The organism is Streptomyces sp. NPDC090499 (assembly GCF_044769305.1).
In the GTDB taxonomy this organism is placed as follows: Bacteria; Actinomycetota; Actinomycetes; order Streptomycetales; family Streptomycetaceae; genus Streptomyces.
Map to the genome: position 1 here is coordinate 228,722 of NZ_JBIVXP010000009.1, position 56,939 is coordinate 285,660.

Genomic DNA, 56,939 nt, shown 5'->3' on the forward strand with positions numbered 1-56,939 from the left:
TGGGGCAGGGACGGCGGCGGGCGGCGGCTGGGGGAGACCGAGTCCCGGCAGCGGTCCGTCGGTCGAGAGAGGCGTCCGCGCCGCGCCGCAGGCCCTCCGCGTGCTCGTCCGGGCTCATGGCGGCCGCGGAGATCTGGATGATCGGCAGATGAGCCGTCCGCGGAGAACCCTTGACCCGTTCGCTGACCTCGAAGCCGCTCATGTCGGGGAGGAGGACGTCGATGATCGCGAGGGTCCGGAAGCCCGTCGGCCGAAGCGGAGGTCCAGGTGGGCGAGGCCCGGTTGGCCCGTCCCGACGGCGGTGACGGTGTGTCCCGCGCGTTGCAGCCGGCTGCGAGGAGGTAGCGGTTCGCCTCGTTGTCGTCGATGACGAGTACGGTCGCGGGCAGCAGGTCCGCGGATCTACCGGTCACGGTTCGTTCCCCCCCGCATCTGGTTCCTTCGTGTACAGGTGACCGAGATCCGGCAGGCGTGTCCGTACCCGGGCGCCGACTCCGACCTGGCTGGCGAGGATGAGGGCCCCGCCGAGGAGTTCGGTGAGGGTACGGGCGTAGGGCAGGCCCGGTCCGGTACCGGTCCGCTTGCTCTGCAGCGGGCCGCGGACCTGGTAGAACGCTTCGAAGACCCGGTCGATCTCCGCGGAAGGGATGCCGGCACCCGTGTCGGTGACGGTGAACAGAACCGCGGGGGCGGCGGATTCGGGGTCCGCGGTGACGGTCAGGCTCACCTCGCCGCGCTCCGTGAACTTCAGGGCGTTGGAGACGACGTTGCGCAGGATCCGGACCGGGAGGGTCTCGTCGGTCACCAGGGCCGGCTGGTGTTCCAGCCCGGGCGTGGCCAGCGTGACGCCCTCCTGGCCGTGGCTGCTGAGGAGGAGCCGGCTCAGGTGCGTGACGACCAGGCGCAGATCGACGGTCTCCGGACGCATGTCCGGATGACCGGCCTCGGCCTTCGCGACGTCGAGGAGATCGTTTCACGAGTGACAGGAGCGACCGGCCGGACGTTGGTGTCAGCTGCTCCATCGCAGGTCAGGATCCGCTGCCGACCTGCGGGAAGTCCGACCAGGGGAAGTCGGTGGCGGGGATCGGACCGGAGGTTGCGCGGGTCCCATGCGAGCGAGCTCGCCACGCCCCCGACGGTGAACCACCTACCCGTGCCGATTTGTACTCCCGTGAGCACCTTGTTCACCTCTCTCCCACGACAGAGGCGGCTCCTGGCACGCCGTCGGGGCCCGGCCAGCATGCTGGCCGGGCCCCGACGATCGGCATCGTGGGTAAGTCAGGTCACCATCGGTACCAGCGTCCGCGTCCACCGCTGGCGTTGGTGGAACGCGCGACGAAGCCGAGAAGCCACAGCACCAGAACCACGATGGCGACCCACCATAGGATCTTGACGGCGAAGCCGGCCCCGAAAAGGAGCAGTGCGAGAAGAAGAACAAGCAGCAGGGGAACCATAGTTATTTACCTCCTGCGCCTCCGATTGCCCTCCACTGTTGAACTCATTCCTCGAAAGTGCCTTGTTTGTGAAGGCGAGCGAGGGGCACGCGGGATCCTGCCACGACGGCGGCGAAAGAAATACGAGGAGGCATGATTCTTGACTGCTGGTGAGAAGGCCAAGGCGAAGACCGAGCAGGTCGAGGGCAAGGCCAAGGAGACCCTCGGAGACGCCGTCGGCAACGAGCGTCTGACTGCCGAGGGCCAGGTGGAGAAGAGCATCGGGGATGCCCGCGAGGCTGAGGAAAAGGCCAAGAGCGCATTCAAGCGCTGACGGCTCACACCGAGCTGTGAGTTGAAGTGGGCTGTTCCGGGCCGGGCCCGGAACAGCCCACTTCAACTGTTCTGGAGATACTCGGTCGGTCGTCCGCAGCACCGGCTGACCGGCGTTGTCCGGTGCCCTGGCATTTGAACGTCTTCTTACTCCGCGTCAGTCGGTGAGCAAGACGTCGCGGACCGCTGTGATGCGCAGTTCCTCCAGGGCGCTCACCTGCCGCTCGGCACGGGCGATCAGCCCGTCGAGTTCCTGTTCGTCGAGGCGGCTGTCGGCTTCGGCCAGGGCGCGTAGGGTGCGCCAGCCGAGTTCCTTGCCTTTCACTCCCAGTCGGAGGAACTCGAGTTCGATCACGAGCGTCAGCGGTGACCGCCCGAAGAACCGTCCGTTGCTCTTCAGGCGTCCCAGTCGCTCTGCCGCGCCGGACATGGCGGCCTTGTAGCGGCGCTCGGGTACGTTCAGGCTCCGCATGATGCGCAGTAGGCTCGTACGGTCCTCACCAATCTCGCCCGCGAGGATCCGCAGGGGTTCCGCGAACGGTGGGTCGCGATGCGATCGGGCGGCGAACCGGGAGCGGCCGGCTCCGACGGTGGCACCTGCCAGATGGTCGTTGAGATAGATCCCGAGCAGGTCCGTGCGGACCTCACGGGTCTGCGGGCGGGTGCCCGGCATCGGTGTCGTCATGGCTCGGCCCTCGCTTCCCTCGCTTGTGTGCGGCGCCCCGACACGAGTACCCGCACCCCGATGGCAGCATCCTTGAGGGAGCGGCCGTCCGGCCGCTGGAGAGGGGCGAGGTCCGGTCGTCCTGAGAGATCCTTTGTTACGGCAGCTGCCCAGGGGTACTCGTGTGGCGCCACCGGCCGCGTCCGGCACCTGTGGCGTTCCTGCACCCCTCTGGAGCAGACCCGTGAAGGCCCTCGTCATCAACTGCGCGCTCAAGAAGTCTCCCGAGCCCGCCAACACTGAGGCGCTGGCCTCGCAGGTCGCTGACCGCTTGCCCGAGCTCGGTGTGCAGACGGAGTTCGTGCGTGCCGTGGGATCTGGCCATCGCGCCGGGGGTGGCCACCGACGCGGGCGACGGCGACCAGCGGCCGCAGGTCCACGACCGCCTGCTGGACTCGGAGATCCTGGTCATCGCCTCGCCGACCTGGCCGGGGCGGCCGTCGTCCGTGGCGCTGCGGGTGCTGGAGCGGATGAACGCGATGATGTCCGAAACGGACGACGAGGGCCGCCCCGCCGCCTACAACCGGGTCGCGGGCGTGGTCGTCACCGGCGACGAGGACGGCGCCCACCACGTCATGAGCAAGATCGCCGGAGCGCTCGGGGACAGCGGCCACACGATCCCCGGCCAGGCGTGGACCTACTGGCATCTCGGCCCGGGCCCCGGTCCCGACTGCCTGGACGACGAACGCGGCCGCGAGGGGGCGCACAGCACCGGGCGCACGGTGGCCGACAACCTCCGTGGAGTCGTCTGGGCGCTCGCCGGACGGCCGCTGAAGCCGGCCGTTTGAAAGGAGTCCCGCGATGACGGCCGAACCCTTCGCCTGCGCTTGCCGCATCCGGTGCTGGACACCGCCAGGGGTCTATCGCCCGCAGACCGACACCGGGCTGCTCGGCCGGGCCCTGCGCCGGGAGCGGATCTCCAGCTGTACCGAGGTACTGGACCTGGGCACCGGCAGCGGCGCGCTCGCTGTTCAAGCCGCCTGCCTCGGCGCTCGGGTCACCGCGGTGGACATCTCCTGGCGGGCCCTGGCCGCCACCTGGTTGAACGCCCTGCTGAACGGTCGCATGGTCTGTGTCCGCCATGGCGATCTCGGTTGCGCCGTGGCCGGCCGCCGCTTCGACCTCGTGGTCACCAACCCGCCGTATGTGCCCGCACCGCCCGCGGACAGCCCGCCCCGCGGGCCTGCCCGCGCCTGGGACGGGGGCGCGGACGGCCGGCTGCTGATCGACCGCATCTGTGCGACGGCCCCGGAGGTGCTGCGACCGGACGGACGGCTGCTGATGGTGCACTCGCACCTCAGCGGCGTCCAGGAGTCGCTGACCCGGCTGCGGGAGGCCGGGATGCGCGCGGAGATTGTCGACCGGACCCGGCTGCCCTTCGGCCGCGTACTGCGCTCCCGGCTCGGTTGGCTGCGCGAACGCGGCCTGGTCGCCGACCGCGGCGACCAGGCGACGGAGGAGCTGGTGGTGATCCGTGCCGAACACACCTGACCGCCCACGCCGTATCCGCGTCCAGCGCGACGGCCCGCTCCTGATCGAGGGGCCCGTCGAAGTCGTGGGCGAGGACGGCGAGGTGAGCGTGAGCCGACGCTTCGTGGTGGCTGTCTGTACGTGCCACCGCACCCGCACCCCGCCCTGGTGCGATACCAGCCACCGCCGCCGCACGAAACGGGGCGAGACTCCATGACCGGAGCCCCCCTGCCCAGCCCCCGCGGACCGCTCTCGGCCGGGCTCCTGGCCGTCCTGCGCGGCACGGACACCAGCCTGCCGTCGCTCCCCGACGATGACCCTTACGGCGAAGATTTTCAGCTTGCCCTCTACATCCTCTACGAACTGCACTACCTCGGCTTCGACGGCGTACCCGACGACCGTGAATGGGACCCCCGGCTCCTTGCCCTGCGCGCCGAGCTGGAGAGCTGCTTCCTGCGCCGGCTGCGCGCGGACGCGTCCGTCGACCCGGCCGACGACGCGGCGCGGGCCCTGGACAGGCTGCAGCTCGAGCCGGTCGGCGAGGTCGACGGCAGCCTCTCCCACTTCCTCCGCGATCACGGCACCCCCGACCACTTCCGTGAGTACGCGGCGCTGCGCTCGCTCTACCACCTCAAAGAGGCAGACCCGCACGCCTGGGTGATCCCCCGGCTCCGCGGGCGGGCCAAGGCCGCCATGGTCGCCATCGAGTTCGACGAGTTCGGCGCCGGGCGGGCGGACGAGATCCACGCGCAGCTGTTCGCCGACCTCATGACAGACCTGGACCTGCACGCCTCCTACGGCCACTATCTCGACGCCGCCCCGGCCGAAGCCCTCGCCACCGTCAACCTGATGTCCCTGTTCGGCCTGCACCGGGCACTGCGCGGCGCGCTCGTCGGGCACTTCGCCGCCGTCGAGATCACCTCCTCGCCCGCATCACGCCGCCTGGCCCAGGCCCTGGTCCGCATGGGCGCGGGTGCTGCGGCCATCCGCTTCTACACCGAGCATGTCGAGGCGGACGCGGTGCACGAGCAGGTCGTACGGCACGAGGTTGTCGCCGGGCTGCTCGCAGACGAACCGCACCTGGAAGCCGATGTGGTCTTCGGGATGTGCGCCACCGGCTGGTTGGAGGACCGGCTCGCCGCCCGGCTGTTGAACGCCTGGCAGAACGGCCGGACGGCACTGCGGCCGCCCAACCATGTCGGAGTTCAGACGAAGACCTGTGAGTGAGACGGCACGGGTGCCTGTCACACGCAGGGGCCCGCGCCGACCGTTGCAGACCCCTTGCCGCTGCGCGCCGGCAGCGCGCAGCGAGGTGGCGGTGATCGTGGAGTGAGAGGGCTCGGGGCCTGTCATGCAGGTCTGTCACGCCCCGCAGTATCTGGTCGGGTGCGATCAGCTTCGGCCTGGTCACTTCTCTGAACCAGCGCGTCTTCGGGTCTCGCGGGGTCACGTCGTGGCGGGGGACGCCGAGCTCGGCGAGGAGACCGCGTACACGCCGGTCGATCTTGTCCCGCATCGGCCGTACGGCATCGATGACCTGGCCGGCCGGTCTTCGAGCTGCCGGTCGAGGTACCGCTTGCTGGGGAAGACGTGGCAGGTGTCCCTGCAGCCCATGGTGATGACCACGTCGGATGCTTGGACCGCCTCGGTGGTGAGGGCCTTGGGGGACTCAGCCGAGATGCCGAACCCGGTCTTCTCCGTGGCCTCCACGAAGGCCCAGTTCACGTCGCCGGTGGGAGCCGATCCGGCCGACCGGACTTCGCCCCCATCGCGAGCCAACGGCGGACGGGGAGGACGGCGAGGCGTAGCGACCGCCCGCCGCGCGGTGACGCCCTGCGAGCGGCGCTCGGCGGCGGGGCTGATCCACCCGGCCCTGGCCAGCTGGCGTCCTTCTGTGCTCAGGGGTATCCGAGCAAGCCCTCGCACCGCACCCCCGTGTATGCAATCCGCTGTCCGACGTCCTCAGGCCTGGAGTGCTTCAGCGCGGTAGAGGGCCCGCTTGAGCAGACCCTCCAGCGCGTCCTGCTCGTCCTGCGTCAGGCCGGCGAACAGGGGTTCCTCCGTCAGAACCGTCAGCAGCCGCTCCCGCAGCCCGGCACCCTCCGGCGTCAGGACAAGCTGCTTGGCCCGGCGGTCGGTGGGGTGGGGACGGCGCTCTATCAGCCGCAGGCTCTCCAGCTTGTCGATCACGACGGTGGCATTGGACGGTTCGCAGCTCATCCGCCCGGCCAGTTCGCGCATGGTCATCGGACCGGTCATCTCGCGCAGGGCCGAGGCCTGCGCGACGGTCAGACCGAGCCCGGCGACCCATTCGCGCATGCGCGCATTGCTCTGCATGTCCAGGTCGTGGACCAGCTTGCCCAGCTCCCACTGCGCTTCCGCCTGCTCCTGCGTCATCGCCATGGCTCCAGGCTAGCAAACTACTTCAACCCATGATAGATATGATTTGAAGTATTCAAGTCATACGCATTGGAGGAACCTCATGAACCTCGACCTCACGGGCAGGACCGCCGTCGTCACCGGCGCCGGCCGGGGCATCGGACTGGCCACCGTCCGCACTCTGATCGACGAAGGCGTCCGCGTCGCGGGCGCCGCCCGCACGATCACGCCCGAGCTGAAGGAAACCGGCGCCCACGCCGTGTCGGCGGACCTGAGCACCGCGGAAGGCGTCACCGCCCTCATCGACGGCGCGCTGGCCGAACTGGGCGGCATCGACCTGCTGGTGAACAACGTGGGCGGCGGGGACGAGGCCGTCATGGGCTTCCTCGACGCGGGCGACACCCAGTGGACCCGCATGTTCGACATCAACGTGCTCGCCACCGTCCGCGCCACGCGTGCGGCCCTGCCCAGCCTGATCGAGCGTCGCGGGGCGATTGTCGACATCTCCTCCACAGTCGCCCGGATGCCGGTGGGCATCCCGGCCAGTTACAGCGCCGTCAAGGCGGCGGTCACCGCGCTCGGCAAGTCACTGGCCGAGGAGTTCGGCCCCCGGGGCGTGCGCGTGAACACCGTCTCCCCCGGCCTGGTCCGCACCACCGCCTACGAGGACCCCAACGGCCCGGTCGCCCAGCTGGCCGCAGCGGCAGGTGTCGGCCTCGCCGACTTCGTCCAGCAGATCGCGAGGTCCCAGAACATCACCACCGGGCGCATGAGCGAAGCCGAGGAGGTCGCGGCCCTGGTCGCGTTCCTGCTGTCCGACGTGGCCGGCAACATCACCGGCGCCGACTACGTCATCGACGGCGGCACCGTCAAGACGGTCTGAACCAGCGGTCAAGCCCGCCGCGAAGGCGCGCTCAATCCAGCACTTCAACCCACGAACAAGGAGGTCAGACCCATGGCTCACGTCGTCGTCGCGTCCGCCGAGCGCACCATCGACGCTCCCGCGGACGAGATCTACCGGTACCTGGCAGACATGCACCTTCACTCTCGGTTCCTGCCGCCCCCGTTCTACGACTTCCACATCGAGGGGGGTGGCGTGGGCACGGGCAGCGTCGTCCGATTCAAGATCGACTTCGCTGGGGGTGTCCGGGAGCTCCGGATGCAGGTCACCGAGCCGGAGCCGGGCCGAACCCTGGTGCAGACCGACACAGGCGGCTCCGGCCTCGTCACGACGTTCACCGTGACCCCGCAGGGCGAGCAGGCGCTGGTGAACATCACCTCCAGGTTTCATGGCGAGAGCGGCGTCGCCGGCTTCGTCGAGCGGATCATCGCGCCCCGCAGGCTGCACCGCGTCCACGGCAAGGAACTCGCCCGCCTCGACGCCTACGCCCGCGAGCAGCGCGTCGGCTAGCCGCGGCACGTCAGCTGTAACGGGGCCCGGGGCCGCACGGCCTGCGGGACGGTCTGCACCAGTTCTCAGTGATCGAGGAACAGGAGTTCAACCATGAAGATGCTCACCTTCAAGGCCACGACCCACGAGGCGAAGCCTGCCCGTATCGGCACGCCGATCAGCGCGGCGGCCATGGAGTCCGTGATCGACGAGCCGGGTCCGGCCGAGGTCAGGACGATCGGCGCGGACTGGGAGGCCCCGATCACGGGGCTGCTCAACATCAAGCACCCGAAGGCCGTTGCGGCGGGGATCACCGACCACAAGGAGCCCATCAAGATCTACGCCCACGTCGTGCGGCACCCCACGCACGGCTTCTTCCTGGTCGACACCGGTGTTTCACGGCGGCTGGTGGAGGACCCCGTGGGTGTGGGGGTCGGCATGATGCTGAGGAAGTACGGGGGCATCGAGAAGATGCACGCTCAGCAGAGCACCGCGGAGATCATCGAAGCGGAGGGAGTTCCCCTGAACGGGGTGTTCATGACCCATCTCCACCTCGATCACGTCTCCGGACTCCCGGACGTTCCCAAGGACGTCCCCATCTACACGGGCGCCAACGAGGCGGAGGCCTCGCTCTTCCTGAACCTGTTCGCCCAGGGGACGAACAACCACCTCCTGGCCGGGCGGCCGCCGCTTCAGGAACTCCAGTTCACGAAGGACCCGGGCGGAAGGCTCGAGGGCGTCAACGACTTGTTCGGCGACGGCTCGTTCTTCGCGATCCTCACCCCCGGGCACACCACCGGACACGTCTCCTACCTCGCCCGCACCGCGGCGGGCCCGGTGCTCATGACCGGTGACGTCAGCCATACGCGCTGGGGTTGGGACAACGGCGTCGAGCCCGGAACCTACCTGCAGGAACGCGAACCCAGCATCAAGAGCCTGCTCGGCCTGAAGGCGCTCAGCGAACGCCACCCGAACATGATCGTGAAACTGGGGCATCAGGAGTAGGCGGTGCGATTCGGGCGGCCGACAGCAGCCGAGGCCGACCGCTTTCCCGGCACGGGAGACGATCAGCCGTCCGAGGAGGGCATGAGGCCGGGCGGCAGCGGATGTGTGGTGTCTCCGATGCAGGATTACGTGGGCAGCGTGCGGACGACGCCGGTGCGGTCGGCGAGCTGCCGGCCCAGCATACGGTTCTCTGTCATTGACTGGTGCAGGGCGTCGACCAGCGCCTCGACGGCGGTCTTCAGCTGGGCGATCTCTTCTGCGTCGGCGGCCCGCAGCTCTTTGAGCCTGCGTACCTGCCGGCGCAGCCGCTTCTCGCTGTCCGGCGTCTGGCCGCGGGCGCGGACCTGGTCGTAGGAGGCTGACAGCGACGGTCGCACCAGACGTGGCCGGCCGTGAGCACCTGCGACGTGACCTCGTCACTCAGTGAGGCGGGGCTGTGAACGGCCTCGCCTGCCCCTCCCTGCCGCTCGTCCGGACGAGCGGCGCGGTACCCACGGCTGGCCTGGTGGCTGCCGGAGACTCCGTCGGCCGTTGCGGATGGCGCCTGCCTGAACAATGACCTCGTTGAAGCCGGCCAGGTGGCCCCGGCCACGGCCTCTTCCCCAACACGTCAGGGGCGCTTCGGGGTCAAATCCTCGCAGCTCCAGAGGCCTCCGCAGCAGAATACGGGCTGGGCCCTGATGGCCCTCTCAGCACCGCCACGGGCGACGCGGTGGCGAGGGCGGGTCGTTCGCCGGCGTTCAACTCCGGCATGTACTTGTCGAACAGGTCGGCGGCACCGTGCAGTTCAGGGCCGGGCGGCCGCGAGTGCCGTGAGGAGGCCGTCGGCCAGGGGCTGCGGCCGGAGCGCGTCGCCCGCCGCGGTGGCGCGCAGGACGGCCCTGAGCTGTGCTTCGGGGAACGTGTCGGCGTAGCCCCGGGCGTCGTCGGCCGCGTATGCCGCCGCGAGCGCCGGGCCGAGGGCCTGCGCGTGGGCCTCGGCACAGGCGCGGGCGTTCGCCTCGGTGGCGAGACGGGCGTACCCGTGGCCGTACGTGTCGGCCTCGGCGGCCGGGTACCCGTTGGCCAGCGCGTGGTCGCGGGCGCCCGTGAGGGCCTCCGCGTAGGCGGCGGAACGGTCGTATGCGGCGTCGTGCAGCCGCAGCAGGAGCGGGCCGAGGGCGGACCGCCAGGCGGTCCGGCCGGCCGGTGTGCCCCGGGCCGCCGCGCGGTGCAGTACCGTCGGCGCGGCCGTGTCCGCCGTACCCGCGAGCAGCGGCAGCACGGTGTCCGCCTGCCAGACGTGCACGGCCCGCAGCCCGGCCTCAGGCCGCACCGTGCCGAGCAGGCCGTGCAGACGGGTCGCCCAGGCGTCCGCGGCGGGCGGCGGCAGTGTGCCGTGCAGGGCGGTGGCGAGCTGCCACAGCCAGGCGGGCGCGGCTGCCGTGGGTGGCTCGGCGCCTGCCGCGGGCGGCGCGGCGGCCCCCGTCCGCAGCGCGGCGAGGAAGGCCGCCGGGGCGGCCGTGGTCGTGCCCATGTGCGGTCTCCCTGCGGCGGCCGGTCAGGCGGTCAGGGACGTGCCGTCGATCGCCACCCGGCGGCCCTCCCTGGTGTGCGGGAAGTAGTCCCACACCGCGTGGTGCTGCACACTGCGGTTGTCCCAGAACACCAGCGTGCGCTCCTGCCAGCGGACCCGGCAGTGCAGCAGCGGGGTACGCGCGATGTGCCCGTACAGCATCCCCAGCAGGGCGTCGCTCTCGGGGCGCGAGAGCTGGGTGATGTGCGAGGTGTAGGGGGCGTTGACGAACAGCAGCCTGCGGCCGTTCTCCGGATGGCGGACGACGACCGGCTGTTCGGTGCGCGGCACGTCGTACTCGGGCGGCGGCGTCAGCCCGGCGTCCGTCCAGGGCTTGGCGCCGTCGTGCAGGGCGGTCAGACCGTCCAGGAAGCCGCGCAGGGCGGGGGAGAGCAGGTCGTAGGCGAGGTGCATGTTGGCGAACAGGGTGTCGCCGCCGCTGCCGCCCTCCGGGATCGTGGTGATGTACAGCATCGAGCCGAGGGAGGGCTCGGCGTCGGCGGTGCCGTCGGAGTGCCAGCCGTTGCCGGCGACGGCCTTGGAGTCCTTGTCCGCCTTGATCTCCAGGATGTGCGGGTCCGACCCCTCGGCGGCGAGGGCGACGGGGTGCAGCTCGCCGAAGACGGCCGCGAACCGCTTGTGTTCCTCCGGGGTCAGGTCCTGGTCACGGAAGACCAGCACGTGGTGGGCGTGGAACGCGTGCCTGAGCTCCTTCTCCTGCTGCGGCGTCAGCTCCCTGGAGAGGTCGAGGCCGGTGATCTCGGCGCCCAGCACCGGGGTGATCGGGGCGAGTGCGAAGGTGTCGTACGGCTCCACCGGGCGGGTGGTGAGCCGTTCGACGGCGCGCAGTGCGTAGTCCTCCATGAGGGACCTCCTTGGGGTCGGGGTTGCGGGGTCACAGGGCGCGGTCGAGGAGTTCGGCGACCACCAGGCGGCCGAAGGCGAGGTTGCCGTGGATCGTGTCGTCGGGCTCGCAGAAGACGGACCGCTGCCGTCCGGAGCCGTCGGTGACCCGGTCGCCCAGGTCGACGATCTCCACACCGCGCGCGACGAGTTCGGCGCCGACGACGTCCTGGGCGGCGAAGAAGACGGACGGGTCGGACATGCCCGGGACGCGCTGCGGCGGCATGACGGCCAGCACCCGCAGTCCGAGGGCCGCCGTCCGCTCGTAGAAGGCGAGCGCGCCGCGCACACTCGCCCGGACCAGGTCGGCGAACAGGCCGCTGCGCAGGAGCCGTTCGGGCACGGCGCCGTGCCGGTCGCGGTGGAGGTCCCAGTTCTGCCGGGTGGCCACCGTGTGCGCGCTCAGCCCGAACGTGCACACGAGCGGCACCCCGAGCCCCGCGAACCCGGTCACACCGAGCTCCGCCAGGAACCCCTGGACCAGCCGCCGCGCCGCCGCGTCCCGGAGGACCAGGCCACCGTCGCCCTCGTCGTCGAGGAACGGCCCGAGGAAGTCCCGCCCGGAGCCGACCGGGCCGCCCACGAAAGGCAGCCCCGCCTGCCGTGCGGCCTTCCCGACACAGCCGGCGTGGGAGTCACCGAGCAGGAGGAACCGGGCGGGACCGGGGGGCGTAGTAGTCGAGTACGGCATCGTCACACCAGTGGTCCTCTCCGCCGGCGCCGCCGACGAGTCCGGCGCGGTCGGCACGGCGGTTGCGGCCGTCGCGGCCGTCGACGGGGGTGGTCTGTGCGGGTACGGGCGGCGCCGGGTCCGCCTCCGGCCGCAGGGCCCGGAAGAAGTGCCGCATCACGAACGCCACCCCGTCGGGCGTGACCGTGCGCAGGTTCGGCCCGTAGGACGCCGCCCGGTACGGGAAACCCGTGACGATCTCGTACGACGGGAAGTAGTCGACGTCGTCCGACGCGTCGGCGAGCTGACCGGCCGCCGCGCGCAGCACCGACTTGGAGTGGGTGGTGGCGACCAGGGCGTGACGGCCGGTGGCGGTCGCCGTCAGCGGGACCGGGGAGACCGTGAGGACCGTGCGCAGCCGGGAGTTGACCCCGCGCGCCATCGCGAGCACGTCCCTGAGGTCCCGGAGCACCCTGTCCACCGTGTGGTGGTGCAGGACGTGCCTGCCGGGGTCGTAACGGCCGCGCACGGTACCCGGGCACACCGGCAGGACGGTGCCGGTACGGACGTCGTGCCAGGCCTCGGTCAGGCCGAGGGTGAACACCAGTACGTCGGCTCGGGTGAGGGCGGTGCGGATCGCGTCCAGCGTGACCGCGCGGGCGCGCAGCACGTCGTCCGCCGAGCGGTGGCCGTCCGGTTCCACGGCCGGCCGGTAGGGGTCGTGGAAGACCCCGTCCTCCTCCCACACCTCCGTCGGCGGCTTCTCCTCCGCCAGCGCCCAGGCGACCCACTGGCGCAGCGCGGCGGCCGTGTACACGTTGCCGGTGCGGAAGGAGAAGCGGCGGTAGCCGCGCGCCGCCTGTTCGGCGGCCGTCAGCCCCGGCGGCGGGAGTTCGGCGTCGTACCAGTGCATGCCCTCCGCCAGCAGGGCCCGGCCGATGTGCGCGGCGAAGCAGGAACCTGCGGTGACGACGGCGTCGTCCTGGCCGATCGCGAACTTCGGCGTCCACAGGCCGTCGATGTCCGCGGGCTCGCGCTCGGCGACCGCGGTGCGCCAGAACGACCGCGCGGGCAGGCGGGTGTACGGATGCTGCACGGCTGGTCTCCTCAGGTCCGTCCGGCGGGTAGCGGCCGGGCGCCGGACGGCGATCCGGTCCCGGCGAGGGCGGCGGCGATCTCCCGGACGTGGGGTTCGGCGACGATCTGGTAGTGGTCGGCGTCGACGCGGTGCAGCGGGTACGGCGCGGGCAGGTACGGGTCCCAGGCGCCGGGTGCGGTCGGTTCGGGCGCGAGCACCGCCTCGGCCACGGGGCGGGCCGCCAGCCACACCGCGGCGGGCGTCCGGTGCAGCCGCGGCAGCCGGTGCCCCGCCATGGCCGCCAGGTTGGCCCGGCAGCAGCGCCCGAGCCGCTCGGCGTAGCGGCGGCCGGACTCCGCGAGGGGGGCCGCGGTGCCCGTGCCGGGTTCGGGGGTGGGGTGGGTCCGTTCGGCGCTGCGGTGGGCTTGTCCGACGGTGCGGTGGGCCTGTTCGGCGGTGCCGTCGGCCCGGTCCGCCGGCCGGTCCGCGCCGTTTCCGCTCAACTCGCGGGCGAAGACGGCCTGTATCTGTTCCTCGTCGTAACCGGCGAGGCGCTGTCCGGCCCCTGGCGGCGGCGGGTCGAGGAGGTGGAGGGCGGTCACGGGCCGGTCCTGGGACTCGGCGAGCACGGCCATCGACAGCGCGGTCCACGCTCCGAACGACCAGCCGGCGAGTGTCAGTTGCCGCTCCGGTTCCGGGAACTCCTGCCGCACGGCGGCCAGATACCGCGCGGCGCGCTCGTCGATGGAGAGGGCGTCCGGCGGTTCGGCGTCGGCGGTGCGCAGTCCGGGGTCGGCGATCAGGCAGACGGTGAGGTCGGCGGGCAGGGCGGAGACCAGGGGCCGGTAGGCCTGGACGTCCCCGCCCACCGGATGCACCAGGCACAGCACCTCCGGCCCCGGGCCGCGTTGCCACACCTCGACGTCCACCGGGCCCTGCGGGCTGGCATCGCCGCCGAGGTGGCCGAGGATCTCCGCGAGGCTCACCCGGTGGCTGAGCCGGGACAGTTCGATGTCGGTGCCGTGCCGGCGTTTGATCTCGTCGAGGAGCTCCAGCAGGGTCAGCGAGTCCGCGCCCAGGTCGTAGAGGGCGGCCTGCGGGTCGACGGTGTCCACGCCGAGCAGGTCCAGGAGGATCCCGGTGATCTCCGCGGTCGCGTCGCTCCGCACGGGAGCCGCGGGGCGGGCGGGGGCCACGGGTTCGTAGAAGTCACGGGCGGCCGTCAGGTCCGTGGTGCCGACCATGAGATGCGGCAGTTGCAGACGGAGCGCCCGCTCGAAGACGGCCGTCCCCTCCTCGGGGGTGAGCGCCACGGTCAGGTGGTCCCGGTGCCGGGCGTCCGCCCGTGCGGCGTGCCGCTCGGCCATGCCGACGCCCCGCCACGCGTCCCAGCCGACGCTCGTGCGTGCCGTGGCGTCGCCGCCGGGCGCGCTGCGGTGGGCACAGGCGTCCAGGCAGGCGTTGGCGGCCGCGTAGTCGAACTGGCCGACACCGCCGAACCGGGCCGCCATCGAGGAGCAGTACAGGACGTAGTCGGGGGCGTGCTCGGCGGCGAGCAGCTCGACCAGCAGCGCGCCGCGCAGCTTGGCGGCCGTGACGGCGCGGGCCGCGCCCGGCTCGCGGCGGGCCAGCAGGCCGCCCGCCGCGGCACCGGCGGCGTGCACGATGCCGGCCAGACCGTCGAGCAGCGGGGCCAGCCGGTCCGCGACGGCCTCGGGATCCTCGGCCGCCAGGTCGGCCGTGACCAGGGTGACGCGATCGCCGAACGGCCGCAGTACGGCAGGCACTTCGGCGCCGCGCGCCACCAGGACGACGCGGTTGCCGGGGTGTCCGAGGAGGCTCGCGGCCAGGGTGGTGCCGATCCCGCCCGTGCCGCCGAGGATCAGATGGGTGCCCGGCGGGGCGGCGGGCCGGGCCGCCTCGCCGACGGGCACCGGCACGGTGGTGCGGCGCCACCAGAAGCCGTCCCGCAACGCAGTCGCCCGGTCGGTGCCGGTGCCGGTGCCGGTGCTGGTGTCGCTGTCGGCGTCGGAGATCGGGTCGTCGAGGAGCAGGTCGGGCAGGTGGGCGGCCCAGCCGGCCGGACGCGGGCCGGGCAGGTCGGCCCAGCGCAGGGTGACGCCCAGTTCCTGCCGGGGGACCTCCAGGGCCGCCGCGAGCAGACCGGCCTCGGGGGTGTGCACGGTCCCCGTGACCGGTTGCGCCCGCTGGGACAGCAGCCAGGCCCGGGGCCGTTCCGCTTCCGGGCGGGCGGCGAGGGCCAGGGCGAGGGCGGCCACCGTGTCGAGGCAGGCCCACTCGGCCGTCTCCAGGGCGGACACGGTCGGGCTGCCGTCGAGGGCGAGCGGAAGCGCGTGCAGCCAGTCGACGGCCGGGCCGTCCGCGCCGCTCAGGCGGTCCAGCAGGGCGGCGAGCTGCCCGGCGTCGGCGACGCCGGCCTCGTAACGGTCGTCCCCGAGCCGGGTCAGGCCCTGTCCGGCGCGCACGGTCACCAAGCGGGCGTAGTGGCGCTCCAGGAACCGCCAGCTCTCGCCGTCCTGCCCGGGACCGATCACCACCACGGCGGTACGACGGGACACCGGTGCGCCGGTGCGGGCCCGCCGCGAGCGGGTCCACAGGGGCTGGTGCAGCCACTTGGCGGCCGGTAGCCGGGACGTACCCGACGGCTCATCGGGAGCGCGGGGAAAGTCGTACTCGGCCGTGTCGAACGCGGGCGGCGGAAAGTCCCAGGGGGCGGGCGCCGGGCCCGACGGCCGCAGGCCGGCGCGGCCGGCCGTCCACGCCTCGACGAGAGCGTGCGGGTCGACGCCCACGTCCGCGTTCACGTCTATGTCCGCGTTCACGTCCACGTTTTCGACCGCGGGCGCGTCGAGCGCCGAGGGCGCGGTGACGGTCGGCAGCGTCCGCAGCCAGGCGACGGCAGAGGCGGCGTCGGGGCAGACGGCCGCCGCGCGGTGGGCGAGGACGGGGCGGCCGGTCCGGAGATGCCGCAGCACCTGGGGGTAGGAGTCGGGAGCGGCCGTGAGGTAGTCGGCGATACGGCGCCCGTCCGCACGGACCGCGGCCTCGGAGGCGCCGGACAGCACCAGGCACGGCAGCGGCTCCGCCGGATCCGGCCCCGGGACCGCCTCTGCCTGCTCCAGCAGCACATGGGCGTTGGTGCCGCCGATGCCGAAACTGCTCACCCCGGCCACCCTGAGCCGGCCGCCCGGCCAGGGCTCGGCGGCGACCGGGATCCGGAACGGGCCGTCGGCGATCTCCGGGTTGAGCCGCCCGAAGTCCACCGTCGGCGGCACGACCCCGTGGTGCACGGCGAGCACCGCCCGCACCAGGCCGACGACGCCCGCCGCCGCGCCCAGGTGCCCGATCTGGCTCTTCACGGACGACAGCGCCACCCGCGCGTCCTCCGCCAGCCCGTACGCCTGCCGCAACGCGGCCGCCTCGACCGGGTCACCGAGCCGGGTACCGGTGCCGTGCGCCTCGACATACCCCACATCGCCGCCACGGCGACCACTGCGGTCCAGCGCCGCACGGATCGCGGCCCGCTGCCCGGACAGCGACGGGGCGCTGTAACCGAGCTTGCCCGAGCCGTCGTTGTTCAGCCCCGAGCCGGTGACGACCGCGTACACCGTGTCGCCGTCCCGGCGGGCCGCCGCCAGCGGCTTGAGGACGACCACACCGCTGCCGCTCGCCCCCACGGTGCCCTCGGCGTCCGCGCTGAACGGCCGGCAGTGCCCGTCGGGCGAGAAGATGTGCTGCGGCCGGTAGGTGTAGCCGTCGGTGAGCTCCGGGTCGACGAGGACCCCGCCGACGAGCATCACGTCGGCGTCGCCCTGCCGCAGCATCCCGGCCGCGATGTGCACCCCGGCGAGCGAACTGGAGCAGGCGGACTGGAGCGTGAACGCCGGTCCGGTGAGCCCGAGATGGTAGGCGGCCTTGGTGGCGAGGAAGTCCTTCTCGTGGTGCAGGGCGAGCCGGAAGGAGTCGGGCAGCAGGTCCGGGTCGCCGTCCCGGAGCATGCGCTGGAAGTAGGTGTTCTCGCCGCAGGAGGCGACCAGGCCGACCCGCAGCCGTGCCGGGTCGCCGATGCCGGCGTGCGCGAGGGCCTCGGCGCAGTTCATCAGCAGTTGGCGCTGCTGGGGGTCCATCAGCCGGGCCTCGTGCGGGCTGACCGTGAACCGGCCCGCGTCGAACGCCAGCAGTCCCGCCGCCTGCGAGCGGGCGCCGACCCGGCCGCCCTCGGCCGCGCCGAAGTGCTCGATGCCGCGCCGGCCCGAGACGACCAGGTCCCAGAACGCGGCCAGGTCGGGCGCGCCCGGCAGCCGTACGGCCATGCCGACGACGGCGACCGGCTCGTCCGCCCGCCGGGCACCGCCGGACGGCTCCGGTCGCCGGGCCGGACCGGGGCGGGAGGCGCCGGACGCCTCCGGATGCCCGGTCGGTGTCTCGCGCGCGGTGCCGCCGTTCGTCACCAGCCGGGCCAGCGCACGCAGGGTGACGTGCTCGAACAGGTCCGGTACGGAGAAGGGGAGATCGCCCTCGCCCGCGCACCGGAGCTGGAAGCGCATCAGGTCCAGGCTGGTGGCCCCGGCGTCGAAGAACCGCTCGTCCACGTCCACGGTCCGCCCGGTCGCCGCCCGGAACAGACCGGCCAGCCGCTGTACGAGCGGCGATGCTCCGGCGTCCGCCCGGTCGCCAGGCCGCGGTTCGCGCCCCGCGCGCAGTTCGTGTCCCGCGCGCGGTTCGCGTCCCGGCGCGGTGAGTGCCGCCCGGCGGTCCAGTTTCCCGCTGGGCGTGCGCGGCAGCTCCGGCACCCGCCGGAAGGCGGCGACCCGGACGTAGGCGGGCAGCAGGCGTGCCAGCCGCCGGGTCAGGTCCGCCGGGTCCGGGTCCTCGCCCCGGCACTGGAGGACGGCGACCAGCCGGCCGTCCAGCACGCCCGCGACCGCGTTGACCACTCCGGGGCACCCGAGCAGCGCGGCCTCCACCTGGCCCAGTTCCAGGCGGTGACCGCCCAGTTTGACCTGGCCGTCGTCGCGCCCGGCGTAGTGCAGCAGGCCGTGCTCGTCGAAGCGGGCGCGGTCCCCGGTGCGGTAGAGGGTGCCCAGCTCGGGGTCGTCGACGAACCGGTCCCGGTACGTGGCGGGGGCGCCCAGGTAGCACCGGCCCGCCATGGGACCGCCGATGAGGAGGTCGCCCGTCACGCCCGGCGGCACCGGCAGCCCGCCCTCGTCGACGACCCGCAGCACGGCCCCCGCCACCGGGCGCCCGATCGCGGGGCGCGCCGGCCAGCGGGCCGGGTCGCCCGCCAGGCACAGGGCGCTGACGACATGGGTCTCGGTCGGGCCGTAGTGGTTGAAGAGACGGGCGCCGTCCGGCAGCCCCGCGAACCAGCGCCGGATGGCGTCCGTGCACACCAGCTGCTCACCGGCGGTGACGACGTCCCGCAGCCGGGACGGGAACATCCCCGTCCGCACGCCGTGTTCCGCGAGCAGCTGCAACGCCACGTACGGCAGGAAGATCCGCTCCGCCCCGCCCGACTCCAACTGCCGCAGCAGCGCGGGCATGTCCTGCCGCCAGACCGGTCTCACCAGACGCAGTTCGCCGCCGGAGCAGAGGGTGGTGAGGATCTCCTGGAAGGAGACGTCGAAGGAGAGCATGGAGAACTGCTGGGTGACGGCGGGCCGTTCGAGTCCTCCTGCCACCCGCTGCCAGGTGAGCAGATCGCACAGGGTCCGGTCCGGGACCTGGACGCCCTTGGGGGTGCCGGTGGAGCCCGACGTGAACAGGGTGTAGAGCGGCCGGAGCCCGCGGTGCCGGTACGGCACGGGCGGCGCGGTGGGCGTGCGGGTGAGGGTGACGACGTGCCGGGGCAGGTCCGGCGGGGCGATCGTGGCGAGGACGTCGAGGTCCTGGGCGCCGGTCAGCACGCACAGCGGGGCCGCGTGGTCCAGGACGTGACGCAGCAGCGCCGGCGGGTAGGCGGGGTCGAGGGGGACGACGGTCAGGTTGCGGCGGGCCGCCGCGAGCAGGGCGACGACGTGCTCGACGGACGGCTGGAGGTAAAGGGCCACGGAAGCCGGGGCGGCGGGATCCGCGGGCACGCTCAGGAGCGACGCCAACTCGTTGGCCTGGGCGTCGAGTTCGGCGTACGTGAGGGTGGTGTGGCCGAGGGTGACGGCGGGCGCGTCCGGGGTGCGGGCCACCTGGCGGGCGAAGCCCTCGGCCACCGTCGTGAAGTCCGCTGCGACGGGGGTGCCGTGGGCCGTCGCCGCCGTGCGGTGCGGGGCGACGAGTTCGCGCAGGGCGAGGTCGCCGCTGCCGTCGCCGGTCAGCAGGTCCAGGGCCCGCCGGAACAACCGGGCGACGGCTGCCACCCGTTCGGCGCCGAAGTCGTCCCGGTACTCCCACAGACAGCCGAACCCCGACTCGTCCTCCACCACCGACAGCGTCAGCGCGCACTTGGCGTCCGCGGGCTCGGGCCAGCGGGGCTCGACCGAGCAGCCCGGCAGACGCAGCGCGGAGAACTCCGTGTTCTCCAGCACGAACATGTAGTCGAAGAGCGGGGAGCGCTCCCGGAACGCCGGGTCGGTGAGCACGTCGGCGAGGAGGACCTCCTGCCCTTCCAGGACCCGGCGCACGGTGTCGGCGTGCGCGGTGAGGTGGGTGCGCAGCGAGTCGCCGGGCCGTAGGGCCAGGTCGAGGAGCACGGTGTTCGCGAACATGCCGACGCTCTCGGCGAACTCGGGGCGCGGCCGGTTCGCCACCGGAGCGGCGACGAGCGGCCGGGCCTGCCCGGTCACGCCGTACAGGCACGCGGCGAACGCCGACACCAGCAACTGGAACCTGGTCAGGCCGAGTTCCCCGGCGCGCCGGTCCAGCGCGGCACGGCGGACCAGGTCGAGGGAGGTGCGCAGCAGCCCCGCCCGCGGCCGGGCGGTCCGGGAGCCGGACCGGGGCGCGGGCAGGGCCGGGGACGGTTCCGGCGCGTCGGCGTAGTGGTCGCGCAGGCCGGTGCGGTGACGTTCGTAGGCGGGCGTCGCGCGCCAGTCGCGCTGCCAGCGCGCGAGATCAAGAACGCCCGCGGCCGGGGCCGGACGTGCTACGTCGCCCGCGTAGGCGTCGGCCAGATCGCGGAAGAGGAGATTGAGCGACCAGCCGTCCACGGCCGCGTGGTGCAGATGCAGCAGCAGCAGACCGCCGTCGGCCCGCTCCGCCCAGGTGGCCCGCAGCAGACGCGGCCCGGTCAGGTCGAAGCGGTGGGCGAAGAAGCGGTCGGCGGTCTCCCGCCAGGGCTCCCCCTCGCGGGCGTCCGGCGGCTGCCAGGGGTCGTACGGCGCCTCGGTCCGCTGGAGCAGGCCGTCCGGGGCGGGCACCAGCCGGGTGCGCAGGGCGGCGTGCCGCTCCACCACCGAGCGCAGCGCCCGGCGCAGCGCCCGCAGGTCGACGGCGCCCCGGACCCGGAACGCGAGCGGCACGTCGTAGGAACGGTCCCCGGGGTCGCGCCGGTGCAGGAGGAAGAGCCGTTCCTGTTCGCTGGTGGCGGGCGCGGTCGTGGTGTCAGGGGCCGGGGGCACCGGCGGACGGGGATCCGCCCCGGCGGAGCGCACGGCGTCCGCGAGGGCGGCGAAGTCGGCCCGCAGCACCAGGTCCTGGGCGATGTCGACGCCGTACCGCTCCAGGATCTCGAAGCGGAACCGCAGCGCCTTGAGGGAGTCGCCGCCGCTCGCGATCCAGCGGTCGTCGGGGCGCAGGCCGCCGACGGTGAGGATCTCCTCGGCGAGTTCCAGGACGGGACGCTGCTCCGCGCTGACGGCCACCGCGTCCGCACGGCTGCCGCGCCACGGCAGGGACGCGTCGCGCACCAGTGCCGCCTCGTCGACCTTGCCGTTGGCGGTCAGCGGGAGTTCCGTGACGAGGTGGGTGTGGTGGGGGCGCATGTACGGCGGCAGCGCGCTGCCGAGGTGACGTTCGTAGTCGGGGAAGGAGAGGCCGTCGCCGAGGACGAGGAAGGCCAGCAGCTCGTGGCGGTCGGCCGTGTCGCGCCGGGTGCAGACGTGGGCGCGGCGCACGGCGGGCAGAGCCAGGATCCGCTGCTCCACCTCGCCCGGTTCGATGCGGAAACCGCGCACCTTGACCTGCCGGTCGGCGCGCCCGACGTAGACCACCCGCCCGTCGGCGTCCCGGCGTACCAGGTCACCGGTCCGGTACCAGCGGCGCGGGATGCCGTCCTCGTCGGCGAGTTGGACGAAGCAACGCGCGGTCAGTTCCGGCAGGTTGCGGTAGCCGGTCGCCAACGCGGGGCCGCAGAGCAGGAGTTCGGCCACCTCGCCGTCCTCCGCGGTGCGCCCGTCCGGAGTGCGCAGCAGCAGCCCGGTCCCCGGCAGCGCGGTGCCGATCGGGATCGCGTCGCCGTCGAAGTCCCGGGGGATCGGGTGGCACAGGGCGAACGTCGTGGCCTCCGTCGGCCCGTACACGTTGTGCAGGACCGTCCGGGCCTGCGGGTTGGCCTCGTACCAGGCGCGGATCGCCCGCGGGTCGAGTCGTTCACCGCCGACGAGGACCTGGTCGGCCGCGGCGAAACAGCCGGGGACCTTGTCGACGACCGTGTTGAAGAGCGCGACCGTGATGAACACGGTGTCGACCCGGCGCTCGCGCAGTACGGATGCGAGCCGGTGCGGGCTGTGCACCTCGGAGTCGTCCAGTACGACGCAGACGCCGCCGGTGAGCAGCGGTGCCCAGACCTCGAAACTGAGCGCGTCGAAGGCCGGATTGGACATGCACGCGTAGCGGGCGCCGGGTCGCGGATCGAGCCAGCCGGGCCGGGCCAGCCGCAGCACCCCCGCGTCGGTGACCTCGACGCCCTTGGGGCGGCCGGTGCTGCCGGAGGTGTAGAAGACGAAGGCCGTGGTGTCGGACCCGGCGGGTACGGTCGTGGTCGTGGTCGGAGTGGAGGCGGGCGACGTGACGGTCGCGGTCGGGGGCGCGGTCGGGGCGAGGAGCAGGTCGGCGTCGATCCCGTGGGCGTGCCCGGTCGTACCGTCGTGGACGACCGCGACGGCGCCCGAGTCGTCGAGGATGTGCCGTTGCCGGTCGGGCGGGCTGAGCCGGTCGAGGGGGACGACGGTGGCCCCCGCGCGGCGGATGCCGAGCATGACGCAGACCAGTTGCCAGGAGCGGGGCAGGCAGACCGCGACGGACTGCCCGGCCGCCACACCCCGTTCGCGCAGCCGCGCGGCGACCCGGCCGCTGAGCAGGTCGAGTTCCGCGTAGTCGAGCAGCCGGTCACCGTCCTCGACGGCCACGGCGGAGGGCGTGCGGCACGCCTGGGCGAGCACGGCTTCGACGAGCCCGGTCTCGGTGGATCCGGTCCCGACCGGCTTGGTCTCGGCGGGTCCGGTCCCGACCGGCTTGGTCTCGGCGGGTCCGGTCCCGACCGGCTTGGTCTCGGCGGGTCCGGTCCCGACCGGCTTGGTCTCGGTGGATTCGGTCCCGACCGGCTTGGTCTCGGCGGGTCCGGTCCCGACCGGCTCGGTCTCGACCGGCTCGGTCTCGGTCGGCTCGGTCTCGGCCGGTCCGGAAGGCGGGGTGCGGTCGGTCATCGCGGGTCTCCCGCCGGTACGGCGACGGAGCGCGCCGCGGGTGCGGACCGCCCCTCGTGATGGGCGAGTTCGGCGGCGAGCAGCGCGGCGACCCGGACGGTCTCGGCACCCTCCAGGATCTCCCAGTGGTCGCAGGTCATCGTCTCGACCCGGAACTCGCCCTGCGCACGCCGCCGCCAGAACGCGCGGACCTCGGCATGGAAGGCGGTGTCGGCGCCCTCCGGCACCGCCTCGGCGAGGACCAGCCGAGTCGGGGAGGAGGCCGGGACGTGTGCGCGGGCGGTGAGCCGGTTGTGGTTGTAGATCCGGAAGTAGCGGTCCACCTGGGCGTCGTCGATGCCGGGGTACATGCCGTTGAAGCGCACGAGCTTGTCCCGGAACTCCGCCGGGTCGACGGCGGTGATCGCCGCGCGGGCCTCGGTGTCGTCCGTCGCCTGCGTGTCGAGCAGGACCACGCTCACGTCGCCGCGTCCGGTGGTGCCGAGCAGTCGGCCCATCTCGTGGGCGACGAGTCCGCCGTAGGAGAGCCCGGTCAGCACGAGCGGGCCCGCGCCGAGGGGTTCGAGGAGGCGCAGATAGGCCTCGGCCATGGCCTCCACGCTGGGCAGCACCTCCTCGCCCGGGTTCACGCCGGGGGACTGGATGCCGTACAGGCCGGTGTGTGCGGGCAGGTGGGCGGCGAGAGGCAGGTAGCAGAAGGCGGTGCCGCCGGCCGGGTGGACGCAGACCACCCGGGGGCCGGTGCCCCGGCGGAACTCGATCAGGCTGCCCGGCGCACGGTCTGCGCCGTCCTCGCGCAGCAGCGCCGCCAGGGACTCGATCGTCGGCCGCACCATGACCTCGGCGACCGGCAGCCGGCGGCCGAACGCCTCGGTGACCTCGTGGGCCATCTTGATGGCGGACAGCGAGGTGCCGCCGACGTCGAAGAAGTTGTCGCTCACGCCGATCGAGGGGTGGAGCAGCACGCCCTGCCATATGCGGTACAGGGCGTGTTCCACGTGGTCGCGCGGGCTCGCCGTGTTGACCTGGTCGTTCGTCTGATCGTGGACGAGGCGCAGCAGGGCGGCGCGGTCGAGTTTGCCGCTGCGGCCCAGCGGCAGGGACTCCAGGTCGAGGACGACGGCGGGGACCATGTAGTCCGGCAGGCTGCGGGCGAGCGCGGTGCGCCAGTCGGCGCCGGCGCGGGCCGGGGCGGCGCCCCGGCCGACGGCGGCCACCAGCCGGGACCGGCCCGCCGGGTCCTGGTCGGCGAGGACGACGGCCTCGCGGACGCCGGGCAGCCGCGTCAGCGCCGCCGCTATCTCGCCCGGCTCGATGCGGAAGCCGCGCAGCTTCACCTGGTCGTCGGCGCGGCCCGCGTAGTGGAGCAGGCCGTCGTCGCCCCAGCGGGCCAGGTCGCCGGTGCGGTAGACGCGGGCGCCGGGCACGAACGGGTCCGGCAGGAAGCGTTCCTCGGTGAGGTCGGGGCGGCCCAGATAGCCACGGGAGAGGCCCGCCCCGCCGAGGTGGATCTCGCCGACGACACCGGGCGGCACCGGCTGCATCCGGGCGTCCAGGACATAGCAGCGGGTGCCGGGCAGCGGACGGCCGATGGGGCACGGGCGGTCCAGCGGGCGGGGCTCGTAGTGGGCGGTGCTGAAGAGGGTCGCCTCGGTGGGGCCGTAGCCGAAGCAGACCCGCAGGCCGGGCAGGCGTTCGGCCATGCGGTGCAGGGCGGCCTCGGTCAGCGACTCGACCCCGGTCAGCAGCTTGCGCAGGCGCAGGCCGCGCAGCCGCCGGTCCGGGTCCTCGTCGGCCCACTTGACGTAGGCGGGTGGCAGAAAGGCCTGCACGATCTCGTGCGCACCCAGCCAGGCGAAGAACTCCTCGGGGTCGCCGCGGAGTTCCTCGGGGACGATGTGCAGGGCACCGCCGGTGGTGAGGGGCAGCAGGAGTTCGTGGACGGAGGCGTCGAAGCCGATGCTGGACCAGGCCGAGCCCGCCTCGCCGGGTACGGTGCCCATCCGGTCGTGCCAGACCGAGAAGAGGTTGAGGACGCTGCGGTGCTCGACGGCGACGCCCTTGGGCCGCCCCGTGGACCCCGAAGTGAAGATCACGTACGCGAGCTGGTCCGGAGTCCGCGGGATCCCGGCCGGCGGCCCGTCGACGCCCGGCGAGACCTCGGCCGTCCCTTCGGCCGTTCCCCCGGCAGTCCCGTCGGCCGTCTCCTCGGCCGTTCCCGCGGCCTCGACCGTGCCGAGGTCGAGCCAGTCCGGCGGCCGGTCCGCACCGCGGTGGTCGCTGAGGACCACGGGGCACGCGGCGTCCTCGACCATGGCGGCCAGCCGGTCCCGGGGCTGCCCCGGGTCGAGCGGGAGGTAGGCGGCACCCGCCTTGAGAATGCCGAGGACGCCGACCGCCAGGTCGCAGGTGCGGCGCGCGTGCAGCCCGACGACGTCGCCCGGCCGGACGGCACGGGCGACGAGGGCGTGCGCGAGCCGGTTGGCACGCCGGTCGAGCGTCGCGTAGTCCAGGGTCCGCTCGCGGTCGGTGACGGCGGTGGCGGCCGGGTGCGCGCGGGCCCGGTCCTCGAAGAGTGCGGTGAGGCCGGACGCCGTGCGCAGGGCGGTCGCGGTCGCGTCGGAGGGGACGCGGGCTTCGTCCGGCTCCTGCGTGGCGTCGCCCGCGCCGATCAGTTCAAGCCGCTCGCGCGGGTCCATCAACTCCAGGGTGTCGACGGAGCGGTGCGGGTGCCGGGCCATGTCGGTGAGCAGATGGCGGAGGTGCCCGGCCCAGCGTTCGGCCGTGGCGGGGTCCAGCAGCGCGGTCGCGTAATCGAGGTGTCCGGTGACGCGGCCCTCCGACTCGGTCGCCGACAGGGCGAGGTCGAACTTGGCCGGGGCGTGGGAGATCGGCAGCGGCGCGGCCTCGACCCCGGGCAGCTTCAGCAGGTCGTGCCGGTCCGGCACCCAGGCCAGCATGGTCTGGAACAACGGGGTGTGGGCCGCGCTGCGGGGCGGGTTGACCACCTCGACGATCCGCTCGAACGGCAGGTCCTGGTGGGCCAGGGCGCCGCGGACCACCGCCCGGGTCCGGGTCAGCGCCTCGGCCGCGGTCGGGGATCCGGACAGGTCGACGCGCAACGGCAGCGAGTTGACGAGGAAGCCGATGAGCCCGGCGGTCCCGGGGCCGCGGCGGCCCGCGACCGGGCTGCCGACAACGATGTCCTGTTGCCCGGAGAGCCGGGACAACAGCACGGCCCAGCCGGTCAGCACCGCCACGAACAAGGTGGCGCCGTGTTCCCGGGCGAGGCCCCGCAACGCGGCCGTGACCTCCGCGTCCAGCTCGAATGCGACGCGACCGCCGTCGTAGCCCTGCTCGGCGGGCCGCGGTCCCGGCAGCGGCAGTTCGAGGACGGGCGGGGCGTCGGCCAATGCGTCCTTCCAGTAGGCCTCTTGAGCGCCGAGGGCACCGCCGAGCACGGACTCCCGCTGGGCGTCCGCGTAGTCCGCGTACTGGAGCCGCGGCTCCGGCAGCGCGTCCGGCACGCCCGCCGCCAACGCCGCGTAGAGGACGGCGACTTCCCTCATCATCACGTTCATCGAGGCGCCGTCGTAGATGCTGTGATGAAACGTCAGCAGGAGCACGTGACGTGCGGTGCCGAGGGCGAGCAGCCTGCCCCGCCAGAGCGGACCCGCCGCCAGGTCGAACTCCCGTGTCGCCTCTTCCCGTTGACACGCGGCCACGCGCCCGTCGGGGTCGGTCGCGGAGCCGAGGTCCTCGACCTCCAGGGTGGTGCCCGAGCCCGGCGGGTCGATGTGCTGGCACACTCCGCCCGCTTCCGCCACCAGCCGGGTCCGCAGCGTCTCGTGCCGGTCGGTCAGCGCGGCGAAGGCGGCGGCCAGGATGTCCCGGTCGAGCGGCCCGGTGAGCAGGAAGGCGAGGGTCTCGTTGTAGGCGGTGCTCCCGCCCGGGAGCTGGGCCAGGAACCACAGCCGCTGCTGGGCGAAGGAGGCGGGCCGGATCCGGTGGGCCGGGTCGGTGGGGGTGGGGCGGGGAGTGTTCTGCACCGGCAAGGCCTGGCCTTCCTGTCGGGGGACGGGACCGGGGTGACGGAACAACGGAACAGGGGCGCGGCGGACGACGGCATCGCGCGAAGTGCCGTAAGGGGTGAGGGAGGGGGATGCGTAGATATCGGCGGGTGGGGGAGGACCGACGGGGGATACGCGTGGTGCAGCTGCGCACGCTGAGGCGTCAGCTGTGCGGAGTTTCTGAGGGGGCTCCGTGACTTAGCTGTGATCATCAGTCACGCGTTGAGGGCATGTCAACACTTGACATTCCAGCGGGAGTTCACCTTGCCGGGCGTTGTCCCGGGCGTCCTCGGTGTCCCGGCAGGCCCGGCAGGCCCGGACGCGGACCAGCGGACGTTCCCGCGCGCGTCACCGTCTGCGGTACTGGTGGACCTGGTGCAGCGCGGACCGACCGGGCCGGAGACCTGGGAGGGGAGCCCTCTGGTTCGGCCCGGTGCCGCTGCCCGGACTGTCGTCGTACGGCACGAACCCGCGCTGCCGCGGGCATCCCGTGGACGCAGGCACCGGCCGACGCCGAGGGCCGCGGCCGGTGTAGCGGGCTACACCACGGGTCCGGGAGCGCGCTCCCTCGTGGCCGGGCCGGGGCGACGGGATCGTGGTCGGCAGAGATCCCCGGGGCGGTCCAGCCCCTCGCCCCTCGTCCTAAGGAATGCCCGATGGCCGCCAAGTCGCCGCTCGCCACCGTCAAGTCGTTCTTCGCCGATCTGCTGCTCTGGTCCTGCTTCGTGGCGGGCCTGGCCGCCGCCATGGGCGGCGCGGGTGCGGTTCTCGACGGCACCGCGAAGAACGCGGCGACCCTCGCCGGTATCGCCGTCTCGCTGCTGACCGGCAGCCGCATCGCGAAGAAGCCGAGGATCAAGGCGTTCCTTTCGACCCGGCCGGTGCTGTGGTTCCTGTTCCTGTTCAACGGCGGTGTGGCCGCGGTCGCGTACTTCACCGTGGACGGTGCGAAGGGCATCGCCACCGCCGCCGGGATGGGCCTGGTGGCCCTGGGCGCGGCGGGCGGTCTGGTGTCGGGCCGCCGCAGGTCCGGCGGCGACCGGGCCCAGGACGACTCGACCGGAACCTCGGCCACCGGCTGGTAGGCCACGACCGTCATCGGCCGGCAGGCCACGACCGTCACCGGCTGGTACGCCACGCCCCTCACCGGCCGGTGGGCCACGCCCTGGTCGCCCCGGGGCGGACCCCGGTCTTCCCCCACCCCTCTCGGGCCCGGATCCGACCCCTGGATCCGGGCCCTTGCCGTGCGGGTCCCGCCGACATGGTGGAGCGGGCTACACCACAGGTCCGGGAGGGAGCTCCCTCGTCGCCCGCGGCGCCCCGCGAAAGGGTGGGACACGGAGCGCCGGACGTGCCCTAGGCACCCCGGTCCGACCAGGTCGGGCCGGTGCCGGTGCCGGTACCCGCTCCCTTCGCCCGTGTCGAATGTTCCGAATTCCCGTCGTGGAGGCTCCTCCGTCATGGCAACTGTCCTTTATCACCTGGGCCGTGCGGCCTTCCGCCGGCGATGGTTCGTCACCGTCCTGTGGGTCGCCGTCCTGGGCGCCGTGGGATTCGCCGCCGCCAAGGCGCCCACAGCCGCCGACGAGGGCTTCACGATGCCCGGGATCGAGTCCCAGAAGGCGTTCGACCTGCTGGAACAGCGCTTCCCGGGGACTGCGGCCGACGGGGCGAGCGCCAGGATCGTGTTCATCGCCCCGAGCGGCGAGAAGGTCACCGCGACCGCCCACAAGAAGGCCGTCGAGAAGCTCGTCGACGAGGCCGCCGCCGGCTCCCAGGTGGCCGGCGCCGTGGATCCCTTCCAGGCGAAGGCGGTCAGCAAGGACGGCAGGACCGCGTATGCGACCGTCTCCTTCACGGCGAAGGCCGACGACCTCTCCGACGCGAGCAAGCAGCACCTGGAACGGGCCGTCGACCAGGCCAGGGACGCGGGTCTGACCGTCGAGGTCGGCGGCGACGCGCTCGCGACGCAGCCCGCGGCGGGCGGCAGCGCCGAGGCGATCGGCATCGCGGTCGCCGCCCTCGTCCTGCTGGTCACGTTCGGCTCGCTGGCCGCCGCCGGTCTCCCCCTGATCGCCGCGATCATCGGCGTCGCCGCCAGCATGACCGGCATCATGGCCCTGTCCGGGACCTTCGGCCTGTCGGAGAACACCGGCACCCTCGCCACCATGCTCGGCCTGGCCTGCGGCATCGACTACGCCCTGTTCGTCGTCTCCCGCTACCGCGAGGAGCGCGCCAAGGGCCACGCACCCCGGGAAGCGGTCGGCCTGGCGGTCGGCACGGCGGGCTCCGCGGTCGTGTTCGCCGGCCTCACCGTCGTCATCGCGCTGGCCGGGCTCTCGGTGGTCGGCATCCCGATGCTCACCAAGATGGGCCTGGCCGCCGCCGGCGCGGTGCTCGTCTCGGTGCTGATCTGCCTGACCCTGGTCCCGGCGATCCTCGGCTTCTGGCCGAACGCGGTGCTCGCGCGCGGCGCCCGCCGCAACTCCCGGCGCCACCGCAGGAAGCAGCTGAAGACCGAGAACGGCGGCTCGCGCTGGGCCAAGGCCGTCGTACGGCTGCCCCTGCCCGTGCTGCTGCTCGGCGTGGTCGGCCTCGGTGCGGTCGCCACCCCCGTCCTCGACCTTCAGCTCGGCATGCCCGGCGACGAGGCCAAGCCCACCTCCACCACCGAGCGGCGCGCCTACGACGCGCTCGCCGACGGGTTCGGTCCCGGCTTCAACGGGCCCCTGACCATCGTCGTCGACGCGAAGGGGGCCGACGACGCCACGTCGGCGGTGGCGGCGGTCGCGAAGGACATCGGAGCCACCGAGGGCGTCGTCTCCGTGTCGCCGGCCCGCTTCAACAAGGCGGGGGACACCGCGGTCTTCGCCGCCACCCCGGCCACCAGCCCGACCGACGAGAAGACCAAGGACCTGGTCAGGACCATTCGCGGGGAACGCTCCGGCATCGAACGGGACGCGGGGGTGTCCTACGAGGTGACCGGCAAGACCGCGCTGGACATCGACGTCGCGCAGAAGGTGCAGGACTCGCTGGTCCCGTACCTCGCGGTGGTGGTCGGCCTGGCGGTCGTGCTCCTGCTGCTGGTCTTCCGTTCGCTGCTGGTGCCGCTCAAGGCCGCCTTCGGCTTCCTGCTCTCCGTCCTCGCGGCCCTCGGCGCCGTCGTCGCGGTCTTCCAGCAGGGTCACGGCGCCTCGCTGCTGGGCGTGGAGTCCACCGGCCCGATCATGAGCATGATGCCGATCTTCCTGGTGGGCATCGTCTTCGGACTGGCCATGGACTACGAGGTGTTCCTGGTCTCCCGGATGCGGGAGGCGTACGTCCACGGCGAGGCACCCAAGCAGGCCGTCGTCTCCGGCTTCCGGCACAGTGCCCGGGTGGTGGTGGCCGCCGCGCTGATCATGACGGCGGTGTTCTCCGGGTTCATCGGCGCCGGTGAGTCGATGATCAAGATGATCGGTTTCGGGCTCGCCATCGCCGTCCTCTTCGACGCCTTCGTCGTCCGGATGGCCATCGTGCCGGCCATCCTCGCCCTGCTCGGCCACAAGGCCTGGTACCTGCCGAAGTGGCTGGCCCGGGTGCTGCCGGACATCGACGTCGAGGGCGAGAGGCTCAGCCGCAAGGTGCCGGCCCCGGCCGCCGAGCCCGCCCCGGCCACCCCGGCCGCCGAGTCCGCTTCGGGCGTCCCGGCCGAACCGAGCGAGGCGGAGCCCGCCGCGGCCCGCTGAGAACGCGGAAGGGGCCGCCCCGTCCTGGGCGGCCCCTCCTGCTGTCGCGTTCTGCTGTCGCGTTCCGCTGTCGAGTCCCGCTCAGGCCTGCGGCGTGTGGGCCAGGTAGGCGAGGACGGCCAGCACCCGCCGGTGGCCGCTGTCGCTCGGCGGCAGGTTGAGCTTGAGGAAGACGTTGCCGATGTGCTTGTGCACCGCGCGCTCGGTGACGACGAGCGTCCCGGCGATGGTCGCGTTGTCATGGCCCTCGGCCATCAGCCCCAGCACCTCGCGCTCACGCGGTGTGAGCGAGTCGATCGGCGAGTCCTTACGGCGGGTGAGGAGCTCGGTGACGACCTCGGGGTCCAGCGCGGTGCCGCCGGCGGCCACCCGCTCCAGCGCGTCGAGGAACTCGTCGACCCGGCCGATCCGGTCCTTGAGCAGATACCCGATGCCGCTGGTCCCGCCGCCCAGCAGCTCACTGGCGTACGACTCCTCGACGTACTGCGAGAGCACCAGCACCGGCAGCCCGGGGATCCGCTCCCTGGCCTCCAGCGCCGCCCGCAGCCCCTCGTCGCGGAAGCCCGGGGGCATCCGCACGTCGAGCACGGCCACGTCCGGGCGGTGCTCCAGGAGCGCAGGCATGATCTCGGGCCCGCTCCCGGCGACGGCCACCACCTCGTGCCCGGCCGAGGTCAGCAGCAGGACCAGGCCCTCCCGCAGGAGGGCGTTGTCCTCGGCGATCACCACACGCACGGCAACTCCACTTCGATCACGGTCGGTCCTCCGACCGGGCTGGACACTTCCATGGTTCCGTCGAGCGCGGCGACCCGCCGCCGCATACCGAGCAGCCCCGAGCCGCCGGTCTCGTCGGCGCCGCCGCACCCCTCGTCGCGGACCCGCACCCTGAGCCCGCGGCGGACTCGGACGAGCCGCACCTCGGCACGGGACACCCCGCTGTACTTGGCGACGTTGGTCAGCGACTCGGCCACCGCGAAGTAGGCGGCCGCCTCCACCGCCGCGGGCGCCCGCACCCCCTGGTCCAGGCCGCCGTCGTCCACCGCAACGTCGAGGCCGCTGCCCGCCGCCAGCGCCCGCACGGCGCCGGCCAGACCGCGGTCGCTCAGGATCGGCGGATGAATGCCGCGCACGACCTGCCGCAGCTCCGTGAGCGCCTTCTCGGCCTGCTCCTGGGCCTCGTCGAGGAGCCGCCGGCCGGTCTCCGGATCACCGCCGTAGGCGCGCCGGGCGAGCCCGATGCGCATGGACAGCGCCACCAGCTGCGCCTGCGCCCCGTCGTGCAGGTCCCGCTCGATCCGGCGCAGCTCCGCCTCGTGCGCGGCGATGGCATCGGCTCGGGTCGCGGCCAGTTCCTCGACCCGCGCCGTCAGCTGTGCCTGCGGGGACGGCTTGAGCAGCGCGGTCGACCAGTCGGCCTCCAGGTCCGCGAGCCGCACGATCAGCGGCAGCACGACCGCCTCGCGGCGCAGCAGCCCGCACCACACCCCGTCGACGACCAGCCCCACCGGCCACAGCGGCACGGCGAGGGCGAGCAGCGCGCCGTAGAACCAGTACGCGACCATCCAGCGCGCGTCGGTCCGGGTGCCGGGATCCCGTACGGCCTTCACCACCCGCTCGCGCACCGTCCCGGTCAGCGGCCGGTACACCTCCGGGATCCTCACCCCGGTCCAGGCGGCGGTCAGGCTCCGCTTGGCCCCCGCGATCCGCCGGATCAGCAGCACCGTCTCGGGCAGCAGCCAGACGCCGACGACCGTCAGCGTGCCGATCGCGGTGATCAGCAGGACGGTGACGAAGATCCACATGCCGAAGGCCATCGCGGCGGCCAGGAAGAGATGGGCCGTGGCCCACGCGGCACGCCGCACCGTTTTCCACATGGGACGAAACTAGATGTTTTGCTTGACTCACGCAAGTTTCTGATAGGGTGTGTGTCCGCGTCACCATGAGAGGGACCTGCCGTGCGAGCGAACCTGGAGGAGCGGCCGTCGCCGCCACCGTCGCGCAGCGGCGGACGGGACGTCCTGATCGTCGGCCATGACTCCACCGAGACCGATCTGCTGACGACCACGCTGGAACTGGCCGGCTACCGCGTCGCGGGTGTGGCGGGCACCGGCGCCGAGGGCGTCGAACGGATCACGCGCCGCCGTTTCGACCTGGTCGTCTGGGACGCCACGCTGCCGGACCTGAAAGAGGTCGCCCGGGGCCGCCGCGTCGGGCCCGAGGACCGCCCGCCGCTGCTCTACCTGATCACCTGCGAGTACCTGTACACCCTCCTGCCCGTGCTGGGCCGCGGCCGGGAGGACTACGTCACCAAACCCGTCCGCACCACCGAGGTCCTGGCCCGGGCCCAGCTCCTGCTGCGCGGCGCCGAGCGGGAGGGCCGCCCGGGGGAGCTCGGCTACGGCGACCTCGTCCTCGACGACACCGCCTGCGAGGCCCGGCGCGGCAGCAGGCCGCTGGATCTGAGCCCCGCCGAGTACCGGCTGCTGCGCCACCTGCTCGCCAACGCCGGACGCGTGCTGTCCAAGGAGCAGATCGGCAGGTACGTCTGGGGCGAGTTCCGGGCGACCGACGCCATCGAGAAGCTCGTCTCCCGCCTCCGGCACAAGGTCGACCGGGGCGAGCCCGCACTGATCCACACCCGGCGCGGCTTCGGCTACTGGCTGGGACGCCCGCGCGACTGAGCCGCGGGCCGGAGCACCGGCTCCGAGTATCGACCCCGATGCGGGTGACGGCCGTCACGTCCGGTAATTGTCGGGAAGTCGTCCGGGAGGTGTCGGACCGTCCCGTTTGCATGCGGGTACGGAGCCAGATCCCGATGCACCAGGAGACACCATGACCGGCAGCCTCAGGCCCGCGGACCAGTTCCACATCGGCATCGTCGCCGAGGACTTCGACGCCACGAAGAAGCAGCTCTCGGAGCACTTCGGGTTCGACTGGTCCGAGGACATGGGCGGGCCCGTCGACGTCCGGCTGGCCGACGGCGAGACGGCCGTCGACTTCCGGTGCGCCTACGCCCGGTCGAACGGCGCCGGGACCCGGCTGGAGATCGTCCGGAAGGTGCCCGGGACCTTCTGGCAGCCGACGGACGGCTCCGGCGTCCACCACCTCGGCTACTGGTCCGACGACGTCGCGGCCGACGTCGCCGCACTCGAACGGCACGGCTACGTGACCGAGGCGACCCGCAAGGGCCCCGACGGCGCCCTGTTCTTCGCCTTCCTGCGCAGCGCCGGCGAGACGGGCTTCCGGGTCGAGCTGGTCAGCAGGACCGCCCAGCCGGCGATGGAACGGGCCTGGGCCCGGTAGTCGCACGCCCGCGGGGGCCGGGTCGGCCCTGCCGAGCACATCCGTCACGGTGCCGACACCACGGCACCGACATCACCCCTGTCACCCCTTTCACCTTTCCCTTTCACCCTTCTCGTCGACGCCACCAAGGAGCGGGACATGACGACCGTAGGAATAGTCACCGGAGCCGGACGCGGCATGGGAGAGGCCTGTGCGCGGCGGCTCGCCGGCACGGTGGACGTGCTGCTGCTCGTCGACCGGGACGCGGACAGCGCGGAGACCGTCGCGAAGAGCCTCGACGACCCGGCGGGGCGCACCCGGGCCGAGTCGTTCGGCCTCGACGTCACCGACCGCGAGGGCCTGGCCCGGCTCGCCGCACGGGTCGCCGAACTCGGCATGCTGCGCGCCGTCGCCCACGCGGCCGGCATCTCGCCCACCATGGCCGACTGGCGCCGCATCTTCGAGGTCGACCTCATCGGCACGGCCCTGCTCGCCGAGGCGCTCCGCCCGCTCGCCACCGACGGCACCGCGCACGTCTACTTCTCCTCGATGTCCCCCCTGCTCGCCCGCGTCGACAGTCCGGATCCGGCCATCGGCGCGATCCTGGACGAGCCGCTGCGCGAGGACTTCCTCGACCGGATCCGCGAGGCCGTCGGACCGGACCTCGAACAGTCCACCCTGGCCTACCCGTGGGCCAAGCACGGTGTCGCCCGGTTCGCCCGCAAGGAGGCCGTACGGCTCGGCCCCGTCGGCGCCCGCGTGTGCTCGCTCGCCCCGGGCATCATCGACACCCCGCAGGGCAGGCAGGAGGCGGCCAAGCAGTCGTCCATGCAGAATCTCGTCGACGCGACGCCGCTCGGCCGCACCGGCAGCTCGGAAGAGGTCGCGGACGTCGTCGCCTTCATGCTGTCGGACCGGGCGAGCTTCCTGAACGGCGTCGACATCCTCGTCGACGGCGGTGTCTACGCGGCCGTCCGCGACCGCTGACGCAGTCCCGGGCCCGGTTCGGGAGTCCCCTTCCCGCGCGACGCCGGAGTCGGGCCGGGGCACGGGCCGTCGCCCGCCCTGCCGTCGCCCGCCCGGCCGATGTGCGGACCCGGCGGACCGCGCCTCACGAGCGGTGCGAGGATGTCGGCTGACGGCACGGGCCCGCACGGCCGCCCGCCGTCGGCAGGTGGCAGGTGGCCGGGGTCGGGGCCGAGGGAGGGGAGCGCGGATGAAGCCGCCACGGGGCGACACGGCGGTCTGTACGGGACCCGCCCGGCCGTCGGGCCGGCCGCGCGCCACCTCACGGGCCGCGCTCGAACGGCTGGGCTTCGAACTGTTCGCCGAGCGTGGCTTCGACAACACCACGGTCGACGGCATCGCCGCCGCCGCGGGCATCGGGCGGCGCACCTTCTTCCGTTACTTCGCCTCCAAGAACGACCTCGTGTGGGGCGACTTCGAGGAACAGCTGACCAGGCTCGACGCCCTGCTCACGGCGGCCGACGCCAAGACGCCGATGATGGACGCGCTGCGCGAGGCGGTCGTCGAGTTCAACCGGTTCGACCCGGAGATGGTGCCCTGGCACCGGCAGCGCATGACCCTCATCCTGCGCGTGCCGACGCTCCAGGCGGACTCGGCCGTGCGGTACGCGTCGTGGCGGGCCCTCGTCACCGGGTTCGCCGCCCGGCGACTGGGCCGCCCCGCGTCCGACCTGCTGCCCCGACTGGTCGGCAGCACCACCCTGGCCGCGTGCGTCACCGCGTACGAGCAGTGGCTGGCCGACGAGGACGCCGACCTGGGCGAACTGCTGGACCTGGCCGTGCGGCAACTCGCGGACGGGTACCGGGACCTGCACGGATAGCCGCCGCCCGCCGCACGGCCCCGCAGCCCCGCAGGACCCTGGTCAGGTCAGGTCAGGCCGCGCCGCAGTGCGTCCGCGACGACCTCGCCGACGAGGACGGCGGTGGCCGCCGGGCCCCTGAGCGGCGGCGTCGGCAGGATGGACGTGTCCGCGACGCGCAGGCCGGCGACACCGTGCACCGCGCCGAAGCCGTCGACGGCGGCCCGGGGATCCCCGGCGGGGCCCATCGGAACCGTGCCGCAGGTGTGGTGGGACGTGCCCAGGTGCCCGAGGATCCACTCGTCGAGCAGGCGGTCGTCGCCCAGCACCCCGGCCCTCGGCGCCGCGAGCCCCGCGGAGACCTCCGCGAAGTCGGTCGTGGCGACCAACTCGGCCGTGGCACGGACCACTTCACGCATCCGCCGCCGGTCCGCCGCCGTCGACAGGTAGCCGTAGTCGAAGTCCGGGGGCGTCGCGGGGTCGGCGGAACGGGTGCGCATCCGGCCCGTCAGCCGCGGGGTCTGGACGGAGGCGAGGAACGCGAGCGGGGCGCCGGGCACGGTCGCCCGGCCGCCGGTCAGACCGGCCGCCGGGACGAGGGACTGCAGGATCTCCAGGTCGCCCGGGTGCGCCCCGTCCGACGAGGAGAGGTGCAGCGCGCCGCCGAGCCAGGAGCCGACGGGCGCCGGCAACGGCCGCCGCGGTGCCCACTCCAGCACCACCTGCGGATGGTCGCCGAACCGCGCCCCGACGGCCGGGGCGTCCCTGACGACGGGAACGCCCAGCGGCTCCAGCAGGCGGCGCGGTCCGATACCCGACAGGTGCAGCAGGTGCGGGGAGCGCAACGCCCCGGCGCAGAGCACCACTTCACCGCCGTACACCGTGCCGCGGTGCCCCTCCCGCTCGACCACCACGCCGGTCGCACGACCGCGTTCGACGACGACCCTGAGGACCGTACTGTCCCCCTCCACACGGAGGTTGGGGCGTCCGGACGCCGCCGACAGGTAGCCGATGGCCGTGTTGAGGCGAACCCCGTCCACGACGTTGCACGGGACCGGGCCGAAGCCCGGCGCGCCCTGGGCGTTCTTGTCCGGCTCGGCCGGGAGGCCCAGCCGCCGGGCTGCCGCCCGGAACGCCGCGGTGGCGGGATGGCCGAGCCCGGTACGCCGGACGCGCACCGGCCCCCGGTCGCCGTGCAGCGCACTGCCGCCCATGTCGAGGTCGGTCTCCAGCGCACGGAGGAACGGCAGCATCCGGTCGTAGGACCACACCGGCCCGGCCGCGGCCGACCAGCGGTCGAAGTCCTCCCGCCGGGCCCGGACGAAGTAGCCGCCGTTGACGGTCGTCGAGCCGCCGAGGACGCGTCCCCGCACGACCGTGTACGGGCGTCGGGGAGTGAGGTGAACGGCGTACGGCTGGACGGCGGGGTGTCCGGGCTGGGCGCCGGGCACGAGCCGGGCGTCCAGCAACTCCGGTGCGAACGCGGCCGGACGGGACGGCACCGGTCCGGCCTCCAGCAGCAGCACCCTGCGGCCGGGATCCTCGCTGAGCCGCGCCGCGAGCGCGGCGCCGCTGCCGCCGGCCCCGACCACTATGACGTCCGGCCGTGGCACCGGCGTCCGCCCCGCGTCCAGGGGTGACGGAGCGTCAAGTATCCGTGGGGTCATGGTCGTCCGAGTCCTCTTCGAAGCTCTGTGCCTCCGGCGTCTTCACTTTCGGCACCCGGTGTCATTATTCTCCGGATGTCCGATGGGAGCGATGCCCAGGGAGAGTCGCATGAACGAATCACCAGTCACGCAGCCCGTCCCGGACAGCGAGATCCAGGACGGGAGGACCCCGGCCGAAGGCTCGCTGATCGAAGCCGACGAACTGATCGAGGAGGTCTCCATCGACGGCATGTGCGGCGTCTACTAGGCGCCGCCGCATGACCGCCGTGGACCTCGACCACGCCATGGACCTCGACCGCGCCTGGGACCCGCATCCGCAGGTCTCGGTGCGGCCGGAACCCTTCGGCGCACTGCTGTACCACTTCGGCACCCGCAAGCTGTCGTTCCTCAAGGACCGGCGGCTGCTGGCCGTCGTCCAGGCGCTCGCGGACGCGCCCACCGCCCGTGCCGCCTGCCTGGCCGCGGGTCTCACCGAGGCCGAACTGCCCCGCTACGGCCGGGCCCTGGCCGTACTCGCGCAGTCCTCGATGCTCGTCGGGAGGACCTCATGACCACCACGCCCGCCCCGTCCCGGCTGGTCGACCTGTTCGAGCACGGGCTCGCCGCACCGATCTGCCTGACCTGGGAACTCACCTACGCCTGCAACCTCGCCTGCACCCACTGCCTGTCCAGCTCCGGCCGCCGTGACCCGCGCGAGCTGAGCACCGCCGAGGCCAGGGCCGTGATCGACGAACTGGAGGCCATGCAGGTCTTCTACGTCAACATCGGCGGCGGCGAGCCCACGGTCCGCCCCGACTTCTGGGAGCTCCTGGACTACGCCACCGCCCACCACGTGGGCGTGAAGTTCTCCACCAACGGGGTCAGGATCACCCCCGAGGCCGCCGGGCGCCTCGCCCGCAACGACTACGTGGACGTCCAGGTCTCCCTCGACGGCGCGACCGCCGACGTCAACGACGCGGTCCGCGGCCCCGGTTCGTACGCCACGGCCGTCCGGGCCCTGGAACGCCTCGCCGCCGCCGGCATGAAGAACTTCAAGATCTCCGTGGTCTGCACCCGGCACAACATCCCGCAGCTGGACGCCTTCAAGGCGCTCGCCGACCGTTACGGCGCCCAACTGCGCCTGACCCGGCTGCGCCCCTCCGGACGCGGCGCCGACGTCTGGGACGACCTGCACCCGACCGCCGCACTGCAACGCGAGCTGTACGACTGGCTGCTGGCCCACGGCGAGCACGTGCTGACCGGCGACTCCTTCTTCCACCTCTCCGCCTACGGCCAGGCGCTGCCGGGCCTCAACCTGTGCGGCGCCGGCCGCGTCGTCTGCCTGATCGACCCGGTCGGCGACGTCTACGCCTGCCCGTTCGCCATCCACGACGAGTTCCTGGCCGGCAACGTCCGCGGGCCCGGCGGGTTTTCGGGGGTGTGGCGCGACTCGGAGCTGTTCCGGCGGCTGCGGACCCCGCAGCACGGCGGCGCCTGCGCCTCCTGCGCGTTCTACGACACCTGCAAGGGCGGCTGCATGGCGGCCAAGTTCTTCACCGGCCTGCCCCTGGACGGACCGGACCCCGAGTGCGTACAGGGGTACGGCGCGGAGCGGCTCGCCCGGCGTGACCCGGCCCGGCTGCCCAAACCGTCCGGCGACCACTCGCGGGGCCCCGTGGACCTGGTGCTCACCCGCCGCCCTCCGGTGAGCGAGTGCGCCGAGAGCCCCCTGGCCGGGCTGGACCCGACACCCACCGGAAAGGGCGGGACACATGCCTAGGAACCCCTGGTTCGAGACGGTCGCCGAGGCCCGGCGCCGGGCGAAACGGCGGCTGCCCGGCTCCGTCTACGGCGCGCTCGTCGCGGGCTCGGAGCGAGGCCGCACGATCGACGCCAACACGGAGGCCTTCGCCGAACTGGGCTTCGCGCCGCGCGTCGTGGGCCACCACGCGGAGCGCGACCTGTCCACGACGGTCCTCGGCGTGCCCACCGCACTGCCCGTGCTCATCTCGCCGACCGGGGTGCAGGCCGTCGACCCGGACGGGGAGGTGGCCGTCGCCCGCGCCGCCGCGAACCGGGGCGTGATCATGGGGCTCAGCTCGTTCGCGAGCAGGCCCGTGGAGGAAGTGGCCGCCGCCCAGCCCGACTTCTTCTTCCAGCTGTACTGGAGCGGCTCCCGCGACACCATGGTGCAGCGCATGGACCGGGCCAGGGCGGCCGGTGCCAAGGCGCTCATCGTCACCCTCGACTGGTCGTTCTCCCACGGCCGGGACTGGGGCAGCCCCGCCATCCCGGACAGGCTCGACCTCAGGACCGTGCTGCGGTTCGCCCCCGACGTCCTGCCCCGGCCCGGCTGGCTGTGGCGCTACGCCAGGTCGGGCCGCGTCCCCGACCTCACCGTCCCCAACCTGACCGCCCCCGGCGGCGAGGCACCCACCTTCTTCGGCGCCTACGGCGAGTGGATGCGGACCCCGCCGCCCACCTGGGAGGACGTCGCCTGGCTGCGTCAGGAGTGGGGCGGCCCCTTCCTCCTCAAGGGCGTCTCCCGCGTGGACGACGCCAGGCGGGCGGTCGACGCGGGCGTCTCGGCGCTGTCCGTGTCCAACCACGGCGGCAACAACCTCGACACCACCCCCGCCACCATCCGGCTGCTCCCCGCCGTCGCGGAAGCCGTCGGCGACCAGGTCGAGGTGCTGCTGGACGGGGGGATCCGGCGCGGCGGCGACGTGGCCAAGGCACTCGCCCTCGGCGCCCGCGCCGTCCTGATCGGCCGCGCCTACCTGTGGGGCCTCGCCGCGAACGGGCAGGCCGGTGTCGAGAACGTGCTGGACATCATGCGCGGCGGACTGGACTCGGCCGTCCTCGGCCTCGGCCACGCCTCCGTACACGAACTGACCCCCGACGACCTGGCGATACCGCCCGGCTTCCGGCTGACGCTGGGCGGCACCGCGCACACGCCGTCGGCCCGCGCGACAGCCGACGCCGGGTCCACGGCCGCCTGACATGTCCAAGGACCCGGCGCCGCCCGCCCTGACCGACGCCGTCTGGCCGGCCGTGCCCTCCGGGGGGCTCGTCCTGGTCCCGGTCGGGTCCACCGAGCAGCACGGCCCGCACCTGCCGCTGGACACCGACACCGTCGTCGCCCGTGCCGTCGCCCGGCGGACTGCCGATGCCCTCGCGACCGGACCGTACGGTCCGCCGCTGGTGGCACCGGCCGTGGCCTACGGCGCGAGCGGCGAGCACGCCGGCTTCCCCGGGACCGTCTCGATCGGGCACGAGGCGCTGCGCGCGGTCGTCGTGGAACTGACCCGCTCGCTCGCTCTGTGGGCGGGCCGGATCGTGTTCGTCAACGGCCACGGCGGCAACACGGCCACGCTCGACGGGGCCCTCGCCCTGCTGCGCTCCGAGGGCCACGACGCCGCCTGGACCGCCTGCGAGGTGCCCGGCGGCGACGCGCACGCCGGCCGCACGGAGACCTCCCTGCTGCTGCACCTGGAACCCGGACGCGTCCACCTCGACGCCGCCGTCGCGGGCGACACCCGCCCCCTGCCCGTCCTCCTCCCGGAACTGATGGCCCGAGGCGTCCGCGCGGTCTCCGCCTCCGGCGTCCTCGGCGACCCGGCCGGCGCCACGGCCGACGAGGGGCGGCGCGCGCTGACCGCGCTGGTCTCCACCACGGTCCGCCGCGTCACCGCGTGGGCCCCCGACGACCGGGGCCGGCTCACCGACCGCTGACGTCGTCCACCGCTGCGAAAGGTGCCCGCCGATGACCCTTCCCCTCGGCTTCGTCGTCGAGTTCGACCGGCACACGCGGGTGGTCGACGGCGGCCGGGCGCTGCTCGGCGGATTCCCGACCCGGCTGCTCAAGCTGACCCCGAAGGCACGGCGGCTGTTCACCGGACGGGTGCTGGCCGTACGGGACGCGGCAGGGGCGCTGCTGGCGGACCGGTTGCTGGAGACCGGCATGGCGCATCCCGTCGTCGGCTCGCTGCCGGCGCCGGCGGACCCCCGGTACACGGTGGTCGTGCCGGTCCGCGACCGCCCGCGCCAACTGGACCGCCTGCTGCGGAGCATCGGCCCCGGCCGCCCGGTGATCGTGGTCGACGACGCGTCCCGGCAACCGTCCGCCGTGGCCGCCATCGCGGCCCGGCACGGCGCCCGACTGGTCGCGCTGGCCGTCAACGTCGGCCCCGCCGGGGCGCGCAACGCCGGACTGCGCCTGGTCACCACCCCGTACGTGGTCTTCGCCGACTCCGACACCGTGCTCGACCCCGACACGGTCCCGACCCTGCTCCGGCACTTCGCCGACCCCCGCGTCGCGATGGCCGTCCCCCGCATCACCGGCCTGCCCGCCCCGGCCACGACCTGGATCGAACGGTACGAGAACTCACGGTCCTCGCTCGACCTCGGCGGGCATCCGGCCCCGGTACGGCCCGGCACGCCCGTCGCCTGGGCCTCCTCCGCCTGCGTGGTGGCCCGCACCGACGCGCTGGGCGAGGGCTTCGACGCCGGCATGCGGGTCGGCGAGGACGTCGACCTGTGCTGGCGGCTGGTGGCCGAGGGCCGCCGGGTGCGGTACGAACCCGCCGTCCGGGCCGCCCACGAACACCGGGCGCGGCTGGGGGACTGGCTGCGGCGCAAGGCCTTCTACGGCACCGGGGCGCAGCCCCTCGCCGAACGGCACCCCGAGTCCGTCGCCCCCGTCGTGTTCGCCCCGTGGAGCACCGCGTTCGCCGCCGCGCTGCTCGCCGGGCGGCGCTGGTCGGCACCGGCCGCCGCGGCCGTCCTCGGGATCGTCACCGTGCGCATCGCCCGCAAGCTCGACGGCACCGAGCACCCCTACCGGCTGGCCGTGCGGCTCACCGGCAACGGGGCCCTCGCCACCCTCGCGCAGACCGGTGCGCTGCTGACCCGCCACTGGTGGCCGGTGACAGCCGTCGGCTGCGTGCTCTCCGGCCGGGTGCGCCGGGCCACCGCGGTCGCCGCGCTGGCCGACATCGCCCTCGAATACCGTCGGGATCAGGCCACTCTCGACCCGCTCCGCTACGGCATCGCCCGCCGCCTCGACGACCTCGCCTACGGCTCCGGCGTCTGGTCCGCCGCCCTCCGGGCCCGCTCCGGCGCCGCGCTGCGGCCCCGCGTCACCCGCTGAGACGGCCCAGTCCCGGTCAGCGGAAAGCGCCCGGCCGCCGCCCGCCCCCTGCCCCGACACTGGGTCATCCCGCCGCCGGCGCCACGCCGCGCGGGCGATGGACCAGTCACCAGGAGGTGGGCGGAGTGACGCACGAAGTGGTCGGCCGTGTCGAGGAGTCGGGTCCGGAACTGGCCGCACTCGCCGACGAGAACGAGTCACTCGGCAAGCTGAGCGACCGTACCGTCGAACTGCTGCGTTCCGCCGGGGTCATACGGCTGCTGCAGCCCAAGGAGTACGGCGGTTTCGGCGCGCATCCGCGGGACTTCGCGGAGGCGGTGATGGCGGTCGCGCGGCACGACGGAGCCGCCGGCTGGGTGTGCGGTGTCGTCGGGGTCCACCCGTGGGAGCTGGCCCAGATGGACCCGCGGCTCGCCCACGAGGTGTGGGACGCCGACCCGGACACCTGGATCGCCTCCCCGTACATGCCCAACGGCATCGCCGAACCGGTCGAGGGCGGCTATGTCCTCAGCGGCCGCTGGCCGTTCTCCTCCGGCAGCGACCACTGCCGCTGGGACTTCCTCGGGGCGCTCCTCGGCGACGGCAAGGGCAGGCCCGCGGGGCCGATCACCGTGATGCACGTGGTGCTGCCCCGCTCGGACTACGAGATCATCGACGGCACCTGGGACGTCGTCGGCCTCTCCGGCACCGGCAGCAAGGACGTCGTCGTCGACAAGGCGTTCATCCCGGAGTACCGCACCGTGCGGCAGGAAGCCGTGCAGGACGGGGCCGCCGCCGAGGCGATCGGGCTCACCGACACGCTCTACCGGCTGCCGTTCGCCTCGATGTTCCCGCTCGGGATCACCGCGGCCGTCATCGGCGTCTGCGAGGGTGCGCTCGCCGTCCACCTCGGCCAGCAGAAGGACCGGGTCGCGGTGACCGGCGTCCAGGTCCGCGACGACCCGTACGTGCTCTACGCGGCCGGGGAGGCCGCCGCCGAGATCGCCGCCTCAAGGGTCCAGCTCATCGACGGCATCAGCCGGTTGTACGACAAGGCCGAGGCGGGCCGGCCGATCACCATCGAGGACCGGGCGAACGTGCGGCGCAACCAGGTGCGTTGTGCCTGGCGGGCCGTCTCCGCCCTGGACGAGATCTTCGCGCGGTCCGGCGGCAACGCGATCCGGCGCGGCAACCCGATCCAGCGGTACTGGCGGGACGCCCACGTCGGACTCCAGCACATGATCCACGTGCCCGGCACGGCGTACCACGCCAACGCCCTGGCGCAGATGGGGCTCGAACTGCCCGAGGCGATGCGGGTCCTGATATGAGGGACGGCGCGGTCCGTCCCCGGGAGGTGGATGTGGTCGAGGGCCGCCGGTTCCGTGACGTGCTCGGCAACTTCCCGACCAGCGTGGTCGCGATCACCACCACGGACGCCGCGGAACGCCCGCACGGGATGATCGTCGGCACCTTCACCTCGGTCTCCCTCGAGCCGCCCCTGGTGTCCTTCCTGGCCGACCGGTCCTCCACCACCCTGGGGACGATCAGGGCCGCGGGCCGCTTCTGCGCCAACGCGCTCGCGGGCGACCAGGAACGGCTCTCCCGGCGGATGGCGGCCGGCCCGGCGGGCGAGCGGTTCACCGACATGGCCTGGGAGCCCTCGCCGCTGGGCAGTCCCGTCCTGGACGGGGTCGTCGCCTGGGTGGACTGCGCGGTGGCACAGGTCGTCGAGATCGGCGACCACCTGCTGGTCGTGGGCCGGGTCCACGACCTGTGCGTCGAGTCGTTGAAGACCCCGCTGCTGTTCTTCCGCGGCGGATACGGCGACTACCTCTCCAGCGCGGCGCTGCTGCTGGACAGGCTCGTCGGCTGGGACGAGATCGGTCGGTAGGCACCGGTCGGAGCAGCCGGCCGGCGGACGCCGGCCGGCCCACAAGGGAGCCGCAGTTGAGAAGAGACCTCTACCTGAGACTGGAACGCATCTCGGCCTGGTGCGGAGTCGTCCTGCTGATCGGCTTCATCGCCGCCTTCGGCGCGGGCCACCTCCTCACCCCGGTGGACCCGCAGATGAGCCCCGCGGACCTCGTCACGTTCCTGCACGACCACCGCACCGGAATCCTGTGGTGCACCGTGATCATGGTGCTGGCCGTGCCCTTCGAGTACCCGTACGTCGTCGTGACGAGCCTTCAGATGAAGCGCGTCGAAGGCGGCTGGGGCCTGCTGTCCATGATCCAGCTGACCACCGGCGTGGTCGCCCCGCTGGGCTTCTTCTTCCCCCTCGCCATCCTCTCCGCCGCCGCGTACCGGCCGGAGATCCACTCGCCCGACGTGCTGGCCGCGCTGACCGACACCTTCAACCTCATGCTGGTGGGCAACGCGTGCATCTTCGTCCTCCAGGTCTGGTCGATCGGCTGCACCGCGTTCGTCGACCACCGCGACAAGCAGGTCTTCCCCAAGTGGTACGGCTGGCTGAGCATCGCGCTGGGCGTGCTCCTCATCCCCGGAGCCTTCGTCTTCGTCGTCCACAGCGGGCCGTTCGCCTGGAACGGCGTCCTCGCGAACACGATCCCCTCGCTGACGTACTTCGTCTGGAAGATCGCCACTCCTTACGTCCTGCTCAAGGCGATCAGGTCGGAGGAGCAGGAACTGGCCGGCCGGCCGGAGGCCCGGCCGGTGGCCGTCTGAGCGCATGCCTGTGGCCGTGACCCGCACCGGGGTCACGGCCACAGCCCATGCCGTCAGACGGAGAGCGCGAACCCGCCCGTCACCCGCAGCGTCTCACCGGTCACGAAGGACGCCTTCGAGGAGACCAGGTAGAGCAGCGCCTCCACGACGTCCTCCTCCCGGCCCTCCTGCGGCAGGATCTGCTCCCCGAGGACACGCTCCGCCTCGGCGGGGGAGAGCTGGGCCCGCACCGCGTCGGTGAAGATCAGGCCCGGCGCGATGGCGTTGACCCGGATGCCGTCGGCGGCGAACTCCCGCGCGAAGGACACCGTCAGACCGCGCACGGCGAGCTTGGACACGCCGTAGATGCTGCGGTTCGCGTAGGCCGCCGACGAGGAGATGTTGACGACGCAGGCGCCGGTACGGCCCTTCATGGCGTCGCGGGCGGCCATGGTGCAGATGACGGTGCCCATGATGTTGACGTCGACCACGCGCCGGACCTTGGCCAGGCCCAGTTCGGCGAAGGGTTTGTTGTAGGCGGCGTGCAGACCGGCGTTGTTGACCAGGATGTCGAGTCCGCCGTGGCGTGCGGCTATGGCGTCCACCACGGCGCCGACGCCGTCCTCGTCGGCGACGTCACAGGCGACCCCGGTCGCGCCCCGGCCCCGTGCGGTCAGCTCCCGGGCCGCCTCGGCCGCGGCGTCGCCGTCGATGTCGGCGAGCACGACGTGCGCCCCGAGCGCCGACAGCGCCTCGCCGAACGCCTTGCCGAAGCCCCGGCCGCCGCCGGTGATCAGGGCGACCCTGCCCTGGTGCGGTGTGCTGTCCGGCATCAGAGTCCCACCTCCGTCACTTCGGTCCGAACCGCTGGCCCGCGTCCAGGCGCAGGCACTGCCCGTTCAGCATCGGGTTGTCCACGACCGCCAGCGCGAGCCTCGCGTACTCCTCGGGCCGGCCGAGGCGCCGCGGGAACGCGGCGTCCTTCACCAGGGCGGCCCGCGTCTCGGCGGGGATCTTCTCGGTGGCACCGGTCTCGAACAGACTCGGCGCGATGGCGACGACCCGGATGCCGAGGGAGCCGAGATCCCGGGCCATCGTCAGGCTCATGCCGGCGATGGCCGCCTTGGCCGCGGAGTACGCGACCTGTCCGATCTGCCCCTCGAAGGCGGCGATCGAGGAGGTGTTGACGATGACTCCGCGTTCGCCGTCGGGTTCCTCGGGCTCGTTGCGGCTCATGTGCGCGGCGGCCAGCCGGCTGATGTTGAAGGTGGCGACGGCGTTCAGGTCGAGCACCCGCCGGAAGGTCTCCAGGTCGTGCGGACCGTCCTTGCCGAGGGTGCGCCGCACACTGCCGCCGCCCGCCGTCGTGACCGACACGTGCAGCCCGCCCAGCGCCTGTACGGCCGCGTCCAGCGCGCTCTCGGCCGCCGCGAAGTCGGTCACGTCGACGGGGTGGAAGCTGCCGCCGAGCGCGGCGGCGACCTCCCCGCCCGCCGACGCCGGACGGTCCAGTACCGCGACGTCGGCGCCGCGGGCCGCGAGGAGTTCGGCGGTGGCCCGGCCCATGCCGGAGGCGCCGCCGAACACCACCGCCTTCTTTCCCTTGATCTCCATGGAGAACCTTTCGGATCCGTCCGCTCACGCGGGTGCGGGAGACGCCCGCAGAAGGGTGCACAGCCGGTCGCGGTGGACGGCGGCATCGCCGTGCAGCACGCTGTCGGCCCTGGCCCGGCGCAGGTGGAGGTGGAGCTCGTGTTCCCAGGTGAAGCCGGTGCCGCCGTGCAGTTGGAGGGCCCGGCCCGCGACCTCGCCCGCCGCGGCCGCCACGTACGCGGCGGCGGCGCAGGCGGCCCGGCCGGCGTCCGCGGCGCCCGCGTCGGCGGCCATCGCCGCGTACCAGGTGGCGGCGCGGGCGCCGTGCACCCGCAGCGCCATGTCGGCGCAGGCGTGCTTGACGGCCTGGAAGGTGCCGATGGGCCGGCCGAACTGGACGCGGGACGTGGTGTGTCCGACGGTGAGCTCCAGCATGCGCGCCATCACCCCGAGCGCGTCGGCGCAGCGCAGCACCGACGCCTCGTCCAGCAGCCGCTGGATCTCGCCGGGCCCGGCACCGAGCCGGCGGTCCGGCGGCACGCGCACGCCCTCGAACCGGACCTCGTGGAACGAGCGGGTCAGGTCCAGGACCCGCTGCCGACGGACGGTCACCCCGGGGGCCGTACGGTCGACGAGGAAGGACGCCGGGATTCCGTCCTGGCGTGCGGTGACGAGCAACCAGCGGGCGCCGCCCGCGTCCTGCACCGCCGTCTTCACCCCGTCCAGGACGACCGTGTCCCCGGCGGAGCGGGCCGTGGCCCGTATGCCGTCCAGGGACCACGGGGCGTGCGGTTCGGCGAAGGCCCAGGTGGCCCAGTCCGAGCCCGCGGCGAGCGCGGGCAGCACCTCGGCGCGCAGTGCGGCCGACCCCGTGGCGGCGAGCGCCCGGCCGGCCACGGCGGTGGGCGTGACCGGGCCCCGGCCGAGCGCGCGCCCCATCTCCTCGGAGACGAGGGCGAGTTCGACCAGGCCCTGGCCGGCGCCGCCGTACTCCTCGGGCAGGCCGAGTCCGGGCCAGCCGAGGCCTGCCGTCAGCCGCCACACCTCGGGATCGACGTCCTCCGCACGGTCCGCCCAGGCCCGCACGTGCGCGATCGGGGCCCGCTCCGACAGCAGCTCGCGCGACGCCGCACGCAGGAGGTCCTGCTCTTCGCTGAGCTCGAAGTTCACCCGAGCAAGGTATCCTCTTTTTTTCGGGCGGTCGAGATTCATGGGCCACATCGGCCGCGACCTGTCGATCGATCGACGAGTTGAGTACTCTTAATTCCATGGTTGATGCCGTTCTTCTCTCCGCGTGCCGTACCGCCATCGGAACCGCCCGCCGGGGGAGCCTGCGGGACACCGACGCCTTCGAACTCGCCGCCCTCGTCGTCCGCGAAGCCGCTCTGCGCAGCGGACTGCCGCCCGAGGCGATCGACGACGTCGTCCTCGGCGAGTCCCTGTCCGGCGGTGGCGACATCGCCCGGCACGCGGCCCTGCGGGCAGGCCTGACCCATGTCCCGGGCCTGGCCCACAACCGGCACTGCGCCTCCGGACTGGCCAGCGTGGCCACCGCCGCGGCCGGTGTACGGGCCGGCATGGACCGGGCCGTGATCGCGGGCGGCACGCACTCCTCGTCCACCGCCCCGCTGGCCCGGCGGCGGATCCCGGGCACCGACGACTGGCAGGACCCCTGGACGGCGCCGACCCATGTGCCGACGCCCGAGGCGCCCAACGACGACATGGGGGTCCTCGTCGGCTGGAACACCGCCCGGCTGGCCGGGCTCACCCGCGAGGAGATGGACGCCTGGGCGCTGCGCTCCCACGAGCGGGCCGTGCGCGCCGTCGACGAGGGCCGGTTCGCCGACGAGATCGTGCCCGTACCGGTCACCGGCCGGGACGGGACCGCGTCCGTCTTCGACACCGACGAGCACCCGCGCCGCGACACCAGCGCCGAGAAGCTCGCCGCGCTGAAGGTGCTGCACCCCGAGATCGAGGGGTTCTCCATCACGGCCGGCAACTCCAGCGGCGTCAACGACGGCGCCGCCGCGGTCGTCGTCGCCGGCTCGGACCTGGCCGCCGCGCACGGGCTCACCCCGATCGCGACCGTACGGTCCTGGGTGAGCGTGGGAGTGGACCCCGTCGAGACGGGGCTCGCGCCGGTCGCGGCCATCCGCAAGGCCCTCGACCGGGCCGGGCTCGGCATCGGCGACGTCGACCTGTTCGAGGTCAACGAGGCCTTCGCGGCCGTGGCCGTGGCGACCACCCGCGAGCTGGGCCTCGACCCGGAGCGGGTCAACCCGTTCGGCAGCGGCTGCAGCCTCGGGCACCCGATCGCCACCACCGGCACCCGCATGGTCGTGACCCTCGCGCACGAACTGCGCCGCCGGGGCGGCGGGACCGCGGTCGCCGCCATGTGCGCGGGCGGCGGCATGGGCTCGGCACTGGTCCTGACGGTGTGACCGGTCGACCGTCGGGCAACGGCACGGGCGGCACGTGTCCCGGCGTGCCGCCCCGGCCGACCGCTCTCAGCGTGCCGCCCAGCTGACCGTCTTGGTCTGCAGGTACTCGTCGAGGCCGAACTCGCCCCACTCCCGGCCCAGTCCGCTCTGCTTGTAGCCGCCGAACGCGGCCCGGGGGATCACTCCCGCACTGCTCGCGTTGATGGCGACCGCGCCGGTCCGGATACGGGACGCCATCTCGTACGCGGTCACGGTGTCGGCGCTCCACACGGCGCCGGCCAGACCGTAGGGACTGTCGTTGGCGATCCGCACCGCCTCCTCGTCGTCGGCGAAGGGGATGACGACGCCGACGGGGCCGAAGAACTCGGTGCGTGCGATGGTCATGGAGTTGTCGACGCCGGCGAAGAGCGTGGGTTCGACGAAGTAGCCGCGGTGGAGGCCGGGGGGTCGGCCGCCGCCGCAGACGAGACGGGCCCCCTCTTCCTCGCCGACGCGGATCAGCTTCTCGACCTTGCCCCGCTGGGCCTCGCTGATCAGCGGGCCCATGGTGGTGGCCGGGTCGGCCGGATCACCGACCTTCACCCGCGCGAGGGCCGCGGTCAGCCGGGCGACCAGTTCGTCGTGGACGGACTCGTGGACCAGCGTGCGGGTCAGCAGCGAACAGCCCTGTCCGGCATGGGCGGTGATGCCCGTGAGCGCGGCGCGGACCGCCCCGTCGAGGTCGCCGTCGGCGCGGACGATGTTGGCCGACTTGCCGCCGAGTTCGAGGACGACCTTCTTCAGCGAGGCGGCGGCCTGGGCGTAGACCGTGCGGCCGACCGTGTCGGAGCCGGTGAAGCTCACCAGGTCCACCATGGGGTGGGTGGTCAGCGCCCGGCCCTCCGCCACGTCACCGGTCACGATGTTCAGGACGCCCGGCGGCAGCCCGGCCGCGTCCGCGAAGTCGCCGATCAGCAGCGACTCCAGGGGGGTGGTGGGCGCCGGTTTGAGCACGGCGGTGCAGCCGGCCGCCAGCGCCGGGATCACCTTCATCATGCTGAGGAAGAAGGGGAAGTTGTAGGCGGAGACCAGCGCGCACACCCCGAACGCCTCGCGACGCAGCACCCCCTGGGAGATGCCGGCGCCCGGCGTGATCGTGGGGTCCGTCGGACGCTCCCAGGCGAACCCGGGCATCACCCGCTCGGCCATGTCCCGCAGATGCGCCACCGGGACACTGGTCTGCAGGGTCTCGGCCAGGGCCCGGACCGAACCCGCCTCCGCCATGTTGACGGCGACGAGCTCGGGCAGCCGGCGCTCCATCGCGTCCGCCATGCGCAGCAGGACGCGGGCGCGTTCCCCGGGCTTCAGCCGCGGCCACGGTCCCTCGTCGAAGGCGCGCCGGGCCGCCCGCACGGCCTCGTCGACGTCGTCCGGCGAGGAGCCGGGGACCTCGGCGATCGTCTCCTCCGTCGCGGGATTGCGGACGGTCATCGGCGTGTCCGACCGTCCGTCGGTGCGCCGCCCGTCGATGTAGAGCTGCGCGGAGAACGCGTACGGCGTCGTCATGTCGGTCTCCTGGTCGCCTGCGGTGATACCCAGACCTGCGGATTTGAGTGTACTTAATTGAGGCATCACGGGAAGAGGGTCGAAGACTTCCCTTTGTCAGCAAGGCGTCAGGCTTCCGCGCGGAAACCGCCTGCTCAATCCGTATGCTGAATCATTGACTCGACCGGTCGGTACAGCTAACTTCGGCAGCATCAGCGGGTTGGATTTCTGCGACGAACGACGAGGTTCGAAAGAGGTACCGCCTGTGTTCAAGGAATTTGTCGTCTCCGGCGACTCGCACATCATCGAGCCGGTCGATCTCTTCAAGACCCGGCTGCCGAAGGGGCTGCGCGACCGCGCCCTGTGGGAAGAGGAGTTCACCCTCGACGAGCCGATCGTCGAGGGCGGGCACACCGAGTTCAAGAAGCTGCACACCATCGGGTTCGACGGCTGGACGATCTCCAAGTACCGGCAGACCGGCGGGGAGACCCCGGACGGCGATCCCGAGCACATCATCCGGGACATGAACTCCGACGGCGTCGACGCCTCGGTGATGTTCCCGAACCTCTCGCTGTTCGTCCTGTTCACGGACGACCACGAACTCTCCATGGCGCACGCCCGGGTGTGGAACGACTACCTGGTCGAGCGGTACCTGCCGTACAGGGACCGGCTGCGGCCGACCGCCGCGATCCCGCTCACCGACGTGCCCGCGGCGGTCGCGGAGATCGAGCGGGTCGCCCGCCTCGGGATCGGCGCGCTGCTGCTGCCGGAGATCCCGCCGCTGCCGTACTACGCGCGCGAGTACGACCCGGTCTGGGCGGCCGCGCAGGCGCACGGGCTGCCGGTCTTCATCCACGTGGCGACCGGCGGGGTGAAGGTCAAGGAGCAGGTGTCCGAGACGGCGCTGACCGTCCGCGGTCTGATGAACGCCATGAACATGGGCAAGGGCAACCTGACCGACGACATGGTGGCCGGCCGCACCATGGGCAGCGCGGTCGGCTCGGCCGTGGCCGGACCGCAGGGCATCATCGCCAGCCTGGTCGGCGGCGGGGTGTGCGAGCGCTTCCCCGGCCTGCACTTCAACCTGATCGAGTACACGGCCGGCTGGCTGGTCTCCTTCATGGGCTACATGGACAAGGCGTGGAAGACCGGCACCGGCCAGGACCCCGACTGGTGGCTCGGTTTCTGGGACGACAACCGTCCCCCGACCGAGCAGCACTCCATGGGGCGGCTGTTCGCCATCAACGACAAGTGGCCCTACCCGCTCAAGCCCACCGAGTACGTCCGGCGCCAGATCCACGTCCAGTTCGCCGACGACCCGACGGCCGTCAAGGCCCGCCACATCACCGGCCTGTCGACGGTGATGTGGGGCAACGACTACCCGCACGCCGAGGGCACCTTCCGCAGCAGCGAGGAGTGCATCGCGGAGAACTTCGAGGGCGTGGGCGCCGAGGACCGTGCCGCGATCCTCGGCGGCACCCTCGCGAAGGTCGTCGGCTTCGACACCAGCCGCAAGCTGGCGCCGGTGCCCGAGGGAGCCTGACGGCTCCGCCGGTGCCCCGGGGAGCCTGACGGCTCAGTCCGCATCCGGCGCGGCGCCGACCAGGGCCAGCCCGGCCCGGGCGTACGCGGCGCGCCGGCCGCGGCTCACCATGAAGCTCGGCGGGGCGAAGTAGCCGATGTCGCGGGGGAGCGAGCCGGCGCGCCGGGCCAGGGCGTCCTTCGCGTCGGCGGTCGTACCGCAGACCGCGATCCCGGTGACCATCTCGTCGGTGACCGCCCGGGCCATGGCGTCGGTGTCACCGGCCCGGAAGGCGTGGCGCAGCCGGGCGACCGGCTCCTGCCAGCCGTGGTGGGCGACGAAGGGGTCGTACGTCCGGACCGTGAGGTAGAAGGCGATCATGCGGCGGGCGTCGGCGATCGCGCGTTCGGGCGCGTTGTCGTCGACCGCCGTGATGATCCAGCCGTGTTCGAGCGGACGCGGCTCCGCCGGGCCGCGGTCGCCCGCCCCCCGGGCCACCGCGGGCCGGACGACGTCGTTCCACCAGGAGGCGGTGAACAGCCCGTGCCCGATGACGCCGTCGGCGGCCCGGCCCGCGGTGACCGCCATGCGGGCGTTGAACGCGGCGAGCAGGACGGGGATGTCCAGCCGGCCGAGCACGGGGGCCCGGACGTCGGCGTCCAGGTCGTAGAACTCGCCTGCGTAGCGGACCCGTTCGCCGTTCTCCGCGTGCAGCCAGGCCCGTACGGCACCCACCGTCTCGGCGATCCGGGCCACCGGCCGCTCCGCCGGCACCCCCAGCCAGTCCCGGTTGATCCGGAACGCCGCGCTGCCCAGCCCGAGGAACAGCCGGCCCGGTGCCCGGGTATGCAGCTGGCGCAGGGCGGTGGCGTGGGCGTAGGGAGTGCGGGCGAAGGCGTAGGCGATGGCCGGGCCCGCCAACGCCCGCTCGGTGTGCGCCACGATGTCGGCCACCGTGAGGTAGGCGTCGTGGTCGGCGAACTCGCCCGCACAGAAGGCCTCGACGCCGGCCTGCTCGGCCTCCCGTCCGACGTCCCGGCCGGGCCAGGGCATACCGAACCGCATGACAGCCTCCCGTTGAGCACCTCGACGTGACATCTGACATCAGTCAAAAAAGTACACTTATTTAAGTGCCGGCGGGAAGTCGTCAGCGCAGCGTCCAGTTCCCCCGGGGCACCGCGGCACGGTCGATCCCGGCCTTCCCGACCGGGTTCCCGAGCTGCGTGTACGACAGTCCGGTGCGCAGCGCCTGGGTGCGGGTCGAGTCGAGCGACTCCCAGACCGCGCGGACGGTGCCCTGGACGGCGGCCGGCGGCTTCGCCGCGATGAGGCGGGCGATGCCGTCGGCGCGGTCCCACAGCTCCTCGCGCGGCAACACCTCGCTGACCAGGCCGATCTGCAGTGCGCGGGCCGCCGACACGCGCTCGTCCAGGCCGAGCAGGGCGATCCGCAGCGCCTCGCCGAGAGGGACACGCCGGGCCAGCCCGATGGGTTCGAGGGCCGCCGTGAGCCCGTAGCTGACATGCGGGTCGAAGAACGTGGCCTCCTCTGAACAGATCAGGATGTCCGCCTCGTTGAGCCAGTAGAAGGCGCCCCCCGCCGCCATCCCGTGCACCGCGCAGACCAGGGGTTTCCACACCTGGTTCTGCTTCGGCGAGAGGAACTCGCCGGGATCCGTCTGCGACCAGACGTTGGGGTGGCGGTCGATCCCCTCCTTCACGTCCATCCCCGTGCAGAACGCCCGGTCACCCGCCCCGCGCAGCACGACGACGCGTATGTCGTCGTCGCGCTTGACGGTGTCCCAGAGGTCGGCGAACTCCGCCAGCATCCGCTGGTTGAATCCGTTCATCACCTCGGGCCGGTTGAGGGTGACGGTGGCGACGTGGTCGGTCACCTCGAACAGGACGGTCTCGAATTCCATCCGGCAGCTCCGTTCTCGACGCGATCGAGAAAAGTAGTATACTTTTCTCTGGTTACTCGGCGCCGCGGGTTCGGCGCCACGAGAGCCGCGGAGGACACTGCGATGAGGCCACGCGTGGGGCAGATGCTCGCCAGTACGGTCGACACGACGGCGGTGATCGTCGTGCGGTGCCCGGACGAGGAACTGGAGATCGGCTGCGGCGGAGCCGCCATGGTCGAGGCCGGCGGGAACGGGCACGCGGCGGGAGCCGCCGCCACCGGTACGACCGCCCCCGGACCGACGGGACCGACAGCCGGCTCACTGCTCGGGAAGCGGTACGCCGACGACGACCTCGGCGTGGAACTCCTGTGCACCAAGGCGGGACCCGGCACGCTGACGGTCAACGGCGTCCCGCTGCCGATGAAGTCCGCCAAGCCGCTGCCGGCCTCGGACTGAGGGGCGGGCCGGCCCGTGAACATATCGATGCTCCTGGACATGGCGGCCGAGGGTTTCGGCGACCGGGTCCTCGTGGGCCGCGCGGACGACGGCCTGACCGCCGCACGACTGCGCGAACTGGTGTCCGGCGGGGCGGAGTCGATCAGCGCGGCCGGGGCCGACGCGATCGTGTACCTCGCGGTGAACGGTCCGGCCCTCCCCGTCGCGCTCCTCGCGGCGGCCCGCGCCGGAGTGCCCCTGGTGCCGGTCAACTACCGCCTGGGCGACGCCCAGCTCGACGCCCTGCTGGCCCACCACCCCCGCGCGCTGGGCATCGCCGACCCGGCCCACGGCGCGGCGCTGCGCCGCGCGGGCCTGCCGGTCCACAGCCCCGCCCAGTGGCTCGCCCAGGCCGCCGGGCACGCCGACTCCGGTGCCGGCGCGGCCGACGACCACCCGGTTCCCGACACCCCGGCCGTGCTCATCTACACGAGCGGCACGACCGCCGCCCCGAAGGGCGTGCTGCTGCGCCACCACAACCTGGTCTCCTACGTCCTCGGCACCGTGGAGTTCGCCGGAGCCGGCCCCGACGAGGCCGCGCTGGTCAGCGTCCCGCCGTACCACATCGCCGCCGTGTCCAACGTGCTGACGAACCTGTACGCCGGGCGCCGGGCCCTCACCCTGGAGCAGTTCTCCCCGGACGGCTGGCTCGGCCTGGTGCGCGAGCAGCGGATCACCCACGCGATGGTCGTCCCGACGATGCTCGCCCGCATCATGGACACCGACGGCCTCGACCGGTCGGTGCCCTCGCTGCGTACGCTCGCCTACGGCGGGGCCCGGATGCCGGTCCGGGTCGTCGAGGCCGCCCTGCGGGCCTGGCCGCACGTGGACTTCGTGAACGCCTACGGGCTCACCGAGACGTCCTCCACCATCACCGTCCTGGGCCCGCAGGAGCACCGAACGGCCGTCGCGAGCGACGATCCCGCGGTCCGGGCCAGGCTCGGCTCGGCGGGACTGCCGGTGCCCGGCGTCGAACTGGAGGTCCGCGACCCGGCCGGCGCGTCGGCGGCCCCCGGCGAGACCGGGCAGATCTGGGTACGCGGCGAACAGGTCTCGGGGGAGTACGCGGGAGGAGGCTCCGCCGTCGACGAGCGGGGCTTCTTCCACACCCGCGACCGGGGCCGCCTCGACCGCGACGGCTACCTCCACATCGAGGGCCGGGCCGACGACACGATCATCCGCGGCGCCGAGAACATCGCACCCGCCGAGATCGAGGACGTCCTGCTCGGCCACCCGGACGTGCTCGACGCGGTCGTCGTCGGCCTCCCCGACGACGAGTGGGGGCAGCGCATCGAGGCGGTGGTCGTGCTGCGCGACGGGGGGAGCGTCGACCCGGAGGTCCTGCGGTCCGAGGTGCGCGCCACGCTGCGCGGCTCGAAGACGCCCGAGCGCATCACCCGCTGGCAGGAACTGCCCCGTACCCCGACCGGCAAACTGATCCGCCGCGACATCGTCGAGGCGCTCGCCGCCGAGACCGGGAACCGGACGGGGGCCGGCGCATGAGCGTCGTCGCCGACAGCGCGGACCTCACCGCGGAGCTGACGCGGCGGACGGCCCTCGCCCTGCGCGACTGGGCGCCCGGGGCCACGGTGGAGTCGGTCGAACCGCTCGCCGGCGGCACGTCGAGCCTCACGTACGTGGCCACGCTGACGGGTGCCCCCGCCGGTCACGAGCGCGTCGTCCTCAAGGTGGCCCCGCCCGGCCTGGAACCGGTCCGCAACCGGGACGTCCTGCGCCAGGCCCGGCTCATGCAGGTGCTGGCCGGGGTGCCCGGTGTCCGCGTGCCGAAGGTGCTCTTCTCCGACAAGGGCGCCCCGACGGCCCACCAGCCGTTCATGGCCATGGAGCTGGTGCCCGGACAGTGCGTGGAACCGGTGCTCGTGCCCCGCGGGACCGTGCCCGCCGGACAGGTGCGGGCCCGCGCGCTCGACGCCGCCCGGATGCTCGCCCGTCTGCACCGCGCGGATCCCAAGCGAACGCCCCTGGCGGTGGAGCCCGTTGTCACCCTCGGCGCCGAGATCGACCGCTGGGCACGTGCGTTCACGACCGTCCCCGCGGATCTGCGCGCCGGTTGCGAGGCCGTCGAGGAACGGCTGCGGGCGACGGTGCCCGCCGCGATGATGCCGGTGTTCACCCACGGCGACTACCGGCTCGGCAACACCCTGTGCGACGCCGACACGGTCAACGCGGTCATCGACTGGGAGATCTGGGCACTCGGCGACCCCCGCGTCGACATCACCTGGCTGACCTTCTTCACGGACGAGGCGCGTCATCCGGCGTCCGTGTCACCGGAGCCGACCGGAATGCCGGGCAAGGCGGAGCTGATCGACGCATACCAGGAGACGCGTGGCAAGCCGTTGCGTGACATGCCCTGGTTCGAGGCGCTGACGAAGTACAAGGAGGCGGCGGCGACGGCCCTGCTGATCAAACGGGGGCGGAAGGCGGGGCGGCTGACCGGGATGCATCGGCGGATGGGGCCGGCCTTGCCTGTGCTGCTGGCGGAGGCGACCGAACTGCTGCGGTAGTCGCTCGGCTGCGGGCGCGTGGGGGCTGGTCGCGCAGTTCCCCGCGCCCCC

48 protein-coding genes and 2 pseudogenes are annotated in these 56,939 nt (G+C 73.1%); 28 read left to right on the forward strand and 22 right to left on the reverse strand.

All coding sequences use genetic code 11. The annotated features are described in order from the left end of the window. The 3 genes from ACIQVL_RS30680 to ACIQVL_RS30690 all read right to left on the reverse strand — a co-directional run. Positions 1-202 (reverse strand): hypothetical protein (locus ACIQVL_RS30680; RefSeq protein ID WP_403476933.1); only part of this gene is annotated, 202 nt, incomplete at its 3' end. Between the two features lie 207 nt (positions 203-409). After that, positions 410-928: an ATP-binding protein gene (locus tag ACIQVL_RS30685; protein WP_403476934.1), complete on the reverse strand. Its 519-nt coding sequence runs from the start codon at positions 926-928 to the stop codon at positions 410-412. 355 nt (positions 929-1,283) lie between these two features. Beyond that, on the reverse strand, positions 1,284-1,454 hold the full coding sequence (locus ACIQVL_RS30690) for a hydrophobic protein (RefSeq protein WP_403476935.1): 171 nt from the start codon (positions 1,452-1,454) through the stop codon (positions 1,284-1,286). 139 nt (positions 1,455-1,593) lie between these two features. On the opposite strand from ACIQVL_RS30690, the gene ACIQVL_RS30695 reads away from it, so the two are divergent. Beyond that, the gene (locus tag ACIQVL_RS30695; protein WP_403476936.1) at positions 1,594-1,767 is read left to right on the forward strand and encodes a CsbD family protein; all 174 of its coding nucleotides are present in this window, start codon (positions 1,594-1,596) and stop codon (positions 1,765-1,767) included. 156 nt (positions 1,768-1,923) lie between these two features. Here ACIQVL_RS30695 and ACIQVL_RS30700 read toward each other — a convergent pair whose 3' ends face one another. Further along, a complete protein-coding gene (locus ACIQVL_RS30700) occupies positions 1,924-2,451 on the reverse strand; it encodes a hypothetical protein (RefSeq protein WP_403438926.1) in 528 nt (175 codons plus the stop codon). Positions 2,452-2,674: 223 nt separating this feature from the next. On the opposite strand from ACIQVL_RS30700, the pseudogene ACIQVL_RS30705 reads away from it, so the two are divergent. From ACIQVL_RS30705 to ACIQVL_RS30720, 4 genes and pseudogenes are all read left to right on the forward strand, one after another. After that, positions 2,675-3,278 (forward strand): annotated as a pseudogene (locus ACIQVL_RS30705) (flavodoxin family protein). Positions 3,279-3,291: 13 nt separating this feature from the next. Beyond that, positions 3,292-3,981 carry a HemK2/MTQ2 family protein methyltransferase gene (locus ACIQVL_RS30710; RefSeq protein ID WP_403438924.1) on the forward strand — a complete coding sequence of 230 codons (690 nt, stop codon included), beginning with the start codon at positions 3,292-3,294 and terminating at the stop codon, positions 3,979-3,981. A gap of 88 nt (positions 3,982-4,069) precedes the next feature. After that, entirely contained in the window at positions 4,070-4,177 is a 108-nt protein-coding gene (locus ACIQVL_RS30715; protein ID WP_403477060.1) for a CDGSH iron-sulfur domain-containing protein, read from the forward strand. Then, positions 4,174-5,187 carry an iron-containing redox enzyme family protein gene (locus ACIQVL_RS30720; protein ID WP_403476937.1) on the forward strand — a complete coding sequence of 338 codons (1,014 nt, stop codon included), beginning with the start codon at positions 4,174-4,176 and terminating at the stop codon, positions 5,185-5,187. The genes ACIQVL_RS30715 and ACIQVL_RS30720 overlap by 4 nt, the downstream gene beginning before the upstream one ends. Positions 5,188-5,422: 235 nt before the next feature. Here ACIQVL_RS30720 and ACIQVL_RS30725 read toward each other — a convergent pair. Next, positions 5,423-5,739, reverse strand: a pseudogene (locus ACIQVL_RS30725) (phosphotyrosine protein phosphatase); the annotation flags it as partial. Positions 5,740-5,922: 183 nt separating this feature from the next. Further along, complete coding sequence (locus tag ACIQVL_RS30730; RefSeq protein WP_403438934.1) at positions 5,923-6,357, reverse strand: MarR family winged helix-turn-helix transcriptional regulator; 435 nt, start codon at positions 6,355-6,357, stop codon at positions 5,923-5,925. A gap of 85 nt (positions 6,358-6,442) precedes the next feature. Between ACIQVL_RS30730 and ACIQVL_RS30735 the strand changes: the two genes are divergently transcribed. From ACIQVL_RS30735 to ACIQVL_RS30745, 3 genes are all read left to right on the forward strand, one after another. After that, positions 6,443-7,222, forward strand: coding sequence for an oxidoreductase (locus ACIQVL_RS30735; RefSeq protein WP_403476938.1), 780 nt, complete (start codon positions 6,443-6,445; stop codon positions 7,220-7,222). A 72-nt stretch (positions 7,223-7,294) separates the two neighbouring features. Continuing rightward, positions 7,295-7,750, forward strand: coding sequence for an SRPBCC family protein (locus ACIQVL_RS30740; RefSeq protein ID WP_403476939.1), 456 nt, complete (start codon positions 7,295-7,297; stop codon positions 7,748-7,750). Between the two features lie 93 nt (positions 7,751-7,843). Next, positions 7,844-8,734 (forward strand): MBL fold metallo-hydrolase, encoded by an 891-nt coding sequence (locus ACIQVL_RS30745; RefSeq protein ID WP_403476940.1) that lies wholly within the window; start codon positions 7,844-7,846, stop codon positions 8,732-8,734. 125 nt (positions 8,735-8,859) lie between these two features. Here the strand turns inward: ACIQVL_RS30745 and ACIQVL_RS30750 are convergent, their stop codons facing one another. The 7 genes from ACIQVL_RS30750 to ACIQVL_RS30780 form a co-directional block, all read right to left on the reverse strand. Beyond that, positions 8,860-9,111, reverse strand: coding sequence for a hypothetical protein (locus tag ACIQVL_RS30750; RefSeq protein ID WP_403438912.1), 252 nt, complete (start codon positions 9,109-9,111; stop codon positions 8,860-8,862). Between the two features lie 410 nt (positions 9,112-9,521). Next, entirely contained in the window at positions 9,522-10,250 is a 729-nt protein-coding gene (locus ACIQVL_RS30755; protein WP_403476941.1) for a hypothetical protein, read from the reverse strand. A 24-nt stretch (positions 10,251-10,274) separates the two neighbouring features. Further along, positions 10,275-11,153: a TauD/TfdA dioxygenase family protein gene (locus tag ACIQVL_RS30760; protein ID WP_403476942.1), complete on the reverse strand. Its 879-nt coding sequence runs from the start codon at positions 11,151-11,153 to the stop codon at positions 10,275-10,277. A gap of 31 nt (positions 11,154-11,184) precedes the next feature. After that, positions 11,185-11,889 (reverse strand): hypothetical protein, encoded by a 705-nt coding sequence (locus ACIQVL_RS30765; protein ID WP_403476943.1) that lies wholly within the window; start codon positions 11,887-11,889, stop codon positions 11,185-11,187. After that, positions 11,828-12,958 (reverse strand): GSCFA domain-containing protein, encoded by a 1,131-nt coding sequence (locus tag ACIQVL_RS30770; RefSeq protein ID WP_403476944.1) that lies wholly within the window; start codon positions 12,956-12,958, stop codon positions 11,828-11,830. Before ACIQVL_RS30770 ends, ACIQVL_RS30765 begins: the two co-directional genes overlap by 62 nt. 11 nt (positions 12,959-12,969) lie before the next feature. Continuing rightward, a complete protein-coding gene (locus ACIQVL_RS30775) occupies positions 12,970-22,542 on the reverse strand; it encodes an amino acid adenylation domain-containing protein (RefSeq protein WP_403476945.1) in 9,573 nt (3,190 codons plus the stop codon). Further along, the gene (locus ACIQVL_RS30780; RefSeq protein ID WP_403476946.1) at positions 22,539-26,597 is read right to left on the reverse strand and encodes an amino acid adenylation domain-containing protein; all 4,059 of its coding nucleotides are present in this window, start codon (positions 26,595-26,597) and stop codon (positions 22,539-22,541) included. Before ACIQVL_RS30780 ends, ACIQVL_RS30775 begins: the two co-directional genes overlap by 4 nt. 671 nt (positions 26,598-27,268) lie before the next feature. On the opposite strand from ACIQVL_RS30780, the gene ACIQVL_RS30785 reads away from it, so the two are divergent. Both ACIQVL_RS30785 and ACIQVL_RS30790 read left to right on the forward strand, forming a co-directional pair. Further along, complete coding sequence (locus tag ACIQVL_RS30785) at positions 27,269-27,697, forward strand: hypothetical protein (RefSeq protein WP_403438899.1); 429 nt, start codon at positions 27,269-27,271, stop codon at positions 27,695-27,697. 375 nt (positions 27,698-28,072) lie between these two features. Beyond that, the gene (locus tag ACIQVL_RS30790) at positions 28,073-30,340 is read left to right on the forward strand and encodes an MMPL family transporter (RefSeq protein ID WP_403476947.1); all 2,268 of its coding nucleotides are present in this window, start codon (positions 28,073-28,075) and stop codon (positions 30,338-30,340) included. 81 nt (positions 30,341-30,421) lie between these two features. On the opposite strand, the gene ACIQVL_RS30795 is transcribed toward ACIQVL_RS30790, so the two are convergent. Together ACIQVL_RS30795 and ACIQVL_RS30800 are read right to left on the reverse strand one after the other, a co-directional pair. After that, on the reverse strand, positions 30,422-31,075 hold the full coding sequence (locus ACIQVL_RS30795) for a response regulator (protein ID WP_403476948.1): 654 nt from the start codon (positions 31,073-31,075) through the stop codon (positions 30,422-30,424). Continuing rightward, positions 31,063-32,214 carry a histidine kinase gene (locus ACIQVL_RS30800; protein ID WP_403476949.1) on the reverse strand — a complete coding sequence of 384 codons (1,152 nt, stop codon included), beginning with the start codon at positions 32,212-32,214 and terminating at the stop codon, positions 31,063-31,065. The genes ACIQVL_RS30795 and ACIQVL_RS30800 overlap by 13 nt, the downstream gene beginning before the upstream one ends. 81 nt (positions 32,215-32,295) lie before the next feature. Between ACIQVL_RS30800 and ACIQVL_RS30805 the strand changes: the two genes are divergently transcribed. The 4 genes from ACIQVL_RS30805 (at position 32,296) to mftR (ending at position 35,468) form a co-directional block, all read left to right on the forward strand. Continuing rightward, entirely contained in the window at positions 32,296-33,021 is a 726-nt protein-coding gene (locus tag ACIQVL_RS30805; protein ID WP_403476950.1) for a response regulator transcription factor, read from the forward strand. Positions 33,022-33,172: 151 nt separating this feature from the next. Continuing rightward, positions 33,173-33,643, forward strand: coding sequence for a VOC family protein (locus ACIQVL_RS30810; RefSeq protein WP_403476951.1), 471 nt, complete (start codon positions 33,173-33,175; stop codon positions 33,641-33,643). A gap of 138 nt (positions 33,644-33,781) precedes the next feature. Beyond that, positions 33,782-34,609: an SDR family oxidoreductase gene (locus ACIQVL_RS30815; protein ID WP_403476952.1), complete on the forward strand. Its 828-nt coding sequence runs from the start codon at positions 33,782-33,784 to the stop codon at positions 34,607-34,609. 229 nt (positions 34,610-34,838) lie between these two features. Beyond that, positions 34,839-35,468: a mycofactocin system transcriptional regulator gene (gene mftR, locus ACIQVL_RS30820; RefSeq protein WP_403476953.1), complete on the forward strand. Its 630-nt coding sequence runs from the start codon at positions 34,839-34,841 to the stop codon at positions 35,466-35,468. Between the two features lie 47 nt (positions 35,469-35,515). Here mftR and mftG read toward each other — a convergent pair whose 3' ends face one another. Beyond that, complete coding sequence (mftG, locus tag ACIQVL_RS30825) at positions 35,516-37,114, reverse strand: mycofactocin system GMC family oxidoreductase MftG (RefSeq protein WP_403476954.1); 1,599 nt, start codon at positions 37,112-37,114, stop codon at positions 35,516-35,518. Positions 37,115-37,223: 109 nt separating this feature from the next. On the opposite strand from mftG, the gene mftA reads away from it, so the two are divergent. From mftA to ACIQVL_RS30870, 9 genes are all read left to right on the forward strand, one after another. Continuing rightward, positions 37,224-37,361, forward strand: coding sequence for a mycofactocin precursor MftA (gene mftA, locus ACIQVL_RS30830; protein ID WP_403438881.1), 138 nt, complete (start codon positions 37,224-37,226; stop codon positions 37,359-37,361). A gap of 10 nt (positions 37,362-37,371) precedes the next feature. Continuing rightward, positions 37,372-37,665, forward strand: a complete 294-nt coding sequence (gene mftB / locus ACIQVL_RS30835) for a mycofactocin biosynthesis chaperone MftB (RefSeq protein WP_403476955.1) — start codon at positions 37,372-37,374, stop codon at positions 37,663-37,665. Beyond that, positions 37,662-38,873, forward strand: coding sequence for a mycofactocin radical SAM maturase (mftC, locus tag ACIQVL_RS30840; RefSeq protein WP_403476956.1), 1,212 nt, complete (start codon positions 37,662-37,664; stop codon positions 38,871-38,873). Before mftB ends, mftC begins: the two co-directional genes overlap by 4 nt. Continuing rightward, complete coding sequence (gene mftD / locus ACIQVL_RS30845; protein WP_403438875.1) at positions 38,866-40,095, forward strand: pre-mycofactocin synthase MftD; 1,230 nt, start codon at positions 38,866-38,868, stop codon at positions 40,093-40,095. Before mftC ends, mftD begins: the two co-directional genes overlap by 8 nt. Before the next feature lies 1 nt (position 40,096). Further along, the gene (mftE, locus tag ACIQVL_RS30850) at positions 40,097-40,828 is read left to right on the forward strand and encodes a mycofactocin biosynthesis peptidyl-dipeptidase MftE (protein ID WP_403476957.1); all 732 of its coding nucleotides are present in this window, start codon (positions 40,097-40,099) and stop codon (positions 40,826-40,828) included. Positions 40,829-40,859: 31 nt separating this feature from the next. After that, the gene (gene mftF / locus ACIQVL_RS30855; RefSeq protein WP_403476958.1) at positions 40,860-42,245 is read left to right on the forward strand and encodes a mycofactocin biosynthesis glycosyltransferase MftF; all 1,386 of its coding nucleotides are present in this window, start codon (positions 40,860-40,862) and stop codon (positions 42,243-42,245) included. 125 nt (positions 42,246-42,370) lie between these two features. Further along, positions 42,371-43,552, forward strand: coding sequence for a hydroxylase (locus ACIQVL_RS30860; protein WP_403476959.1), 1,182 nt, complete (start codon positions 42,371-42,373; stop codon positions 43,550-43,552). Positions 43,553-43,584: 32 nt separating this feature from the next. After that, a complete protein-coding gene (locus ACIQVL_RS30865) occupies positions 43,585-44,115 on the forward strand; it encodes a flavin reductase family protein (RefSeq protein ID WP_403476960.1) in 531 nt (176 codons plus the stop codon). A gap of 56 nt (positions 44,116-44,171) precedes the next feature. Continuing rightward, on the forward strand, positions 44,172-44,909 hold the full coding sequence (locus ACIQVL_RS30870) for a hypothetical protein (RefSeq protein WP_403438865.1): 738 nt from the start codon (positions 44,172-44,174) through the stop codon (positions 44,907-44,909). A gap of 53 nt (positions 44,910-44,962) precedes the next feature. Here the strand turns inward: ACIQVL_RS30870 and ACIQVL_RS30875 are convergent, their stop codons facing one another. From ACIQVL_RS30875 to ACIQVL_RS30885, 3 genes are read right to left on the reverse strand one after another with little or no spacing between them, the layout of a single operon-like run. Then, entirely contained in the window at positions 44,963-45,721 is a 759-nt protein-coding gene (locus ACIQVL_RS30875; RefSeq protein ID WP_403438863.1) for an SDR family NAD(P)-dependent oxidoreductase, read from the reverse strand. A 16-nt stretch (positions 45,722-45,737) separates the two neighbouring features. Further along, positions 45,738-46,502, reverse strand: a complete 765-nt coding sequence (locus ACIQVL_RS30880; protein ID WP_403438861.1) for an SDR family NAD(P)-dependent oxidoreductase — start codon at positions 46,500-46,502, stop codon at positions 45,738-45,740. A gap of 24 nt (positions 46,503-46,526) precedes the next feature. Continuing rightward, entirely contained in the window at positions 46,527-47,651 is a 1,125-nt protein-coding gene (locus ACIQVL_RS30885; protein ID WP_403438859.1) for an acyl-CoA dehydrogenase family protein, read from the reverse strand. A gap of 98 nt (positions 47,652-47,749) precedes the next feature. Here ACIQVL_RS30885 and ACIQVL_RS30890 point away from each other — a divergent pair, with 98 nt between their 5' ends. Continuing rightward, on the forward strand, positions 47,750-48,922 hold the full coding sequence (locus tag ACIQVL_RS30890) for a thiolase family protein (RefSeq protein ID WP_403476961.1): 1,173 nt from the start codon (positions 47,750-47,752) through the stop codon (positions 48,920-48,922). Between the two features lie 66 nt (positions 48,923-48,988). On the opposite strand, the gene ACIQVL_RS30895 is transcribed toward ACIQVL_RS30890, so the two are convergent. After that, positions 48,989-50,467, reverse strand: coding sequence for an aldehyde dehydrogenase family protein (locus tag ACIQVL_RS30895; RefSeq protein ID WP_403476962.1), 1,479 nt, complete (start codon positions 50,465-50,467; stop codon positions 48,989-48,991). 244 nt (positions 50,468-50,711) lie between these two features. Between ACIQVL_RS30895 and ACIQVL_RS30900 the strand changes: the two genes are divergently transcribed. Further along, positions 50,712-51,989, forward strand: a complete 1,278-nt coding sequence (locus ACIQVL_RS30900) for an amidohydrolase family protein (RefSeq protein WP_403476963.1) — start codon at positions 50,712-50,714, stop codon at positions 51,987-51,989. A 33-nt stretch (positions 51,990-52,022) separates the two neighbouring features. Here ACIQVL_RS30900 and ACIQVL_RS30905 read toward each other — a convergent pair whose 3' ends face one another. Together ACIQVL_RS30905 and ACIQVL_RS30910 are read right to left on the reverse strand one after the other, a co-directional pair. Beyond that, the gene (locus ACIQVL_RS30905) at positions 52,023-53,033 is read right to left on the reverse strand and encodes an LLM class flavin-dependent oxidoreductase (RefSeq protein ID WP_403476964.1); all 1,011 of its coding nucleotides are present in this window, start codon (positions 53,031-53,033) and stop codon (positions 52,023-52,025) included. 82 nt (positions 53,034-53,115) lie between these two features. Beyond that, on the reverse strand, positions 53,116-53,889 hold the full coding sequence (locus ACIQVL_RS30910; protein ID WP_403438850.1) for an enoyl-CoA hydratase/isomerase family protein: 774 nt from the start codon (positions 53,887-53,889) through the stop codon (positions 53,116-53,118). A gap of 102 nt (positions 53,890-53,991) precedes the next feature. Between ACIQVL_RS30910 and ACIQVL_RS30915 the strand changes: the two genes are divergently transcribed. From ACIQVL_RS30915 to ACIQVL_RS30925, 3 genes are read left to right on the forward strand one after another with little or no spacing between them, the layout of a single operon-like run. Further along, a complete protein-coding gene (locus tag ACIQVL_RS30915; RefSeq protein ID WP_403438848.1) occupies positions 53,992-54,324 on the forward strand; it encodes a hypothetical protein in 333 nt (110 codons plus the stop codon). 15 nt (positions 54,325-54,339) lie between these two features. Then, a complete protein-coding gene (locus ACIQVL_RS30920; RefSeq protein ID WP_403476965.1) occupies positions 54,340-55,866 on the forward strand; it encodes a class I adenylate-forming enzyme family protein in 1,527 nt (508 codons plus the stop codon). After that, positions 55,863-56,888, forward strand: coding sequence for a phosphotransferase family protein (locus ACIQVL_RS30925; protein WP_403476966.1), 1,026 nt, complete (start codon positions 55,863-55,865; stop codon positions 56,886-56,888). The genes ACIQVL_RS30920 and ACIQVL_RS30925 overlap by 4 nt, the downstream gene beginning before the upstream one ends. Positions 56,889-56,939: the final 51 nt, after the last annotated feature.

Excerpts from the sequence above, each read along its gene's own strand:
- ACIQVL_RS30685 (WP_403476934.1), bottom strand. The coding sequence starts at position 928 with ATGCGTCCGGAGACCGTCGATCTGCGCCTGGTCGTCACGCACCTGAGC.
- ACIQVL_RS30690 (WP_403476935.1), bottom strand. The coding sequence starts at position 1,454 with ATGGTTCCCCTGCTGCTTGTTCTTCTTCTCGCACTGCTCCTTTTCGGG.
- ACIQVL_RS30700 (WP_403438926.1), bottom strand. The coding sequence starts at position 2,451 with ATGACGACACCGATGCCGGGCACCCGCCCGCAGACCCGTGAGGTCCGC.
- ACIQVL_RS30710 (WP_403438924.1), top strand. The coding sequence starts at position 3,292 with ATGACGGCCGAACCCTTCGCCTGCGCTTGCCGCATCCGGTGCTGGACA.
- ACIQVL_RS30720 (WP_403476937.1), top strand. The coding sequence starts at position 4,174 with ATGACCGGAGCCCCCCTGCCCAGCCCCCGCGGACCGCTCTCGGCCGGG.
- ACIQVL_RS30730 (WP_403438934.1), bottom strand. The coding sequence starts at position 6,357 with ATGACGCAGGAGCAGGCGGAAGCGCAGTGGGAGCTGGGCAAGCTGGTC.
- ACIQVL_RS30735 (WP_403476938.1), top strand. The coding sequence starts at position 6,443 with ATGAACCTCGACCTCACGGGCAGGACCGCCGTCGTCACCGGCGCCGGC.
- ACIQVL_RS30740 (WP_403476939.1), top strand. The coding sequence starts at position 7,295 with ATGGCTCACGTCGTCGTCGCGTCCGCCGAGCGCACCATCGACGCTCCC.
- ACIQVL_RS30745 (WP_403476940.1), top strand. The coding sequence starts at position 7,844 with ATGAAGATGCTCACCTTCAAGGCCACGACCCACGAGGCGAAGCCTGCC.
- ACIQVL_RS30755 (WP_403476941.1), bottom strand. The coding sequence starts at position 10,250 with ATGGGCACGACCACGGCCGCCCCGGCGGCCTTCCTCGCCGCGCTGCGG.
- ACIQVL_RS30760 (WP_403476942.1), bottom strand. The coding sequence starts at position 11,153 with ATGGAGGACTACGCACTGCGCGCCGTCGAACGGCTCACCACCCGCCCG.
- ACIQVL_RS30775 (WP_403476945.1), bottom strand. The coding sequence starts at position 22,542 with ATGACCGACCGCACCCCGCCTTCCGGACCGGCCGAGACCGAGCCGACC.
- ACIQVL_RS30785 (WP_403438899.1), top strand. The coding sequence starts at position 27,269 with ATGGCCGCCAAGTCGCCGCTCGCCACCGTCAAGTCGTTCTTCGCCGAT.
- ACIQVL_RS30790 (WP_403476947.1), top strand. The coding sequence starts at position 28,073 with ATGGCAACTGTCCTTTATCACCTGGGCCGTGCGGCCTTCCGCCGGCGA.
- ACIQVL_RS30800 (WP_403476949.1), bottom strand. The coding sequence starts at position 32,214 with ATGTGGAAAACGGTGCGGCGTGCCGCGTGGGCCACGGCCCATCTCTTC.
- ACIQVL_RS30810 (WP_403476951.1), top strand. The coding sequence starts at position 33,173 with ATGACCGGCAGCCTCAGGCCCGCGGACCAGTTCCACATCGGCATCGTC.
- ACIQVL_RS30815 (WP_403476952.1), top strand. The coding sequence starts at position 33,782 with ATGACGACCGTAGGAATAGTCACCGGAGCCGGACGCGGCATGGGAGAG.
- mftR (WP_403476953.1), top strand. The coding sequence starts at position 34,839 with ATGAAGCCGCCACGGGGCGACACGGCGGTCTGTACGGGACCCGCCCGG.
- mftG (WP_403476954.1), bottom strand. The coding sequence starts at position 37,114 with ATGACCCCACGGATACTTGACGCTCCGTCACCCCTGGACGCGGGGCGG.
- mftA (WP_403438881.1), top strand. The coding sequence starts at position 37,224 with ATGAACGAATCACCAGTCACGCAGCCCGTCCCGGACAGCGAGATCCAG.
- mftB (WP_403476955.1), top strand. The coding sequence starts at position 37,372 with ATGACCGCCGTGGACCTCGACCACGCCATGGACCTCGACCGCGCCTGG.
- mftC (WP_403476956.1), top strand. The coding sequence starts at position 37,662 with ATGACCACCACGCCCGCCCCGTCCCGGCTGGTCGACCTGTTCGAGCAC.
- mftD (WP_403438875.1), top strand. The coding sequence starts at position 38,866 with ATGCCTAGGAACCCCTGGTTCGAGACGGTCGCCGAGGCCCGGCGCCGG.
- mftE (WP_403476957.1), top strand. The coding sequence starts at position 40,097 with ATGTCCAAGGACCCGGCGCCGCCCGCCCTGACCGACGCCGTCTGGCCG.
- mftF (WP_403476958.1), top strand. The coding sequence starts at position 40,860 with ATGACCCTTCCCCTCGGCTTCGTCGTCGAGTTCGACCGGCACACGCGG.
- ACIQVL_RS30875 (WP_403438863.1), bottom strand. The coding sequence starts at position 45,721 with ATGCCGGACAGCACACCGCACCAGGGCAGGGTCGCCCTGATCACCGGC.
- ACIQVL_RS30880 (WP_403438861.1), bottom strand. The coding sequence starts at position 46,502 with ATGGAGATCAAGGGAAAGAAGGCGGTGGTGTTCGGCGGCGCCTCCGGC.
- ACIQVL_RS30890 (WP_403476961.1), top strand. The coding sequence starts at position 47,750 with ATGGTTGATGCCGTTCTTCTCTCCGCGTGCCGTACCGCCATCGGAACC.
- ACIQVL_RS30895 (WP_403476962.1), bottom strand. The coding sequence starts at position 50,467 with ATGACGACGCCGTACGCGTTCTCCGCGCAGCTCTACATCGACGGGCGG.
- ACIQVL_RS30905 (WP_403476964.1), bottom strand. The coding sequence starts at position 53,033 with ATGCGGTTCGGTATGCCCTGGCCCGGCCGGGACGTCGGACGGGAGGCC.
- ACIQVL_RS30910 (WP_403438850.1), bottom strand. The coding sequence starts at position 53,889 with ATGGAATTCGAGACCGTCCTGTTCGAGGTGACCGACCACGTCGCCACC.
- ACIQVL_RS30915 (WP_403438848.1), top strand. The coding sequence starts at position 53,992 with ATGAGGCCACGCGTGGGGCAGATGCTCGCCAGTACGGTCGACACGACG.
- ACIQVL_RS30925 (WP_403476966.1), top strand. The coding sequence starts at position 55,863 with ATGAGCGTCGTCGCCGACAGCGCGGACCTCACCGCGGAGCTGACGCGG.